Raw genomic sequence first — 57,671 nt, forward strand, 5'->3', positions numbered from 1 at the left:
CAACATTGCCCGTGGCCCAGCTGCGATTGCCGCGACGTATCAAGCTGCTTATCAGCGCAATGGTTGGGACGACTTTGGCCCCTTGCCAGCGGCCGTGCAAGCCGCCTTAAACCCCGACTCACTGCAAGCATCGGACGGCAGGCAGTATCAGCGCGATACGCAAGGCCAATGGCGGCATGATGGCGTTGCTGCCGAAGGCAATGTCCCGTTGGAACTCAATGCAACGCGTGAACGCTTGCAACCGGCCTTGGAGCAGCATGCGCAGGCAATGGCACAGATGCCCGCGCGGCAAACGCCAACGGCGCAGCAACAAGACCAGGCCAATACTGAAGCGACGTATGCCGCCTATGGCGTTGCGCCTAATGCTCAGAACGCAGGCGCGATCCAGCTCGCGGTGCAACGGACACGTGAGGCAAACGGGATCGATGCAGCGACCAGCTCTTTGGCATTGGAGCGTGATGCGACCGGTCAATACTCGGTGGACAGCCCCATCCAGCATTTGAGCCGTGACGCCGATGGTGTGGTGCGTGTTGCAGCAACGACCAGCACTGATGAGATCCATCAGGCACTTGGGCAGGTGCAATCAGTTCGGCAGGATCAACCACCTTCGACGGGTGCACCCGAGCTGCGCATTGAAGCGCAATCGCCCCAAGAACGTGACGCTTATGAGCAAGCCTTGCGGGAGGTCAATCGGCAGGGTGTTTCCACGCAAGAAGCGCAACAGGTCGCAAGCTTCGCAGCAATGACGGTCACAGCTCCGCGTGTAGACGAAAGCCAAGCGCCTCAGGCAGCCATTGAGGCGCAGCGGGATCGAGACGCTGCACGCGCACCCGAGGGGCCTGTTGTTGCGGAGACGGCAACGCCGGCCCCAGTTATGGTGCCTGCACCCCTTAATGCGCAAGTGCAGGAAGAGACTCGTCCGGTTGCCAAGCCTGCCGAACCGAAGCCCGAACCTATCCCGCAACGCGAACCCCAAGAAACCCGAACACCTGAGGTTGCCGCACCCTCGGCAGCCGGCGCAGTCCAGCCGAAGGCAGAGGCAGTGGCGCCAGCTTCTGCAAGCGCATCTGCGCCGAGTGTCGGATCGCCTTCATCAGCTCTCACGTCTCGTGAGGAAACCCCAACCCAGGCAACTGTTCCAACGCCGCCGTCATTTCAGGAAGTGGAAGGGCTGCGCCTGGGCGACCGAGGGCAAGAGGTTGAGTTCTTGCAATATCGCTTGCAGCAAGTGGATGCGCGTGGTCCAAACGGCCAGGTCGTGCCGCAAGACGGGCACTACGGTCCAGAGACCGAACATGCCGTGAGGCAGTTCCAGCAGGAACAAGGTTTGCCGGCAACGGGCGTTGCCGGCCAAGACTTGGATGCTGCATTGTCCCAGGCACAACACGCGCGCCGAGAAGCTCTGAAACCCACGGAGCCTGCATCGGCAAATGCAGCAGTGGAGCAGGGCAGCGAGCAGCAAGCCCGAGTAGGAATGCCGCAGAACGACGCGCCATCGGCTGTTCTATTGCAGGCAACGCAGCAAGAGGCGGTGCGAGCGCCGTCGCCGGCAATCCCAACACAGAGCGAAGCGCCGGCAGAGATCGTCTTGCCTGAGCGCACGTCGTCCTCCTATACGTTATCGCCGAGCTTCGGTGGGGCTGGTGGGCGTTCAAACCCAGGTATGAACGATGAGGACCGGGTCGAGCAAGCGAGGCCCTTCCAAGATGTCGCTCAGCAGGCGTTTCCCTCTAATCATCGGGATTACGCGTTGTTCTCTGCCATCCAGGCACAACTTCCGAAAGGCACCTCCGATGAGAAAACCGCCGAAGTGCTCCATGCCGTCAAAGAGTCAGGGATCGAGCGCGCGGATCAACTCCGCAAAGTGACCATCCAAGATGATGTCGCCTTTGTCTTTGGAAAAACGCCCGGCTTTCACTCGGAAACCGCGCTCAACCCGCCATCGCCTGGCATCAAGGAGACCTTGCAGAAGACGGAGGCATTGGATCAACAACGGGCGCAGGAGATGGTGCAGTTCCAGCGCGAGCGCGAAGAAATCGACAAGAACCCAACAGGCCCCGTAATGACGCTCGCTGCCCACTCTCAGCAGCAAATGATGTCAGACGCGTCCAGTGGTGATGGGGGCGGTGGCTGATGTGGTGGAAGCCTAGATCGCCGTGATAACGACTAGGAGCAGCACGTGCTCTAAGTCGATGTTGACGCGTTCTCTGCGCTATCCGCCGTGGTCCGACTCCGCAATGTGTGGCTGCGCTTTGCGCAACGAACCTTCGCTTGACGCAACCCTTGGTTGCTGAAAAAGCAATAACGTGGGGCTTGCAACCTTAGGTTTGGCGCCAATGCCAACGCCAGATCAACAAAACGCAAATGTAATTTTAATGTCTGCGCGGGTAGCCTCAACTCACGCAAGTTGTGCAGTAGATCTCGAAGTGTAGGTGCTATGGATAGCGAGTCAGGTCAGACGGATGACGCAGAACAACCGCTCTTTCGCAAGCGAAAGGGGCCGGAGACAACTTCCACACTCGGCGACCTAAAAGATGCGTTTCCCTCGTCCATCCGGATCTGGATCGGCTGTGGCTGTGTGCTTTTCCTCTTGCTGGCCACGTTTGTTCTGACCGCGTCCTACTCCAAGCGGGAGCACGTGTCGGGCCAGATCATTTCCACGCATGGGCGAGTGGACATCCGCAGTGGAACGCCTGGCCTCATCCTGTCAACGACATTGAAGCCTAATGCCTTGGTCAAGAAAGGCCAAGTGCTCGCGGAGCTGTCAGCCGACACCACCGATGAAGCGGGTCGCTCTTTGTCCGATGAGACGATTAAGCGTGCGCTCACCCGATCAGAAGAACTGACCAAGGAGCAATTGCAAACGCATGACTTTTCCGGCCAGCGCGAGCGGGAACTGACGCGTCAAGTCGAAGAAACGAGCGGTGCGATGCAGGAAGTCGCTCGCAAGATCTCAATCTTGGAAAAGAAATACGCCAAGAACAAAGAACTGTTGAAGACCATTGAGCCGCTGCTTGCTGAGAAGTATGTGTCCAAATACACCTACCTCACCTACGAAAATGCCCTCTTGGATGCAGAGGCTCAGATCCAGGATGCCCGCGCGCAACAGTCCACACTTCGCAATCAACGTGCAGCTTTGCTAGGTGAAATCACCGAGATAAGGACGACGGCCAGCAGGCAAGCAAGTGAAATCGAGCGCGAGAAATCCACGATCGAAGATCAAGTGGCCAGAGCCAAGTCCGACCGGCTGCAGACCATCACCTCACCATTGAGCGGCACGGTCGCAGCGATCTATGCATCCCAAGGTCAGCGTATCGGCACCGACTCGATCATTGCATCCATCACCCCAAGCGAGTCGGTGTTCGAGGCTGAAATCCTCATTCCTTCAAGAGCCATCGGACATGTGACGGTCGGCACCGAGGTGCTGCTCAATATCGCCGCATTCCCGAAAGCAAAGTATGGCGCCATCCAGGGACGCATCGCATCGCTGTCAACCCAGACCAGCCCCCTTGGCGAGTTGGAGCGCCGCTATGGTCGCCAGTCGCCTACTGAGCCGGTCTATACCGCCAAGGTGGCATTGCCCTCGCAAACCATCGGAGTCGCCCAAGAAGCGAAGTCCTTCCTTCCGGGGATGGAAGTGGACGCGGAACTGATCTTGGAGGGGCGCAAGATTTGGGAGTGGATGTTTGACCCCTTCCAAACCATGGGCTCACGCTTGACGGGTGAAAAGCGATGAAGGATGTCTTGACACCAACAGCCAATAGCGATGCGGAGCCGGGTCGCTTTGCCGAACCAAGCCTGGTGTTCTCCTCGAAGCGTCGTGTTCCGCATATCCGTCAGACGGAGTCGAGTGAGTGCGGCCTGGCCTGCATTGCGATGCTGCTTTCCTACTACGGTCATGAAACAAGCCTCGGGGAGCTTCGCAACCGCTTTACGGTGTCGACCAGTGGGGCAACGCTCGCTTCGCTGATTGAAATCGCTGATGCCAATGGGCTCACAACGCGTCCGCTTCGCTTGGAGCTTTACGAACTGCCCAAGCTGTCGTTGCCTTGCATGGTCCACCTGCACCACGGGCACTTTGTCGTGCTGACGGCTGTGCGGGGCGGGCACGTGCACATCAGCGATCCCGCAACCGGCGTCAAGAAGATCAAGCTCGATGAGTTCGATGAGGCCTTTAGCGGCATTGCGTTAGAAGCGCATCCAGGCCCGGCCTTCAAGAAGATCAAGAGTGTGCCGTCGGTGTCGCTTCGCGATCTTGCAGGCTCGCTTCGGTCCCTGGTGCCCGCGTTCTGGGTTGTGGGCATCCTGGCGCTGTTCCTGGAAGGCTGTGCGCTGATTGCGCCGCAATATCTGAGGCTGACCATGGATCAGGTGCTCAGCGTCAAGGACGATGGCCTGGTCACCACATTGGCGATCGGCTTTTCGATCGTGCTCTTGGTCCAACTCGTCTTGACCGTTGCCAGGAAGTGGACTTTGTTGTGGATTTCTTCCACAACCGGCTTGCGGTGGAGCAGCAACTTGTTCCGTCACCTGGTGTCGCTACCCCAGTCGTATTTCGTGAAGCGGCATACCGGGGATATTTCAAGTCGCTTCCAGTCGATCTACTCCATCCAGCAGTCACTCACGACGAAGATGCTGGAAGCGGTCATCGATGGGGTGATGTCTTTCCTCATGTTGTTGCTCTTGATGAGCTACGACGCGCCGCTTTCCTTCGCCTTGTTGGGTTTCACCATTGCCTATGTGGGTTCGCGCTACGCCTACTACGCCAAACTCAAAGAGGCCAACCTCGACCAGATCAACATCGATGCACGCCGGCAAAGCTTGCTCTACGAGACGGTCCGAAGCATCCAGCCCATCAAACTGTTCAACAAGTCAGCGCTTTGGGCGTCGCGCTTTACGAACTACAGCGCGAAAGCGACCAACGCGACCATCGGGGCTGAGCGGATCCGCATCGGTTTTGATTCTGTCCAGCTTCTCATCCAGGGCCTGTGCCGCATCTTTGTAATTTGGGAAGGCACCCGGTTGGTGCTCAGTGGGGATATGACGATTGGGGTGCTGACGGTTTTTCTGATCTATGCGACCCAGTTCAGCCAGCGCAGCATCAACCTGGCTGACTACTTGATGCAGCTGCGGCTGCTTCGCTTGCACACCGAGCGGATTTCAGACATCACCCACAGCGAGCCTGAGTCGTTTTTGCATGGCAACGGCGCGCTGGAAGATGCCGCGCCTACCATTGCCATTGTCAATGGCTACTTCCGCTACTCGTCCACGGACAAGTGGATCATGAGCGCTTTGCAGCTCAGGGCTCCGGCAGGCCAAGTGATTGCGATCGTCGGGAACTCAGGCGTGGGCAAGACCACACTCATCCGCGTTCTGGCGGGGCTTGAAGATCTTCAAGTCGGAGACTTCTTGGTCAATGGAGAGGATCTACGGAAGGTCGGTAAGTCGAGCTACCGGAGCAAGGTCAGCATCGTCATGCAGGGAGACAATCTGTTGTCGGGAACGCTGTCGGAAAACATCTCTATGTTCGATGAGCACATTGACCAGGAACGCCTCGTGCAGGCCGCGAAATTGGCATGCATTCACGATGATATTCAGCGTATGCCAATGGGCTTCAACACCAGAGTTGGCGACTTGGGAAATACGCTGTCAGGCGGTCAAAAACAACGGATCTTCTTGGCCAGAGCCTTTTACAGGCGCACCAAGTTGTTGTTGATGGATGAGCCAACAACTGGGGTTGATGAGCAGATGGGCATACAGCTGATGAAGAACATCAGGAGCATTGGCGCGACCACAGTCATCGTGACGCACGACAAGAACATCTCTCGGATGTGCGATATGCACTATCTCTTTGTGGGCGGGATCCTAAGGCCTTTGATCAAAGAGCAGCCCAGCAAATTTGAACAGGACGAGGCCGGGGAAACGGCTGAGAAGTCCAGTCAACAATGAGGAGTTACAACGCTTATCAAAATAAGTTCAAAGGAAAAAGAGATATGGAACATTCAATAGAAAAAACGATCAGGAAAAAAATCTACTCACAGGATGGAGCGCTGTAATGAGAGAATTGACAAACGAAGAGCTGTTACTAGTGGCAGGTGCAGCCGCCGCTGCGGACGTCGATCCAAGCGAACCTCCCACTGAGATTCCACCAATTGTGGTTAACCCGCCTACGAGTCCACCTCCGAGTCCGCCTCCGACTATTCCTCCTTCACCGCCAGTTGAGCAGCCGGGGCCGATCACGCCTCCCGGCACTGGCGGCGGCGGCCTCCCGGATCCAACAGACAAAAATACGACGACGGATCTAGGCGCAGAGGTCGATGTAATAGTTAATAAGTCAGCAACCCTGGAAGGGCTGGTTCAGGTGGCGCAGGCGAAGGGTTTTAAAATAGTGGCTACTGATACGTATTCTCATACGGATCCTGCTGCCACGGGCGGCGGGACTGTATATGTTAAAACCTACGCTAGTCCGAGCGATACCGCAGCACAATTGACGCATGAGCTGGGACATACGCTTTTTGATGGGGAGTGGAATACGGTCGCAGATCGAGCGTCAGCAATCAATATGGGCTTGGCTACTGAAGGCGAAGCAACAATCTATTCCATCGCTGTCCAAAGAGAACTTTCTGCGCAGGGAGTAAGTTTGAATATTCCTGCAAATCCCGCCAATGTGGCATCTTATAATGCGACATATGACGCATATCAGGCTGGTCAGATAAATTGGGATACCGCTTCAGCGCAAATCGGCGAATCTTTCAGAAATGGCGAGCGAATTGATATAAATGGGACGCCCAATGATACTGCAGATGATATGACGTATGAGCAATATTATGGGAGTTACTGGGATAGGACGCGCGCTCCTGCCGGTGGGTAACATTCTGGTAAATTTGTAGTTTGTGAGAGGAGTGCTTATGTATATAAAGTCTAAATTGGCCTTGTTGGTAGTTCTGTTTTTCTCAATGAGTGCTGGCGCACATGCTGAAAGTAAAGAATCGGAATTAAATTTGGATGAGGTGATTAGTAAAATATATGATCCTGGCAAGTCGGTAAACTATGAGCTTTTTCGCGAAATTGGACTCAGTGATTTCCATCAGGTGAGTTCAAGTCGATCATTGAACATTGCTTTTCGCTCAAATACGTTCAAGACGCGGGATCAGTATGCGATCTCCTTCGTTGAGTTCAGGGTCCCGCCTGAACTCGATAAAGGAGTGAGTTTTATGTATATGGAGCTCGCTCCTGGGCGCTGTTATGAAGTGTCTAAGATCAAGCAGAAATTTGCGCTCACCCCATACGTCCTGCCACCCAATCCCCATGCGCCACTCGCCGACGTTAGTAAGGATGTCTTCTATAAAACCAATCTTGGTGAAACGTCGGTATATGTAAAGGCGAGCTCGAAGGGCGAGTGCTTGCTTGGTCTCACAAGAAGTCGAAACTAATAGGTTTTTCTGGCGCTAGCCAATTAGGCATCTATCTAATTGGCTAGCGCTGAGATGAGCAACCAACATGTTTGGCGTGAAACGATGAGTTTAAGCACTACATAGTCATAAGCAGCCGCTGTGGCATTGGAGGCGACAGCGTGATGGCACTACGCATCCGGCCGCTCTCTCAGGGTGTTGCGAACGATGAGGGAGTAGACGAGGAGGGCAGGCGCGCAAGTCAAGCAGATGCCGATGAAAAACGTGCCATAGCCTAGGCTTTGTCCATGGAGCATGGTGAGATAAGCCACTGCAAGGCCTGAGAAGCCGGCAAGCACCCTGCCGAAGATCGAGTAGAAGCTTGTTAGCCAAGCGTAGTGCTCTCCTGCCCGTCCGAGTGTGACTAGCTTTGACATGTAAGCAACCAATGCGATGCCGGTATAGCTACTGGCAAGGTTTTGAAGAATAACGCTAGCCCAAAGCAGCTCAACGGACTGCTCGTTGGACGAAAGCAATGCAAGAACGAGGAGGGCAAGGACTTGGAGAGCTGCGCCAACAAGGATGGTCGTGCTCAATGACATGCGCTTCAAGCTTGTGCCTGCAGCCAAAATTCCCAGGAAGGCCGCAGGGATCCCAAGCCAAATATGCAGGGATCCGACCACGCTCTTTCCAATGCCAAGGGCATAGAAGAAAGGATTGATCATGGGACCCAGAAGAATGTCCGGTAGGCGATAGCAGCCGATGAAGATGACCACCGCGATCCACCCTTGGGGGGTGGAGGGTCGAAGCGACACCAACGGAGCCCCCTGCTTCTTCGCACTCGTGGCATCTGGGGTGCGGTCGCTATCGGGATGGGATTGCAGAAAGAGCGTTCCGCAGATGGGCACCAACATCAGGGGCAGCAGAAGGGCATAAGCAACTTGCCAAGACAGCCGCGCTGCGAGCAAGAACACCAGACCGTCGCTCAGCAGAAGAGCAATGCGGTAGCCAAACTGATAGGCAGTGAGGAGCTTGGCTGGCTGCTGGTGCACTGCCTCCTGTTCGATGCGAAACGCATCGACTGAGGCATCCAGGGTCGCACCGCCAAAGGCGGCTGCGATGGAGCTCAATGCAATCAGCGGCAGACTACCGGTGACGACGCTCAGGACAAGGCCCAGGAGGGAGAGGGCAACCATGACCGAAGACAAGACAATCCAGCCCTGACGGTGCGACATGGTGCTTCCAACGGCCGGCGCACGACGTTGGTCGAGATGGCGGGCCCATAAGAATTTGAGGGAGTAGGGAAGTGCGGTCCAAGCCAAGGCACCGATGACTGCAATCGAAAGCGACTTTTCGCTGAGCCAATAGCCTAAGGTGCTGCCGATCAGCGGATAGGGCAAACCAGAACCGAAGCCCAGGAACAAAAATCCAGTCCAGGCCTTGGTCGACCTTGATGTCACTTCTTGCATGGGCTGCAACTGCCTTGTCGCTTCGGTTCGTCCATTCGTATCAAGAAAGCAACCTGTCTTCCTCAGCCATCTTTGCGAAGTGTGTAAGCCTTGGTTCCAAGCATAGCGCCCGTCTTATCTCGCACCAAGCGATGCGCTTGCTTGAAGTGAGGGCGCAAGCGGTGCCGTAGTGCTTTGGCCAGGCGTCGGTGATGCCCTGGCATAGCCACAAAATCCAGGATCCAGAGTTGATCACCTTCGTTCCAGTCACTAATCGGCAAGAACGGGGGATCTTGCAGAACCAAATGATTAGCGGTTTCAGGCGTCAGATAAGCCCATAAGGCGTAGCCGGTCCAGACTCCATCTTCGTCTTCGATCGTGACGAGCTGGCCTAGGCGAATCGCAGGCCATAGCCACACATAAGCTGCTGCGATACTGAACCTCTTGCGGTCAGTCTTGAACAGGAGTTGCATGGCCAAGCCAAGCGCTTGCGCATCAACGGTATTCGGTTGCATGGGCGGTGGTTGAGCTCAATGTCTGCGCTGCAACTGCAGCGTCCGGGAAGGTGAGCAGTGCGGCAGGGATTGATGCACGCCCGTTCAAGCTTAGACCTACCAGGTAGCTGTTAGGTTCGCAGTCGACAAGCGCGACGGTTCGATGGCCAGAATTGGTGATGCCGAGTGTCTCATCTGCGACTTCGGCACCGAAAAGCAGTGTTCCGCCATGCACGCGTGGCCCCTCCAGCTGGACTGTATAGGCAATACGATGCGTATCAAAGAAATACAAAGCGGTGGACACGTGATCGCTTGCGTAGCCCAGGACAAGCCAGTGTGACGGTATGCCTTTCCAAGCGCGGCGCGATGCCGCGACCTCGGTTGCGATAAAGGCCGAGACCCGCTCGGGTCCCGACGACCGATCGGCAAGGATCGACCGCACGAGCTTGATCGCCCGGCGCTTGGAGACGCGATAAGAAAGGCGTGGTCGTGGTCTCAACCAGCGGTTGGCTGCACAAAGATGGAGATTTGCATTCGGAAGTGCGCGCAGGAGCGAGTTGATTTCCTCGCCAATCTGAGACCCCTGGGTTGCTTTGCCTTTGATGCGGTCAGAGAGCCAATCGTGGCGCTCGCCGTGCTTTGTGGGCTGATCGAACGCATAGTCAATGCGCTGTTGCTCGCGGTAGTAGCGCGCAATGAGCGCTTTGAAATGCAACGCCTCTGGGCTTGACTCAGGCAAGGCACACGCTTCTGCACAGTGATGGAGAAACGCAGCTTCCATGTGATGCTCGATCTGGATAAGCAGCTGATCGATGTTGGCGATTGCTTTGTCGAAGCGAGAATACTTCTTGAAGAAATAGGCAAGCGATGGAAGCGAGTGGCGAACATCACGCATCTCATCGCCGAAAAAGTGACGATGCCCATCGGTGCCACGCTTCCAGCTGGGAACTGCGCGGAAGCCGCCGAAATCCAGGAACTGCGCGTTCGATGTGATGTTGTCGCTTGTCGGGCGTCCGGTCCAGAGGCGATGCGCGCGACTTGCGGCAATCTGCTCGGCAAGGCGGAGGTAGAGCTCAGACAAGTCAACGCCCAGGCCATTGGGATTGCCGGCATCGCGCTGCGCGTGTTCGTCGGCAAAGTGGATGGCATCTTTGACCCGCAGGCTATCTTGAAATTGATCGCTGTTTGCGCTGCCTGATGTTCCGAAATACAGGCTGCGCTCGAAGTGCGCCAAGCGCAGGAAAGCGGGCCTGATCAGGATGGCGCACCGCTCCGGTTCGTCTGCATCGGTGCGTGCCAGGGAGAAGCCGGCGTCGATGATGGCAACGATGGGGACTGCCCCGTGGGGGAGTTCTGCGTTGAGGATCTCGCTGGCAACTGCCTCGCGAATGGCATCGTAAAGATAGAGACAGCCATGGGAGTGTGACCAATCATGGGCCTCGGAGACCAATGGCGTGGGGCCGGTTCCTTTGGCGATGAGCATGCCATCGGAGCCACAGCGGCCACTCCCTCCGTGGATTGCCCCACCGCTCCCACCATAGCGATCAGCGCCCAGTGTCTGGTGTCCGAAGCTGCCGGCAACACAGTGAGCTTCGAGAGAGGTCACGGCAAAGCGCTTAAGCAAGGACGCTGAGATGCGGGCCCGAGTTGGCTTGTTGTGGATGGCAATGCCTAGGTCATGAAACCAGCGCTCATTGAGCCAGAGCACGGAAGCGTCTGGCAGCTTTCCTACTGGAAAGGGCACAAGCATCGAAGTGCTCACGCTGGCGAGGTTCAACAGGTTGGGGTCGTTCTTGTCATCCATGTCCCAGTAGTCATTGGGCATTTCGCGTCCTTCTTTCTGCAGTTGTTGCGACTTCGCGTTCGATCGGCTTTAGCGATGCTACCAACCTGACGGCAGTTCGTCCTTCTGCTGCCTGGATTTCCGAAAACCACGGGACATCACGGCTGCATAGACCATTGCCTTGAAATCGGCACAGGGCATGGCAAAAGTTAGGTCTGTACAGGTCTTATTCATTTTCTAATATAACTATTAATCATACGTAGGGGCGCAATTGCTAACCAAGCCGTAGCGCGAAAATTCTAATAAAGAATCAAACAGCAAGAGCGCACTTATGGTTTCTGCTTTGCAGAAACCGTGCGTCAACGCTGTGCGTTGGTGCGGTGGCTTTCGCCACCTCGTTGCTATGCTTCGCTAGGCAACACGGCCTCTTCAAAACCCTGAGATTCAAATCTCGTTGTTGTCGAGTTCGCTTATCTCTCGACAGGGGATGTTCTGCCGCTTCTTTGTGTGCTCCACAAACAGGAGTTTCACAAATGGCGATTTATCACGCAACAATGAAGTCTTTTAGCCGAGGCAACGGCGACTCGTCGGTCGCAGCAGCAGCCTACCGCGCAGGGTTTGATCTGCTCGATACAAGCACGGGGCTCGGTCACAATTATTCCCACCGAGGCGGTGTCGATTTCCATCAGATGCTTGCGCCGAAAGGAGCGCCCGAGTGGTGCTTTGATGCGCAGTATTTTTGGAACGCGAACGAAGCGGCCGAGACGCGCAAGAACGCACGCGTTTGCCGAGAGGTCGAAGTATCGCTTCCGCATCAACTCGATCCACACCAACGCAGAGTGCTTGCCTTGGCGCTGGGTCAATTGCTCGTCGAGCGCTTCCAAGTCGCCGTGCTGGTTGCGGTGCACACGCCAAGCAAGCTTGGCGATCAACGCAACCACCATGTTCACTTGCTGATGTCAGCCAGACAGGTCGGTCCGGGAGGACTGGGTGACCGCGCTTGCGCTGAGTTTGACGCCCGACAAGGCGGAGGAACGCGAGCGTTGCGACAAATCCGCAAAGACATCGCAACGGTTATCAATGCGCATCTGAAAAATGCCGGCAACGCGGCTCGTGTGGATCATCGCAGTCTCCGAGCACAGGCGCAGGAGGCCGCGCGCAATGGAGAGTTTGAACGCGCTCGTGAACTCACGCGCCGGCCCGGCAAGCACTTGGGCAAAGCCAAAGTGGCGGTGATGCGCAAAACGAAGTTCACCGCAGAAGTCAAAGGTGCAGGTGGGAAAGCTGCGGCATTAGCGCTTTCAAAGCTTGTTGCTGAACACATGAAGAAAAGCGGTAGTCTCGTGCACGAGGTGCCGCCATCTCACAGTCATGCGGCCGCACTTCGGGACCGGGCCAACGCAAAAGAGTCTGGATTGGAAGGGCGCACAGCGGTTGGGCAGGGGCGATCGTCAGGCGCAGAGCGGGTGCGGCAGATCAAAGAGCGCTTGGCGCGTGCACCAGCGCCAAGCGCAGGACTCTACACGCCTTACAGCGGTCAGACCCGACATCTGGGCCGTGTAACGCGTCTGGCTCGTTCCTCGGGCCGAAAAGATGCGGAGGTGCTCAATGCGGAGGCTCAGCTCATCGAAGACTGGCTCGAAGCGCAACGGGAGGTCGCGCAGCAGTCTCTCGAAGTCTTGCGGCAGATCCCGGGTATCCAGATTGAACACGAGTTCCAGCAAGCGTATGGGACGCTGATCTGCCGGCGTGTGGACAGCTATGCCACCAAGCCGTTTCTGTTCGAGGACACAGAGATGCTGGCTCGCTCAATCAGTAAATATGCCCATATGCTGGTGCGACCCTACAAAGCGCGTTTGGCCGTGCTGGATGCGCAAGCCAAGCTTGTTGAGAAAGAAGGCAGCGGAGACGCGCAAGCGGTGGCGAGGGCACGCCAGCGTTTGGGGAGGGCAAAGGTGCATGTCTCTCCTCGCATCCAGGCCATCCAGCAATGGCGCATCAAGCGGGCTCGAATGGCGATGGTGGAAGCGGCTGAGGCTTTGGAGAAGAATTTTGCCCCACAGCCGATCGAGGTGCTGACGCCTGAGGCGCCTTGTGGGGAGGCATCTCCACCGCAGGCTGACGGTGAGGCTGGGCATTGGGAGTTGAAGTTCCGTCCGCCCAAGCCAGGTCTATGACGGCTCAGATAATTCTGACCATTGACCGTGCAGCAGACTGATGGTGCGCCTAGGCATTTGGCTGGAAGCTAGGGTCGTCTCAGAAGGTTCCCGCCAAATGATCGGAACAACGCCGCCCGCCATTGGCACCCGGCGCCGAGGCCAAGGCTCCAACCCCAGCGACACAGGAGCCCCGCATGCGGGGCTCTTGTCCGTGGCTAAGACTTTCGCCTTACGCATCGGATGAGAGTGGCAACACTGACAGGCAGATCTCGGTTTCGTCGTTGCTGAGGAAGCCCGTCATTGGCGGCGAGATGGCTCCTTAGCGAACTTCTTATCCAAATACTGGAAAATCGCTCTGGCAGCGTTGATGACTAGGACCGCCTCATCGTTTTCTAACAACGCATCGTTTGGATGCGCCAAGCTTCCGTGATTGCGAGCTGGATTTAGACTGTCGATGACATTGCTCAGTGAAGTCAGCAGCTTGCCCATCGTTTCGGGCTGACTACCCATGTCACGCAGGCCCGGATGCTCTGTCCGAAGCTGCTTGAACAAGTTGGTGATGGTGGCGCCGGGTTGGGCCTGGATTTCTTGCGCGTAACAAACTGCTTTGAGGTATGCATGAAGTGCGGTGTGAATTCGGTCCACCGCATGGGTCGGTCCTGCACTTTGGATCAGCGTGTTGGCATCAGCCAATGCGCGCTTCAAGACATCGCTGGTGATAGATGGACTGCTGTCTTGGACCGAAAGTCCATCAGCACAGCGCGTGGCCAATTCCAACAACCGGCGGTAAGCTTGTTGAGTTCGAAGGTGCTCACTGCCTTGGGGATACTTACGAGCGATGCCCCGAAGGATTGCTGCTTGTTGATGTCCTTCGACCCCCGTCAGGATTGCAATAAATCGTTCCCTGGTCGTGTCGCCGGTGAAGGTATCCGGATCCAGGTTCAGGTCGCAAAAGCCTGGGTAGAACTCTCGATGTGTCTTGTAGGAGAAATCACCCAGGTAGCCGCCTTCAACCCCGATGTAGCTGTGAACCACCCAGTGAATCTCACTGCTTCGCAACTCGCCCACAGGGCCCCCCTAAATGGCTGGAATACGCGCTATATTGAAAGCATTATAGTCAGTGCTCGGTGTGGCGGCGGAGGGGCACTTGACACCCGCCAAACACCGTTACAGGGGGAGAGTCGATGGACCAGACGGCAGTGGGGCAGGTAGGTGAAGAGGCTTCTTCGCTCCGGGGAGCAGGTAGCCTCAAAGACAAGGTTGAAAAAGCGCGTTTGGAGCTTTTGGATCTGTCGACACGCAATCGCCTGCTCCACACACCCAGAGGCGGGCGTGCAAAGACCATTGAAGTTGTTCATGAGCTTGCCAAGGCGATGTATCAGACATTGGTCATCGATGGCAAGCGCTTCACCTTCGTAGCAGGCAAGCAAGACCCCAAGCAGGGCATCGCGATGCCTGACTTGGATGAGGATGATGCGGAAGTTTTTCTGGATGAAGTGCCGGAAGATTCCGAGCTGATCGCGCAACCAGACTTTGAGCTGGATGAGGACGGGCGTGTCAAGGCGCATTGGGATGCGAATCTCACAACACGTCTAACGCCGACAGGTCTGCAGAAGCGCTTATTGGATCTCTACATGGACGCGCGGACGCTCCAAGAAGAGCAAGGCGTCAATGTTCTTTACCTAGCCGTCGGCTACTTGCGTTGGCGTGCTACTTCCACTCCACAGACTGACCGCTTCGCGCCGTTGGTGCTCATCCCGGTTCAGTTGGAGCGAAGCACGGCTGGCGAGAAATTCCACCTCAAATGGACCGGCGACGATATCCAAGCGAACTTGTCGTTGCAGCTGTTCTTGCAGCGCGAGTTTGGGCTTCGCTTGCCGAGCATTGAGGAGTTCGAAACGCTCGATATCGATGCCTACCTGGCATCTGTGGAAGCCACGCTGGAAGGGAAGAAGACCTGGGGCGTGCTCCGCGATGACGCCATCCTGGGCTTGTTCTCGTTCGCCAAGTTCATGATGTATCGGGATCTTGACCCCCAAAGCTGGGATGCACTGGGCGGATTGGACGCCATCCCTATGCTGCGCGGGGTGGTTCAAGACGGTTTCCCAGGTGCAAGCCTAACCGACGAAAATAGCGAACTCGACCATATCATCCCACCAGAGAGGATGCGCCATGTCGTCGATTGCGACTCATCGCAAGCTCTGGTCGTGCACGATGTTCTTCAAGGCAACAACATCTTGGTCCAAGGCCCGCCTGGAACGGGCAAGTCCCAAACCATTGCCAATATCATTTCAGGCGCAGTGGCCGAAGGAAAGCGGGTGTTGTTTGTGGCCGAGAAGATGGCCGCGCTCGAAGTCGTGAAGCGCCGACTGGATCATGTCGGTGTGGGCGTGGCCTGTTTGGAACTCCACAGCAACAAGGCCAACAAGCGTTCTCTACTGGAAGAGCTTCGGCAAACGCTGCACTTAGGCGAGCCCAAGCGAAACAGCACTTCGCCAATCATCGAGCAACTAACGGAAAAGCGCGACACACTCAACGCCCATGTTGCGCGGCTCCACGAAACTCACGAGCCCTCTGGACTGACGCCATACCAAGTCTTCGGACACATGGTGCGCCTGCGTCGCTTGGGCTACACGACCCAAAGCTTGCCTCTCGAAACACCGACCTCATGGGCCTCCCATCAAAAAGAGGAGCGGGAATCGCTCCTGCGCGAACTGATTGAGCGAATTGAAGAAATTGGCGTTCCAGATGAGCACGCTTGGAGCGGCGTTCAGAACGATGGCCTCTTGCCGAGTGAACGCGACCGGTTGCTCCTCTTGGTCGCTGGATTGACCGAACGATTGAACGATTGGGAGGACTCGACCACCGAGCTTCACAGCGCGCTGGATCTTGCTCCTCCGGTCCGATTTGATGATGCCGGCCTTGCCGTTCAACGCGTTAAGGCGCTGCTTGAAGCGCCAAAACTTGGCTCCGATGCGCTTCAAAGCAAGGTCTGGGATGAGCCTGGTCGCGCTTCGACAGTCATCGATGGGCTTGAAAGCGCTCAGAAGGCTAGAGCTGCGGTCGAGGCCAAGATCCAGGTGGAGGCGTTCGCACAAGACTGGGGCGCTACCAAGGCCACTTTGAGCGCTTTGCCAAACAGCTTCGTTTTGGGGAAAGAGCTGGCAACGTTGGGTGGGGCACACAGTGCTCTGGTTCGGCTCGGGCCTGATCTGAAACGATTGACGCAGCTCCTAGCCGAGAAGGCACCACTTACGCTTGATTTGGCGCTTCCGCTGGTTGCCATCGCGGAGCGCGCCACGACCATCCCGGAACTTGACCGTGATGCATTGGTCGCGCATATCTGGGATCGAGGCGTCGATGCGATCGAAGAGGTCGTTGTGGCCGTTGAAACGGTCCAGCAGGGAAAGAGCAACCTGGCATCTGTGTTCCGCGACGCTGCATGGAGCAAAGACAGCACGGAGCTTGAAGCGGCGCGTGGGCAGTTGGCGATGCGCGGCACGAGCTTGTTCCGCTTCCTAAGTGGAGATTGGCGTCGCGCGAATCAGACCATCCGCACGCTCCTTTCTAACCCTAAGCTTCCGGCGTTGGACATGCTTGGGTCGCTGGATGTGCTCCTGGATGCCAAGAGCGCTCAGAAGAAGATCGTTGAGCACGACGCCCAAGGACAAGAAGCGTTTGGCTCAAACTGGCAGCGCGAGCGCTCCAACCCATCCTTCCTCAGAGGCGTCGTGGCCTGGATGCGCACGCTCCGACCCTTGGGGAGCGGAGTTCGTGAACGTTTGGCCGACATCAGCGATCGCATATTGGCAACCGAAATCGCCAAACGCGTAAAGCCAGTTCTAGAAGAACTCGTTCGCGATTTGGCGCCTGTCCATGAAGCGTTGTTGTCTATTGAGCGCAATCCATGGGTCGAGGAGACCGTCCTCAAGCGCGTTGCTCTATCGGAACTGGAAGAGAAGTCCAACCTTTGGCAGGCCGCGTCCCATCAATCAGCCCTATTGGTTAATGCGCAGGAACTCACGGTCGAGCAGGCGCTTGCGGTCATTGACGAAATCCAGCTGGCGCAAACTGCTACTACCGCTTACGACGCTCTGGTCGCTGATGGGACCTCAGCCTTTGGTCCATTCTGGGGAGCACTAGATAGCAAGGTGCATGAGCTTCGCCAAGTCGCGTCCTGGATTGAACACAATCCAGAGCTTCGCTTGTTGGCCGCGCGCATTGTTGATCCCCAGTCATTGCTTGATCGTGCTGAGGGAGGTTCTTCTGCGGCAGGAGTGTTGGCCGGCGAAGTGATGGATCTTCTGGTCGGCTTGCAGTTCGACGGTAACGCAGAGATCACGCGTGATCCGAGCCATGCAGCTTTGACAACCCTCAAAACCCAGTTGGCCAGCTGGCAAGCAGACCCGGAAGGGCTTCGGAGTTGGGTGTCTTACCTTGCCATTGCCAAGGAGGCCGAGCGTAAAGGCTTAGGTGCGATAGTCGGTGGTCTTGCCAGTGGCAAGCTGGCGAGAGCCGATGCCTTGGGCGTGTTCGATCTGTCTTACTACGAAGCGTTGCTTCAAGCGCTGGTGCAGCGCGATCGTGCGTTGGCGAGTTTTGACGGGCAACGGCAGTCTCAGGTGGTAGCAAGCTTTGCAAGCCTTGACCAAGAGCGTATGCAGCTGGCTCGGTATGAAGTGGTCAAGGCGCATCACAGCAAGATCCCGCGCCAAGGCGGTGCAACCGGCCCGACAGCTATTCTTATCGGCGAGATGGCCAGGAAAAAGGGTCATCTGCCGATTCGTCAATTGATGCAACGGTGTGCCCCTGCGATCCAGGCGCTCAAACCCGTCTTCATGATGAGCCCATTGTCTGTTGCGCAATTTCTACCGGCAGGCGCGCTGGACTTCGACATGCTGGTCATCGACGAAGCAAGTCAGGTGCAGCCGATCGATGCGCTCGGTGCGATCGCACGCGTCAAGCAGTTGGTGATCGTGGGTGATGAGCGACAGCTCCCGCCCACACGCTTTTTCTCCAAAGCACTCGGCGATGGCGGTGATCGGGATGACGACGAGGGTGGGGCACAGGCGTCAGACGTCGAAAGCATTCTGGGGCTTTGCCGCGCTAGAGGATTACCTGAACGCATGCTCCGCTGGCACTACCGGAGCCGCCATCAGTCGCTCATTGCCGTTTCCAATCAACAATTCTACGAAGGCAAGCTCTTTATTGTCCCCAGTCCCTACACCAGTGAAGCAGGTGTGGGCTTGCGACTGCATCATTTGCCCGAAGCCATCTACGACCGGGGCAACACGCGCACCAACCCCAAAGAAGCCAAGGCTGTGGCACTCGCAGTGCTCGCGCATGCGCAGAACACGCCCAAGCTTACGCTGGGTGTGGCGACCTTTTCGACTGTCCAGCGCCGCGCGATTCTCGACGAGTTGGAACTCTTGCGCCGGCAGCACCCGGAAACAGAAGGGTTCTTTGCCGATCACCCGGCTGAGCCCTTCTTCGTTAAGAGTTTGGAGAACATCCAAGGTGATGAGCGCGATGTCATCTATATCTCAGTGGGCTATGGACGTGATGCTCAGCGCCACATGACAATGAATTTCGGTCCAGTCAGCAATGACGGCGGCGAGCGACGCTTGAATGTGCTCATCAGTCGCGCCAAGTCGCGTTGCGAGGTCTTTACCTCGATCACCGATGAAGACATCGACACCGACCGTGCCAAGGGTAAGGGCACCTTTGCCTTGAAGCTCTTCTTGAACTACGCAAGGACGGGTCGCCTTACCCTTGCCACCCAGGCGCGAGACGCTAAGCACAGCGTATTCGAACAAGAGGTCGCCCAAGCACTACGCGCACGAGGTTACGATCTGCACACCGATGTTGGTTTGGCTGGCTTCTTCGTCGACATTGCAGTGTCTAATCCAGAGGAGCCTGGGCGCTACATTTTAGGCATTGAGTGCGACGGGCAGTCTTATCGAGACGCGAGAAGTGCGCGTGATCGAGACCGATTGCGTGAGAGTGTGCTGCGTGACAAGGGGTGGCAGGTCTACCGCATTTGGAGTTCAGACTGGTTCCATCGGCCTGAGGCAGAGCTTGAAAAGCTTGTGGTAGCCATTGAACGAGCAAAGTCGGAGTCAGGCACGTCAGAGCCCAGCCCCAAGTCTTCGCACCGTGCAGTGCCGGTGGAGATCCTCACCGTCGATCGCGGTGAAGTGACTGAGATAGGGCTCATCGAGGCGCAAAGTCCACCAGACACTGAACCTTATATTGAGGCGTCCTTCGCTGTGCCAAGCAACCAGTTCGAGCTGCACTTAGTGCCGACAGGGCAATTGGCGACCGTCGTGCGGCAGATCGTTGAGGTGGAAAGCCCCATTCATCGCAGCGAGGTCGTGACGCGTGCCCGGACGCTTTGGGGCTTGCAGCGTGCAGGCTCGCGCATCCAGCAGGCTATTGAGGATGCGATTGGGTCGGTGGTCTCGACGGGTGCGGTCCAGATCGTTGACCAGAACTTCTTGGCCATTCCGGGGAAAGAGGTCCGTGTGCGGGATCGCTCCATGGTCGAGTCGTTGACACTGCGACGCCCCGAGTTTTTGCCGCCCGCAGAGATTAAAGTTGCGATCTCAAGGGTTATTTCTGACAACCTTGGCGCAAGGCCAGATGAGTTGGTGTTGATCGTGTCTCGTCAGCTTGGCTATCGAAGCACCAGCACACAGCTTAGACAGTTGATTTTGGATCAGATCGAGGCGCTGCGGCTTGCGGGCAGGTTGGCTGACGAAGGCGAGTTGGTGGTCTTGGCCTAGCGCTCATGGTCTATATAGGGTCCAGTGAGGTGCTTGAAAACAAGGGAGTTGGCTTGCATGAGGCAGACTGGGCTGCGCCACGGAAGTCGGCTGAGCGGTAAGCGAAATAAGTAAAGAATGGCAGCCAAGAAAAATGCTCCGGTCTCCCGGAGCATTTTTTTGAACCGCCTAAACGGCGTTGAATGATGCAACTCTTTTTGATGAGTGGCTTTTTACTTTCTAAACCGACTGAACGTCGTCGAAATATTACATTTCAAGCCCCACGAATGGGGCAAGTGGCATCCCTGCTCACAGCGGCAATCGATGCTTTGTTGCCGATGCATTCAAGCTAGTGCGTCAAAGAGATTTGTCAAGTGCTTGCGTAGAAATAAATTCGACGACTCTTTGTCACTGCGCTTGTGCCCGCGCTTGGAAGGCAAGCGCAACCGCTGAGGCCATATCCTTGGGGCTCAGTCCCAAAAGCTGCGTGACCACTGCGTCTACGTTGGCGCCAGCGCCGCCTTGGCGTTCAAGCTGTTCGAGCTTTTTGCCCAATGCGACCGGGTCTGGGTTGAAATAGCGCATGAAGGTTTTCAGATCCTTGTGGCCTGAGATCCTGGCCGCTTCCGCTGGATTGAGGTGGTGTCCCATTTCGGTGATGCGGGTATGGCGAAGGTCATGCATGCGCGCGGTCAGGATCTCTGGGTCACCGAGCTTCTCGGCTACCTGCCCACGCACCCGATCCCAGGCCTGAGTGACGGTATCGGCCCGAATGCGCTTCCCGCGCGAGGTCACAAAGACCGCTCCCTTCTTCGTTTCGCTGGCTTCGAAGCGCGCCGCGATCAAGGCCATTGGCTCTGAGGTCAACGGGATCACGCGCTCGTTGTATTTGCCATTCTTGGCCTTGGTCTCGCGAAGTCGGGCGGTCTTTTTCTTGAAGTTGATGTCCGCCCAATCGAGCTTCACGCATTCGGAGCGACGGGCTGCGGTCATGCGCGCAAAGCGAATGACATCGGCCGTTGCCTGATCGGTCCGCCCAGCATCCAGCTGCGCAACGATGGCGTTCCATTCCTCCTCGGAGAGCGTCCGGTCGCGCGAGTCGTCCGAGTTGAGGGATTTCAAGCTCTTGATCGGCGAGCGCAGATCGATCTGCCAGGTCTCGTGCGCAATCCGAAAAAGGTTCCGGATCGTGGTTAGGGCCCGCTTTTTGCTCCCCTGGGCCATCGGGAGCGTGGTGCCGTCTCGCTTGACTTTGATGTATGAGTTCACGAACGAGCTGGCATGGCGCCCCAGGAAGTCATCCTGAGTCAAGTCTTTGGCCAGCTTGCGGGTGAGGTGGGGCATGCCGGTCTGGCTCAATCCGAGACCTTTGCCGCCCCCAAGGAAGAGATGGGCATTGGAGTGGTCGGTCCTGACCGACGCGTGCTTGATCAGCCCATCATCGATTTCTTGGATAAACCGTCGCAGCAGATCCCCGAAGGTCCAAGCCTCGGCAGTGTGGGCATACGGAGTTTGCCGAAGCTCCAAGGAGGTGTGTTCTCGGCGGACATACGCCTCGGCCATGAGCCGTGCAGCGTCGATGTGATGCTCAGTGTTCGGGGGCGCTTTGGGGTCGACGGGGTAGCGCACCAGCGGGAACTTCAACGCCTGCCCGTCGAGGGACCTCCGGATACGCGCCTCCCACCTCAGCTGCCCGTCCGTCCTGAGCGTCACGCCCGCTACAGAGCTAACGGCCTGGGAGGCTTTGATGCCGCGCGGAAGCGTGCCATTGAAGGTCTTGGTGCGCCCCGTCTTGACAGCTGCTTTGGCTTTGCTCACTTAGCGTCTCCCTGTATCCTTAGACGGATGGCCCCGTGGCACAATTGGATAGCGCGCGTCCCTCCTAAGGACGAGGTTGCTGGTTCGAACCCAGCCGGGGTCACCACTTTTTTGGCAATCGGCGTGAGTAGGCCGGTCGTTACCACAGACTTGCCACAGTCAGGCTGGACTTCAGCGCAAAGCCTTGTCCTGCTTGGGTCTTAGTGTAGCGACGTTGTCCCTCCTAAGGGGAAGGTCGCCCGTTCGAATCGGGCCGGGGTCACCAGGAATCAATCACTTAGCATCTCGAGCGGTTTGGTTTCGGCAGGCATATGTGTGCCGGCTCATCCTCGAAGATGTTTCCACCTGATCGGAATGATCTGGCAAATGGGCAGCGGCGGTCATGGGCTGGTCCAACCGGCACGCAAGCGGTCATGATGCTAAGCCGATCTCAAAGACGTACCGCCACGGCTGCGACGCAGCGGGAGGAGTGAGATGACGGAGCTGCTGCCATGCGAACGAGGCTGCCGTTGATTACGCCAGATATCTAAAAACCATCTGGATCATATGGATTGAATATAAAGCAGTGCATCATGGAGAAAACCAGCAGACTCGCTGGCCCGGCCGATATCGATGCAATTTTTGATATTCGCACCAGGGTTCACGAAAATCATTTATCCCGCGATCAACTGGTGGAAATGGGCATTACCCCCGCAACCATACAAAAGGCTATTCTAGAAGCCCCATGCGCTTGGGTCGCCGAGGTCAATGGTGCCCCCGTCGGTTTTTCTATGGTGGATGTCGAGGAAGGCTGTGTGTTCGCCGCTTTCGTTCTACCCGGCTTCGAGCGGAACGGATTGGGGCGCAGATTGATGGATAAAGCGGAGGCTTGCTTATTTCAGCACCATCGGACGATTTGGCTGGAAACAGCTGAGGCTAGCCGTGCGAGTGGCTTTTATCGACGCCTGGGCTGGCAGCCTGTGAAGAACTTGCCGGGAGGTGATGTCCGCTTTGAAAAGTGCCAGAAATAACAACCGGAAATATACTGGCGAGAGACTCGGGCTTAGGCGGGTGTCGCTTAATCACGCGAGGTGTATTGAGCATGTGCTTACCGTGGTATCGCCGTGGGAGCGCCTCAGCAGTACGCTAGGGACGTTGCTTGGATAAGGATCGCAATGCATGACGTTGGAGAACCTGCGAGTGGACTGGAGCCAGATCGAACTGGTGTCGCCGCGCCTACGACTTCGGCCGTTTACGCCAGCTGATGCAGACGAGGTGTTTGCATGCATCACTCCTTCCTTGACGCGCTACATGTCGTTTGATCCTCCGCAATCACGGATGGATTTCAAGGGTGTCTGGCAAGGTTGGTTGAAGGAAAATGAAAAGGGGGAGGATTTCAACTTTGTGATACGGATCGACGCTACGCGAGCATTTGCTGGACTGTGCGGTTTTCATCGCACAGGTACGCCTGAGCCGGAAGTCGGCATCTGGATCCGGGAAAGCGAACATGGCCATGGGTACGGGCGTGAAGCGGTTAGAACAATCGTCGGCTGGGGGGCGGAAGCGTTTGGCTCTGCCGGATTCATCTATCCCGTAGCGGATGTGAATAGGCCAAGCCGTCGCATCGCCGAGTCCCTTGGTGGCGTCGAGGTTGGGCGAAATTCGGGAGTCAAATACGATTCCGTGGTGTACAGGATCCCGGCCCGAAGCTGATCTGCGCCCGCTGTTTTGATGGCGTGGATGTGGAGAGTTGCCATGGTTGTTCTCACCGTATAAATCGTCACGGTGCCCAGGCTCCTGTCCGCAATGTGCATCCGCCGGTGCGCACGTTGCACGGTTTCTTTGATACGGGCCGAGCCTGGAGCGAACATCATGGTTTTGCGCCAGGATGTTGCACGAACTGCAAGAACCACTCACCCGCGCCGTACCACCCGCACCCCCACCGGCCGCGCAAACTTATCCATCGCCACCGATGAGATGCGGCTGTGGCGCAGCAGGCTGCCGAGCTGTTCGGGGACGCCCAGGCGTTGATCGACTTCCGGTTCGAGCACGGTGGGGCGGCGCTTGCGCCGGTCGGCCTTGGCGAAGCGGATGCGGTTGTACTCGGCCCAGCCGACGGTGGTGATGGCGCTCATCAGTGCGATCACCGGCAGGGCGCCCAGCGCGAACGGGTCCAGGGCGTTGTGCTTGAGATACAGCTCCGTGTAGGCGCTGCGCAGGCCGAAGAACCAGGCGATCAGCGTCGCCAGTGGTGCCCACAGATAGAAATAGACCATCCAGGCGCCGGCGGTGGCGGCGCCGTAGGCGAGGCGGCGCGAGCGGCCGAGGCGTTGTGGCAGGTTGATGATGGGCGGTGTCATTGGATTCCTCGGTCGGGGCTTTTCCAGCGGGCGCGTTTGCTGCGACGTGCGAGCAGGGCGCGGGGGAAGGCGATGACGGCAGTGAGCATGCCGATCATCCAGAAGGCGACCGGATACCAGATCACCCAGAAGAACTGACGCGCCAGGCCTTTTTCGTAGCGGCGTTCGATCACCAGGCTGGTGGCGAACTGCATCAGGCACACCACCGCCAGCACCAGCCCATGCCAGCGCGGCAGGATGGTGTCGACGTACAGCGCAGGCGGCAGCGGGATGACCTTGCCGAGCAGCCACAGCACGATGATGAAGAGCATCGTGTAGGCCCAGGCCAGGCTGAGCGCGTATTCCAGCAACACGCCCCACATGCGTCGGCTGCGCCAGGACAGCACGCGGCGGCCGTGGCTCAACAGCACTTCCACGCCGCCGCGTGCCCAGCGCAGGCGCTGCATCCACAGGCCACGGAAGGTCTCCGGCATCAGGATCCAGCACAGCGCGTTGGGCTCGTAGCGGATATCCCAGTCGTCCAGCTGCAGACGCCAGGAGATGTCGATGTCTTCGGTGACCATGTTGTCGGACCAGAAGCCGACGTGGTGCAGCGCCGAGCGGCGAAACGCGCAGATCACGCCCGACACCGTGAACAGGCGCCCGTAGACGCGCTGCGCACGTTTGATCAGGCCCACGATGGCGGAAAATTCGCCCACCTGCATGCGGCCCATCAGCGTGGTGCGGTTGCGCACGCGCGGATTGCCGGTGACGCCGCCGACGCGCGGGCCGGAGATCAGGTGGCCCACCATCCAGCGCGTGGCATTCGGGTCCAGGATGGCGTCGGCATCCACGCACACCAGGTAGTCCGAGCGCGATGCAAGCGTGCCGACCCGCAGCGCGTTGGCCTTGCCGTGGTTCTGTTCCAGGTGCACCACGCGCAGGCGCGGATGCTGGTGGGTGAGATCGTCGAGCGCCTCGGCCGTGTTGTCGCTGCTGCCATCGTTGATGGCGATGATCTCGAAATCCGGATAGTTCTGCGCGCTCATCGCGGCGATGGTTTCGCCGACATGCTTGGCCTCGTTGTAGCAGGGCACCAGCAGCGATACGAACGGCTCGCTGGCCAACGGTGGCGGCGACGAGGGGCCGGGCGTGCCGCGTTCGCGTCGCAGGTAGTAGTACGTGCCTCCGATCATCCAGAAGAACGCCATGATGATGGGATAGAAAAACGCGAAGTTGAACAGGGCGCCCAACAGGAGGCTGGTCGTCATCGGTTACCGCTCGATATATGGGAATTGCCGAGCCGACATGGCCTCGCGCGCTTCGGGAAGAGACGGGTGGCCGCCGATGAAGTCGTCGGGGTAGTACGCCAGATGGCGCACGCCCGCAGCCAGGAGCAATTTGCTGTGTGCGAGCAGCACACCGTCAGGCAATGGCTTGCCGGTGCGCCAGTCCACGGTCTGCAGTTCGAAAATGGTGTTCTCCAAACCATGCGGCTGCTGGCCGACACGCTGTGCCAGCTGCTGCAGCCACTGCTGCGGATCGTTGGCCTGTTCCATGTACGGCATCGCCATCAGCGCGGTGTAGTCGTAGGCCGAAGCAAAGGCGTCCAGGCGCTGCGCAAACCAGGCTTCGCTGTGCGGCTCCAGCACTGGCTGCGCGAACAGGTTGCGCACCGTCACCAGCTTGGGCCGCCAGCGTTCGGCGGCTGCCTTCAGCTCCTGGGTGAAACCGATCAGCTGCTGCGTGCGCCTGGTCGGGTCGCCACCGCCGTAGGCAGGCACTTCGTCGTCGCGCAGATAGGCATCGTCATGGAACAGCAGGCCTTCGAAGTAGGTGTTGGCGGCCAGGTCTTCGTAGATGTCGGCGACCAGCTGATGCGTGCGCGGATTGCCCGGATCCAGGCGCGGCACATCCTTGGCATCCTTGCCGCGAATCTGCAGCGCGGCCTGCTGCTGTGCATCGGGCAGATGGAAGCCCAGCACCGGCAGCCAGGCGAACACACGCACGCCGGCACGGGTACGCAGTTGCCAGGCCACACGCCCGAACAGGTCCGCACGCATCGGCAGATGACGGTTGGGGAAATACAACGCATCGGCGGCGCCATCGCCGTCCGGGTCGGCGAAGGCCTGCAGGAACACATGGCTGGGGCCGATGTCCTTGACCCGCTGGACCAGGATGTCGAGGTTGCGTGCCAGCTGCGCCGGGTCCGGGTCGTAGACGTAATCCAGATCGATCTGGATCGCGCGCAGGCCATCGCGCGACAGATCGCGTCGCAGTTCGCCGGCCAGGTCGCGCACATCGGGATTGTTGAACAGCAACAGGCGGCCGAGGCTGGCCAGCGATTGCCCGTCCACGCGGTCGCGGCCCTGCTGGCCGATATCGGCTTCGTGCGAGCGGCCTTCCAGGTCGAAGCTCAGCGTCATGCCCAGTTGCGCGGCAATGGCGTTGCTGGCGCGGTTGTAGGCGGCATACGGCCACACCATGGCGCGCGGCGGTGTGCCCAGATGCGCCACGATCGCGTCGCGGCTATGGCGCAGGTCGGTCTGGATGCGCTGGCGATACTCCGCTTCGCTCTCGTAGCCCTTGCCTGCATCCCAGCGCCGGGTGACCGCGGCCGGGGTCTGATTGCCGAACGGGTTGCCCGCGATGCCCTTGTGCAGATCGTCGCTATGCGAGCCGATTTCGACCAGGCCGCTGTCCTGCATCTCGCGCAGCTGCGCCCAGGTGACAAAATCCTCGTGGGTGAAATCGCGATGGCCGTAGGGCACCACCTGGCCGGCCGGCAATTCGACCCAACTAGTCACCGGCGCAACCAGCGCGGGATAGCCGTAGGCCTGCAATAACGGGAACACACGCGTGTAGACGCTGCGCAAGCCGTCGTCGAAGGTCAGCAACACCGGCCTGGAGGGCAGGGCACGCTTGCCGGCACGTGCATCCAGTACCTGCTGCACGCTCACCGGGTGATAGGCGTGCGAGCGCAGCCAGTCCAGATGCGCGGCGAAGTTGTTGGTGGACACCGCATAACGATCGGGATCGCCCTTGGCGGCGACATCGTCGCGAACATCGTGGTAGCTGAGCACCAGCAGGCCCGCCTGCGCCGACGACGCGAACGTCATCAGCAGCAAGGCGACCAGCAGCAGCGGCAGGCGGATCAAGGCGTACCTCCCCATCGGAAATCCAGGTCGAATCCAAGTTGTTGTTCGCGCTGGCCGTCGTAGACCGGGCGCGACCAGCTCACGCCGTAGCTCAGCGCACTGCCGTCGCCCAGCGACCACAGGTGCCGGTAGGCCGCGCCGGGCACCCACTGGCTACCGAAGCCGGACTGATAGGTCGGCCCGACCGTGACCTCCAGCCGCTGCCGGAACGCGTAGTCGTAGCGACGCCAGCCGATCTGATCGATGCGCACGCCGGCGGCCACCGCAGAGTTGCGGCGCGGATTGAAGTAAGTGACGGCGCGCTCGTCTTCGGCGCGTCCGGCCGAAGCGGCGAGCAGGCCATCCAGCAGCACATGCGGGCTGGCCCACAGGCGTTGGCTGCCCGAAAGATCGAGTTGATCGCGCCGATTGCCGTCGCTGTAACGCAATTGGCGTGCCTGCAGTTCCCAACGGCTTTCGTCGTTGGGTGTCCAGCGCAGGGCCGCGCCGATGCTGTCGCCGGTGATGCCGAAGCGGCGGGCCTGCAATGAGGCTTCCGGATCGCGCGTGCGCCACGCAACGCTGCCGTACCAGGCATCGGAAAAACGCCAGCCGGCATCCAGTGCCCAGGCGGTGCCATCGCGATCGAAGTCGTCGAGCGCCCGTCCGCCGTACGCACTGACATCCAGGCGGTCGTAGTGATAGTGCGTTCCCAGCCAGAAGCTGCGATAGCGCACACGCGTGTCCTGGAAGTCGGCCCAGTCGTCGCGTGCACGCAAACCCACACGCCAGCCTTCGCCGAGAAATGGCGATTCGGCTTCCAGCAACGTACTACCGAAGTCGTTGCCCAGCGGCGAGGTGCTGTTGGTCAGGGTGTCGTTGTCGCTGCGTCCGCGTGCATGGCTCAGATGCACCTGCCAGCCGCGTTGACGTTCCAGCGAAGCGCCAAGCCGTTGCAGGCCGGCGTCATCCGGATATTCCTTGCGCAACGGGGCAAACGTCGCATCGGCCAGGTCCAGGCGATCCAGATCGCGCTGCGCCTCGACCACGCCACTGCGCGCCTGTTTTTGATGCGGATCCAGCGTCAATGCCACCGCGTTACGCTGCAGCGCTTTGCCGGGGTGCCCGCGACGGAATTCGATCGAGGCCAGTGCCGCCTGCAGTTCCGCGTTGTCGGGGCCGATGGCCACGCGCTCGCGCAGCAGGCCTTCTGCGCCGCGATTGTCATTGGCGGCAGAGCGCGCGGTGGCCAGGGCGATGTCTGCGCTGAAGCGATCCCAGTTTTCGTAGCCGCTGTTCGCACCGTTGCGGCGCGGCCAGGGCGCCTGCGTGGCCGCGAGCGTTTCGAACAGTGGCATCGCCAGATCGAAGCGTTCCTGCTCCAGCAGGGCGTAGCCCAGCAACAGTTGTGTATTGAAGTCGTCCGGGGTGTGCTGCAAGGCTTGCCGCAGCACGGCCTCGGCCTCGGCCGGGCGGCGCAAGCCCATCAGCGAATCGCCGACCGTCGGCAGCACATACGCGGGAACGTCGATGCCTTCTGCTTTCAAGGCCTGGTAGCTGGCCACCACGTCGCGATGGCGCTGACGCTGGTTGAGTGCGGCCAGGCTATCGACACGCAGCCGCGTGGCTTCCCACCTCGACGTCGGCGGTGATTCGCGTTCGATGCGGGCGATGTTGACCAGGGCCTGATCGGTCTCCGCGTAGCGGTGCACGGCATCGATGGGCTCGGCGCTGGCCCACCCGATCATGCGGGCGACGCGGTCGTTTTCGATGCGCTCGCGCTCCTGCTGCGAGAACCAGTCCGGATGCCGCCATACGGCCTCTGCCGCAAGCTGTGCGCTCCCGAGGTCGCTCAGCGTGATCGCGCGCATGGTGTAGGCGCCACGATCCCGTGGGTTCGCACGCAACACGCGCTCGTAAATGGCCAAAGCATCCGCATACCGCTGCTGGCCGCGTAACTGCTCGGCCTGCCGCATGGGAGTGAGGGCGGTGGAGGCGTCAGTCACCCCGTTCGGCCGCACTTCACCACTGTGCGCCTGGGGCACACATGCGGCAATCAAAGCAAGGCTGAGCAGAGGGGTGAATGCGCCTGAGCGGTCAGGACAACCGCGACGCACGTGGTTGCAAAAGCTGGGGGAGGAGGCAGTGCATTAGCGATCCGGGCGTATGACGACCGGCGATACTGCGTATGCCTATGTAAAGTCTACGTCGTCAAGAAATTGACGCGACCTTCATCGGATCAGTTCGCTTGAATTGTGACGTACAGCACACTTAACCGGTGGGTCGACGACTGTCGCCACTGTCCACCGTCGACTGATGGAGCCGTAGACAAGCGGGAGACGCTCATCAAAACAGACCGGACAATGATCGACACCATGATGTGCAGCCCGGCTCATCCAGCAGGAATAATCAGTCATGGCGTCTAGGCGAATATGATATTCCCTGGTTGCAGCGCCCGCGCAGGTTTCGTGATAGATAATAACCTTGCTTTTATTGAATACTGCTCCGTCGATTGACTTTATCCTGAGTTAATCGGTTTCGCGAGTTGGCGGGCTTGAATCGAGGTCAATGGAACTGCTTGGAAATTCAGGCGGCCGCTAGATCAGGTGGATCACTGGGAATGCGGCGGGCTGAATCTCCCGTCGATGTATCATTTACGTGTTCTGATTTATTGGGCATTGGCTAGCGCTGCGGAAGTGAAGGGGTTGGCACGACGGCAAGCGTTTTTTTGCGAAAGCAGGCGTAGTGAGATTGGACAGGAAAATGACGGGTAAATCGCGATTGCTGGGGCTGCTGGGCTGGTTGGTGCTGTGCTATTTGGCGGCGGCACTAGGGGCGGCGGCGTCAATCAAGGCGGCGAGCTTCTACGCCGGCTTGCTGCGGCCGGATTGGGCACCGCCGGGATGGGTGTTCGGGCCGGTGTGGACTGTGTTGTACGGGATGATGGCGGTGTCGGTGTGGCTGGTCTGGCGGCGCGGTGGGTGGAGCAGTGCTCGTGGGGCGCTGAGCCTGTTCGTGTTGCAGTTGGGGTTGAACGGGTTGTGGAGCTGGCTGTTCTTTGCCTGGCACATGGGGGCGTGGGCATTTGTCGACATCGTGGCGCTTTGGTTGACGTTGGTGCTGACGATTGCGGCTTTCGCCAGGCGACAACGCGCTGCCGCGTGGCTGTTGGTGCCATACCTGCTGTGGGTGAGTTTTGCGGCGGCGTTGAACCATGCGGTGTGGCAACTCAATCCGCAGGTGCTTGGCTAGGGCCTGCATGGGTCAAAAGCGTCTGATGCACCTCTGCGTCAGGCGCGAGAGGTGGCGTGGCCGCCACGCTGAACTAGCCGGATCCGTGTTGTCCGGCACCAGGTCTCCGCGACAGGATGCTGCGCAAGCGCCGCTCGGCGCGGCGCACAAAAAGTTTCCATAGCAATCAATCGCTTGTGGCTGCATCGCTTAAATCTTTGTCCTGCAAGGCTTTCTGCGTGGGTCTTGCGTTGCGCAAGGCTGGCTTGATGCGCAGTGCTTGACAGCCTTCACCCCGGTGATGTCTTTTGCGTACATGCCTGATGCCTTCGCCATCACCTCGCTTACCTGTCAGCCGCAGCTGCGGCCGGGTGCGGGCGTGGCCGGCATTAGCACCACCATTACCACCGTCACCATTCGCCCGGTGCGGCCCGTCGTCTTCGCGTAACTTCCGAAAACCACGGCCCCGCACCCGGATCAGGATGCGGGGGCTTTCCTCCCTCATCTGATGCGGACGGGGCCTCCCCAACGAGGTCTGTCGATGTCATCGCTTGCTGTTTCACTCGAACCCGCTGCTGTTCTCGCGTCCTCCGCGCGCACCGTCGTGCACAAATTCGGCGGCACCTCGGTGGCCGATGCCGAGCGCTACCGGCATGTGGCGCAGTTGTTGCTGGCGCGCGAGGAGACCGTGCAGGTCACCGTGGTGTCGGCGATGAAGGGGGTGACCGATGCGCTGATCGAACTGGCCGAACTGGCGGCGCAAGATCGCCCCGAGTGGCGCGAACGCTGGCATGAAACGCGGGCACGCCATCGCGGTGCGGCGGTGGCCCTGCTGGGCGAGCATTCCGGGCCGACGGTGGAATGGCTGGACGAGCGCTTCGAGCATCTGGCGCAAATCCTCGGCGCGCTGGCGGTGATAGGCGAGCTGCCGCGCGAGGTGCTCGATCGTGTGCAAGGCCTGGGCGAGGTGTATTCGGCGCAGTTGCTGGGCGACCATTTCCGTGCGCTTGGCGAGGATTGCGCGGTGCTGGATGCGCGCGATGTGCTGGTGGTCAACCGCGGCGAACTCGGCGTGGATGTGGATTGGGAGGTCAGCGCTCAGCGGCTTGCGACATGGCGCCAGGCGCATCCGCAGACGCGCGTGGTGGTCACCGGCTTCGTGGCGCGCGACCGCGCCGACCGCATCACCACGTTGGGGCGCAACGGCAGCGATTATTCCGGCGCGATCTTCGCGGCCTTGTTCGATGCCGATGAGCTGCATATCTGGACCGATGTGGATGGCGTGCTGTCGGCGGACCCCCGCGTGGTGCCCGAGGCGGTACAGCTGGAAACGCTGAGCTACGACGAGGCCTGCGAGCTGGCGTACTTCGGTGCGAAGGTGGTGCATCCGCAGACCATGTCGCCGGCGATCGAGCGCGGCCTGCCGATCATCATCCGCAATACCTTCCAGCCCGAACATCCGGGTACACGCATCACCGCCAGCAGTGCGGTGAGCGGGCCGATCAAGGGGCTGACGCTGAGCCCGGATCTGGCCGTTCTCAACCTGGAAGGCACCGGCCTGATCGGCGTGCCGGGCACCGCCGAGCGCGTGTTTGCGGCGCTGCGCACGGCGCAGGTGTCGGTGGTGATGATCTCGCAGGGTTCTTCAGAGCACTCGATCTGCTGCGTGGTCAAGCAGCATGAATCCGAGCGCGCGCGCAATGCCTTGCTGCAGGCCTTTGCGCATGAACTCACGGTCGGCCAGGTGCAGCGCGTGCAACTGACCACCGGCATCAGCGTGCTGGCGGCGGTGGGCGATGGCATGGCCGGGCAGCCGGGTGTGGCGGCGCGGCTGTTCGAGTCGCTGGGGCGTGCGCAGGTCAATATCCTGGCGATTGCGCAGGGCTCCTCGGAGCGCAACATCTCGGTGGCCATCGACGCGGCGCATGCGACCAAGGCCTTGCGCGCGGCGCATGCCGGCTTCTGGCTGTCGCCGCAGACGTTCTCGGTGGGCGTGATTGGCCCGGGTAACGTGGGAGCGGCGTTGCTGGACCAGTTGCGCATCGCGCAACCGCAGTTGCTGGGCAAGGCCAACCTGGATCTGCGCCTGCGCGCGGTGGTGTCGCGCGGCCGCATGTTGCTCGATGAGCGCGGCCTGGTCGGCAACTGGCGCGATGCCTTCGCCTCCGCAGCCACCGCGACCGATCTGGAGCGTTTCACCACGCATCTGTTGTCCGCGCACCTGCCGCATACGGTGATCATCGATTGCAGCGGTAGCGCGGACGTGGCCGATCGCTATGCGGACTGGCTGGCTGCCGGCATCCACGTGGTGACGCCGAACAAGCAGGCCGGCTCCGGTCCGTTGCAGCGGTATCAGGCGATCCGTGCGGCGGCCGATGCCAGCGGCGCGCGCTTCCGTTACGAAGCGACCGTGGGCGCCGGCCTGCCGGTGATCACCACGCTGCGCGACCTGGTCGATACCGGCGATACGGTGACCTCGATCGAAGGCATCTTCTCCGGCACGCTGGCCTGGCTGTTCAACAAATACGATGGCAGCGTGCCGTTCGCCGAACTGGTGACGCAGGCACGCGGCATGGGCTATACCGAACCGGACCCACGCGACGATCTGTCCGGTGTGGACGTGGCGCGCAAGCTGGTGATCCTGGCGCGCGAAGCCGGGCGCGAGATCAGCCTGGAGGACGTGCAGGTCGAGAGCCTGGTGCCTGAAGCACTGCGTCAGGCCAGCGTGGACGATTTCATGGCGCGCCTGCATGAGGTGGATGCGACCTTCGCACAGCGCCTGGCCGATGCACGTGCACGCGGCAATGTGCTGCGCTATGTCGCGCAGCTGCCGCCGGATCGCGCGCCCAGCGTGGGCCTGGTCGAGCTGCCGGCCGATCACGCCTTCGCCAATCTGCGCCTGACCGACAACGTGGTGCAGTTCACCACGCGTCGCTACTGCGAGAATCCGTTGGTGGTGCAGGGGCCCGGTGCGGGCCCGGAAGTCACCGCGGCCGGCGTGTTTGCCGATCTGCTGCGGGTGGCGGCGGGCGAGGGGGCACGCTTGTGAACCAGGCGGTTGCAGACCAGGCCGCGCAGATGCAACAGGTGGCGATTGCTGCGCGCGAGCTGGGCCAGGCACGCGCCTTCGCACCGGCCTCGGTGGCGAATGTGGCGGTGGGATTCGATCTGCTCGGCTATCCCATCGACGGCGTCGGCGACACCGTCACCGTGCGGCGTATCGAGGCGCCGCTGGTGCGCATCGCCGCCATCCGCGGCACTACCGTGGCCTTGCCGCTGGATGCCGCGCGCAACACCGCGGGTGCGGCCTTGATGTCGTTGCGCGCGGCGCTGGCGCTGCCGTTCGGCTTCGAGATCGAGATCGACAAAGGCATTGCGCTGAGTTCGGGCATGGGCGGTTCGGCAGCGTCCTGCGTGGCGGCGTTGGTTGCCGCCAACGCGCTGCTGGATGCGCCGCTGCGCAACGAGCAGCTGTATCAGCACGCCCTCGATGGCGAGGCGGTGGCCAGCGGCAGCCGCCATGGCGACAACCTGGGGCCGCTGTTTCTAGGCGGCCTGGTGTTGTGCACGCTGGAGCGTCTGGTGCCGATCAACGTGCCGGCGGCGTGGCACAGCCTGCTGGTGCATCCGGACGCGGTGCTGGAAACGCGGCGCGCGCGCGAAGCCCTGGCCGGCGACTATCAACTGCGCGAGTTCGTCGCCCAGAGCACCAACCTGGCCCTGGTGCTGGCCGGTTGCCATGCCGGTGATGCCGATTTGGTGCGTGCGGGCCTGCGCGATGTGCTGATCGAACCACGCCGCGCGCCGTTGATCGCCGGCTTCGCCGCTGCCAAGCAGGCCGCGCTGGATCACGATGCCTTGGGCGCCAGCATCTCCGGCGCCGGCCCCAGCGTGTTCGCCTGGTTTGCATCGCGCGCGGCCGCCGACGCTGCCGCCGCAGCGGTGAAGGCCGCCTTCGCAGGCGTTGGCCTGGATAGCCAGCACTGGGTATCCCCGATCGCCAGCCCAGCCGCGCGGTTGCTCGCATGAGCCGTCGCACGCCTGTCGTTGTCGATCGATCGCCCGCGCACGGCAGGCAGGCCGTGCAGCGCGCAAGGCACGCGTCAACCGACCACGACCTCGCTGATCTGCATCACCGGCGCAAGATCGGTGTAGTTAGGAATGTCGCCCAGGATTTCCTGTGCATGTGGCCCGAAGCCGGCGTTGAAGGCCTCCACCGAGTCGCAGAAAATGTGGCACATGCCGATGTAGGCCGGCGGGCTGCCCGGCTCGCCGCCGCTGATGCCCTTGTCCACCGTGTAGCGCAGGCAGGCCGCGCCCATCCGCGCGCTCACCAGCGGCATATGCGCGTCGCGGTAGTAGGCATGGTCGAAGCGGGCGCCTTCGCGGTACGGGTACATCACGCTGACCTTGATCATCTGCCGGCTCCACTGGAAGGTGCGCGCAGCATAGCGCCGCGCCGCTCCTGCCGGGCGCCCCTGCGGCGCAGCGCGGCCATGCCGCAGTGTCCGGTCTTCTCATTCACGGGCCACGCCCCGTCTTCGCCTTGTCTGGAGTCGTCACCATGAACTTTCTCTCCACCCGTGGCGGCGCACCCGCCGCAAGCCTGAGCCAGGCGATTGCCGCCGGCCTGGCACCCGATGGCGGCCTGTACGTGCCGCAGGCCCTGCCACCGGCACGCACGCTGACGGCAGGCGCCACGCTGGCCGACACCGCCGCCACGTTGCTGCAGCCATTCTTCGACGGCGATGCATTGGCGCCAGAGTTGCCGGCCATCTGTGCCGAAGCGTTCGACTTCCCGGCGCCGTTGGTGGCCCTGGGCACGCCCGGCGATTACGCGCTTGAGCTGTTCCATGGCCCGACCGCCGCGTTCAAGGATTTCGGTGCGCGCTTTCTTGCGGCCTGCCTGACCCGCCTGCGGCGTGCCGAAGGCCGGCCGCTCACCATCCTGGTCGCCACTTCCGGCGACACCGGCGCTGCGGTGGCGGCGGCCTTCCATCGCCAGCCGGGCCTGCGCGTGGTGGTGCTGTATCCGGATGGCCGCGTGTCGCCGCGTCAGGCGCATCAGCTGGGCTGCTTCGGCGACAACATCCAGGCCTTGCGCGTGGCCGGCACGTTTGACGATTGCCAGGCGATGGTCAAGCAGGCCCTGAACGATGCCGCGCTGCAGGCGCAGCTGCCGCTGAGTTCGGCCAACAGCATCAGCCTGGGCCGTTTGCTGCCGCAGATGAGCTATTACGCGCATGCCGCCCTGCAGCACCATGCCGGCACAGGTGCCGCGCTGAACCTGGTGGTGCCCACCGGCAACCTGGGCAACGGGTTGGCGGCGATCCTGGCGCGTGCGCTCGGCGTGCCGCTGGGCCGTATCGCGCTGGCCTCCAATGCCAATCACGTAGTGCCGGATTATTTTGCCGGCGACGATTACGCGCCGCAGCCCAGCGTGGCGACGCTGGCCAATGCGATGGACGTGGGCGCGCCAAGCAACTTCGAACGGCTGCGCTGGCTCTATGACGGCGACGATGCCGCGTTGCGCGAGGCATTCCGTGCGCTTTCGGTGGACGATGCGGCAATCCGCCAGACCGTGCAGCAGCGCTTTGCCCGCTATGGCGAAGTGCATTGCCCGCATACCGCCACCGCCGTGCATGTGCTGGAGCAGCTGCGCGCGGAAGGGGCCGAAGGCGGCACCGGCGACTGGGCGGTAGCGGCAACCGCGCACCCGGCCAAGTTCGAAGGCGTGGTCGAGCCCCTGATCGGGCGCGAGGTGGCCGTGCCGCCGGCGCTGGCCGCGCTGCTGCAGCGTCCCGCGCATGCCGAAACGCTGGCGCCGGACTATGCCGCGTTCCGGCAGCGCCTGCTTGCGGATGCGGCCTGACCGAACGTGTTCAGGCTATTGGGGTTGGAAAGTGCCGCCCATGGGGCTATTTCTAGCGGGTGCGGCCCCAGCGTGGCGCCGCGTCCGATGTGGGTTGGTGCATGTCTTATCGAGTGATCGCCGTTGCCGCCGCGTTGTGCGGGTGGGCAGCGGCTGGAGCGGCCAGCGCGGCCGCTGTCATGTCTGCCTCGCCGTTGCCGGCGCTGGGCGCACCGCGTATCGGTCTGGTCGATGCATTGGCGCGGCAGGCGCCATCGCTGGATCGCCAGGTGCTGGCGCTGGCGGCCGAAGCCTTGCAATGCGCGCGGCAGCGCCAGCAGGTGGGCACCGAGCGCGTGCTCAGCGTCATCGACTACAGCCGGCCGTCGACCGAGCGCCGGCTATGGGTGTTCGATCTGGAGCGGCAGCGGCTGCTGTTCCAGGAATGGGTGGCGCACGGGCGCAATACCGGCAACAACCTGGCGGCGAAGTTCTCCAATGACGACGGCAGTTTCCAGTCCAGCCTGGGCGCGTTCACCGCGCAGGAGTCGTATACCGGCCACAACGGCTATTCGTTACGGCTCAAGGGCCTGGAGCCCGGGTTCAACGACCATGCGCGCGACCGCGCGATCGTGATCCATGGTGCGCCCTATGTCAGCGAGGCGGTGATCCGCACGCAGGGCCGGCTCGGCCGCAGCCTGGGCTGCCCGGCGGTGCGTCCGGCGGTGGCCAAGCAATTGATCGATACCTTGCGTGAAGGCGCCTTCGTGTTCGCCTACTACCCGGACCGGGCCTGGCTGCGGCAATCGCGGCTGCTGGGCGGCGGATGTGGTGCGTCGGTGGCAAGTGCGAATGCGGGCGGGCGCTGAGGCGTTCCGGCTTGCCAGCTGTTAAGTCTCAGACGGTATCGCCGGCGAGGCTGCGCAGCGCCGCGTAATCCAGGATCTGCACCAGATGCAGCTGCGGCAGCGCGATCAACTGCTGTTGCCTGAGTTTGGTGAAGGTGCGGCTGACCGTTTCCACGGTCAGCCCGAGATGGTCGGCGATATCGCTACGGCTCATCGGCAGCGCGACGGTGTCGCCGCTGGCGCCGGGCTGGGTGGAGCGGGCCGCCAGGCGCAGCAGGAAGTGCGCCAGCCGTTCGCTGGGTTGCAGGCGCGCCAGCAGCAGGCCGGTGTCCTGTGCGGCGGCCAGTTCCATGCTGGCGCGCTGCAGCAGCTTGCGTTCCAGCTGCGGATAGCGCTCGCGCAACTGGCGCATCTGTGCCATCGGGGTGCGGCAGACCCGGCTGTCGATGATGGCTTCGATGTCGTGGCGGTGCTGCGGCGTTTCGGTCAGGCCGACATAGTCGCCCGGCAGCACGAAGCCGGTGACCTGACGGCGGCCGTCGGCCAGCGTGCGCACCATGCGCAGCGCGCCGGAAGTCAGCGTATAGACGTGCTGGCGGATGTCGCCGGCGCGCACCAGGGTGCTGCCGGGCGCATAGGACTGGGCGCTGGTGGCCTGGTCGAGCGCGTCCATTTCCTGCGGCGACAGCGCCGCGCAGATGGCCCGGCCGCGGACTGCACACAGCGCGCAGTCGGAACCGCGCGCATCGCTGCGCCCGGACGCGCTGGGCGCCGGGCAGGTCGTGCTGGGGTCTGAAAGCTGCCGGTACATGAGTCACGCACTGCTGGAACGCAGGTGAATGATACGCCATGCGGTCAGCGCGGCCGCCCAGCCGGTAGAATTGCGCGTTCGCCACATTGCCCTGCAGGAGTTTCGCTCGTGATCAAGCCCCGTACGCCGCCCGGCATCATGGAATTGCTGCCGCGCGAGCAGATCGCGTTCCAGCGCATGCTGGACGTCATCCGCCGCAACTACGAGCGGTTCGGGTTCCTGCCGGTCGAAACGCCGGTATTCGAGCTGTCCGATGTGTTGCTGACCAAGTCCGGTGGCGAGACCGAGCGCCAGGTGTACTTCGTGCAGTCCACTGGTGCGCTGGCCAATGCCGCCGCCGCGGCGGACGAAGGTGGCGAGGGTGGCTTGCCCGAGCTGGCGCTGCGCTTCGACCTCACTGTGCCGCTGGCACGCTACGTGGCCGAGCACGAGCACGACCTGAGCTTCCCGTTCCGCCGCTACCAGATGCAGCGCGTCTATCGCGGCGAGCGTGCCCAGCGCGGGCGTTTCCGCGAGTTCTACCAGTGCGACATCGACGTGATCGGCAAGGATGCGTTGAGCATCCGCTACGACGCCGAGGTGCTGGCGGTGATCCACGCGGTGTTCGCCGAGCTGGGCATCGGCGCGTTCAAGGTGCAGTTGAACAACCGCAAGCTGCTGCGCGGCTTCTTCGAAAGCCTGGGCGTGGCCGAGGGCGAGCTGCAGCTGGCGGTATTGCGCGAGGTCGACAAGATCGACAAGCGCGGCGCCGACTACGTGCGCGACACGCTGGTGGGCGAAGGCTTCGGCATCGCCGCCGAGCAGGTCGACAGGATCCTGGCCTTCGTGGCGGTGCGCTCGAACGGGCATGCCGATGCGCTGGCGCAGCTGCAGGCGCTGGAGGCCTCGGTCGCTGCGAGCGCGACCCTGGGCGAGGGCATCGCCGAGCTGCGCGAAGTGCTGGAGCTGGTCAAGGCACTGGGCGTGCCCGAGAGCGCGTACTGCCTGAACTTCTCGATCGCGCGCGGGCTGGACTACTACACCGGCACCGTCTACGAGACCACGCTGACCGACCACCCGCAGATCGGCTCGATCTGCTCGGGCGGCCGCTATGAAAGCCTGGCCAGCCACTACACCAAGTCCAAATTGCCCGGCGTGGGCATCTCGATCGGCCTGACCCGCCTGTTCTGGCAGCTGCGCGAGGCCGGCCTGATCCAGGGCATCGCCGAGAGCAGCGTGCACGCGATGGTGGCGTTGATGGACGAGTCACGCCTGGAGGACGCGCTGGATATCGCGCGCCGGCTACGCATCGGCGGCATCAATACCGAAGTGCAGATGGAGCCGAAGAAGATCGGCAAGCAGTTCCAGTACGCCGCGCGCGCAGGCATCCGCTTCGTGGTGCTGGCCGGCGACGACGAGCTGGTGCGCGGGGTGGTGGCGGTCAAGGACCTGGTGCGCGAGCAGCAGTTCGAGGTGGCCCGCGACGAGCTGGCCAGCACCTTGCTGGTGGAACTGGAGCAGGCCAGGGCGATGCTGGTGGCCGGGGGCGTCAACGGCGATTGACGTCGCCGGAAGCGGTGAGGGGGCGCCGCCTGGTCGGTAACGGCAGCAGCGGCGCCGGGTGCATCCCGATGCACGGACAGACCCATCGACGCCTCGGTGTCGGTGGGTTTGTCGTTTCTGACGCGCCGCACCGACCGGGACGTCCCTGAACGCTTTGCCCGCGGCGCTTGTCCTATAGCCTGCGTTTGCGTTAATGTGCTAACACGCTATTACATTAACGCAATGAAACAACGACCCGCCCCCCGCGAAAGTGCCGATGCCGCCGCCTCCCTCAAGATGCTGGCCGATGCACTGGCCTGCCTGAAGGAGCCTGGGGCGGTCGAGGCCTTCCTGCGCGATCTGTGCACGCCCGCCGAGCTGGAGGCCATGTCGGATCGCTGGCGGGTGGTGCCGTTGCTGATCAAGGGCGTGCCGTATCGCGAAATCCACGAACTGACCCAGGTCAGCGTGACCACCATCGGGCGCGTTGCGCGCACCCTGGAACATGGTGCCGGCGGCTATGCCGAGGCCCTGCGCGAGCAATCCTCGCGCCCTGTCGAATCCCACTGAGAGAACATGATGAGTGCTTCCACGGCAGCACCGGCACGTGACCGGTTGCGTATCGCCATCCAGAAGAGCGGCCGCCTGGCCGAACCGGCGCGCAGCCTGCTGGCGGCCTGCGGGCTGAGCTGGCGGCAGAGCCGCGACAAGCTGTTCTGCTACGGCGAATCGCTGCCGGTGGACCTGCTGCTGGTGCGCGACGACGACATCCCCGGCCTGATCGCCGATGGCGTCTGCGACCTGGGCATCGTCGGCCAGAACGAACTCGAGGAGCAGGCATCCGAGCGCCGCCGCAACGGCCTGCCGGCCGCGTATCACGCGGTGCGCGGGGTCGGTTTCGGCCAGTGCCGGCTGATGCTGGCGGTGCCGGAAGAGTGGGACTGGCAGGGCGTGGCGCAACTGGCCGGCAAGCGGATCGCCACCAGCTACCCGGCGATCTTGGCCGACTGGCTGGAGCGCCAGGGCATCGACGCGGCAGTGGTGGAATTGTCCGGCTCGGTGGAGATCGCCCCGCGCCTGGGCACCGCCGATCTGATCTGCGACCTGGTCTCCAGCGGCGCCACCCTGGCCGCCAACCAGCTCAAGCCGGTGGAATTGGTGATGGAAAGCGAAGCGGTGCTGGCCGGTGCGGTGCGCGAGCCGGCCGACGCGCGCGCAGCATTGCTGGCGATGCTGCTGCGGCGCATGGACGGCGTGCTCAAGCTGCGCGACAGCAAGCTGCTGATGTTCCGCGCCGAGCATGACGCCGTGGATGCGCTGCGCCGCCTGCTGCCCGATGCCGAGCCGCTGGTGCAGCTGCCCGACGACGGCAACGGCGCACTGCGGCTGCAGACCATGTGCCATGGCGCGGTGACTTGGCAGCGGCTGGAAGAACTCGAACGCGCAGGTGCGCAAGGTCTGATGGTGTTGACGGTGGAGCGCTCGCTGGCATGAATATTCTCGATTGGTCGCAACTGGACACCGCTGCGCGGACCCAGGCATTGACCCGCCCGGTGCAGACCGTGGCCACGCAGACGCGCGATGCGGTGGCTGCATTGATTACCGATGTGCGCGCACGCGGCGATGCCGCCTTGCGCGAGATCACCGCGCGTTTCGATGGCGTGGCACTGGACAGCTTCGCCGTGAGCGATGCCGAATTTGCCGCCGCCGAAGCGGCGGTGGCGCCGGAACTGCGCCAGGCCATGCAGGACGCGGTGGCGCGCATCGACACCTTCCACCGCGCGGGCATGAGCGAAGGCTATGCAGTGGAGACCGCGCCAGGCGTGGTCTGCGAAAAGATCGTGCGGCCGATCGGCCGGGTCGGCCTGTACGTGCCGGCCGGCAGTGCGCCGTTGCCGTCGACTGCGTTGATGCTCGGGGTTCCCGCGCGTCTGGCCGGCTGCCGCGAGGTGGTGCTGTGCACGCCACCGCGCAAAGACGGCAGCGTCGATCCGGCGGTGTTGGTCGCCGCGCAGCTGACCGGCGTGCGGCGTGTGTTCAAGCTCGGCGGTGCGCAGGCGATTGCGGCAATGGCGTACGGCACCGATTCGGTTCCGGGTTGCGACAAGTTGTTCGGCCCGGGCAACAGCTTCGTCACCGAGGCCAAGCAACAGGTGGCGCAGTCCGGCGCGGCGGCGATCGACATGCCGGCCGGCCCGTCCGAAGTGCTGGTGATCGCCGATGCCGGCGCGCAGCCGGCCTTCGTTGCCGCCGATCTGCTCTCGCAGGCAGAACACGGCCCGGATTCGCAGGTACTGCTGTTGTCCGACAGCGATGCGCTGATCGCGGCGGTGCAGGTGGAACTCGATGCCCAGCTGGCGCAACTCTCCCGCTCCGGGATCGCGCGTCAGGCGCTGGCGCAATCGCGCCTGATCAAGGTGCAGGCGCTGCAGGAGGCGTTTGCGATCAGCAATCGCTATGCACCGGAACACCTGATCCTTGCGCTGCGCGAGCCGCGTGCGTGGCTGGGCCAGGTCGAAGCGGCCGGCTCGGTATTTCTCGGCGATTACACGCCCGAAGCGCTGGGCGATTACTGCAGCGGCACCAACCACGTGCTGCCGACCAGCGGTGCGGCGCGCGCCTATAGCGGCGTAAGCGTGGCCAGCTTCCAGAACATGGTCAGCGTGCAGGCCGCCAGCAAGGCCGGCATCGACGGCATCGGCGCTTGCGCGCTGATCCTGGCGCGCGCCGAGGGTCTGGATGCGCACGCCAATGCAGTGGCATTGCGCATGGGAGTGGCAGCATGAGTACGCCATCGATTCTGGAACTGGTGCGTGAGGATCTGCGTGCCTTCGCCGGCTACTCCTCAGCACGCACCAGCGCGTTGCAGGGCGATGTGTGGCTCAACGCCAACGAGTCAGCCTGGGGCAATCCTGCCGATCCCGACGGCAGCACGCGGCGCTACCCGGACCCGCAGCCCAAGGGTCTGCGCGCTGCATTGGCGGGGCTGTATGGCTGTACGCCCGAGCAGCTGCTGATCGGCCGTGGCAGCGACGAGGCAATCGATCTGCTGGTGCGCGGCCTGTGCGTGCCCGGGCGCGATGCGGTGGTGGTGACCCCGCCGGTGTTCGGCATGTACGCGGTGTGCGCACGCCTGCAGAACGCACCCCTGGTCGAAGTGCCGCTGGTGGATGGACCTGACGGTTTCCACGCGGATATTCCGGCGATCGTCGAAGCAGCGCTGAGCTCGCAGGCCAAGCTGGTGTTCCTGTGCTCGCCGTCCAACCCGGCCGGCTCGGCAATTGCCCTGGACGACATCGAAACCGCCTTGCAGGCCCTGCGGGGCAGGGCGCTGGTGGTGGTTGACGAAGCCTACGGCGAGTTCTCCGACATACCCTCGGCAGTGAGCCTGCTTGCGCGCTACGACAATCTGGCGGTGTTGCGCACGTTGTCCAAGGCGCATGCGCTGGCAGCGGCACGCATCGGCAGCCTGATCGCCAACGCCGAGTTGATCGCCTTGTTGCGGCGCTGCCAGGCGCCATACCCGGTGCCGACGCCGTGCGCGGCAATGGCCGAACAGGCCTTGTCAGCACCGGCGCTGGAGGTCACGCGCCGGCGCATCGCCGAGGTGCGCAACGAGCGCACACGCGTGCACACCGCACTCGAGCAGCTGGCCGGCGTGCGTCAGGTGTACCCCTCGCAGGGCAACTTTCTGCTGGTGCGTTTCGACGATGCCGAAGCGGCATTCCAGGCGCTGCTGGAGGCCGGCGTGGTGGTGCGCGATCAACGCGCGGTACCGCAGCTGTCCGATGCCCTGCGCATCACCCTGGGCACGCCCGAACAGAACGCGCGAGTGCTGAGCGCGCTGCAACGCACGCAGGAGGCCGCCGCATGACCCCGATTCTCTTCGTCGACCGCGACGGCACGCTGATCACCGAGCCGGCCGATTACCAGATCGACGCCTACGAAAAACTGCGCCTGGTCGACAACGTGATCCCGGCGATGCTGAAGTTGCGCGACGCCGGCTATCAATTCGTCATCGTCAGCAACCAGGACGGGCTGGGCAGCGAGAGCTATCCGCGCGCGTCCTTCGATGGCCCGAACAACCTGATGCTGCAGATCTTCGCCAGCCAGGGCATCGTGTTCCGCGAAGTGTTGATCGACTGCAGCTGGCCGGCCGACAACGCGCCCACGCGCAAACCCGGTGTCGGCCTGATGGTGCCTTACCTGCAGGACCGCACGATCGACTGGGCACGCTCGGCGATGGTGGGCGACCGCATCACCGACATCCAGTTCGCGCAGAACCTCAATATCCGCGGTTTCCAGCTGCGCACCGACGAATTCGGCGGCGAGTGGGACTGGCCAGGCATTGCACACGAGCTGGCCGATGCGCCACGGCGTGCGGTGGTCCAGCGCAATACCAAGGAAACCCGGATCCGCGTCGAACTGGATCTGGATCGCGTGGCCGAACCGAAGACCGCCACCGGCCTGCCGTTCTTCGACCATATGCTGGAGCAGATCGGCAAGCACGGCGGCTTTGCGCTAGATATCCGCGCCGAGGGCGATCTGCATATCGACGAGCACCACACCATCGAAGACACCGGTCTGGCATTGGGCCAGGCCTTGCGCGAAGCGCTGGGCGACAAGCGCGGCATCGGCCGTTACGGCTTCGACCCCGACGACAGCCCGTGGCGTGTTGCCGGCGATACCACCCAGCATGGCTTCACGCTGCCGATGGACGAAACCATCGCCAGCGCCGCGCTGGACTTCAGCGGCCGGCCGTACTTCGTGTTTGAAGGCCAGTTCAAGCGTGAGCGCGTGGGCGACATGCCGACCGAACTGGTCCCGCATTTTTTCCGCTCGATCTGCGATGCCTCCGGCCTGAACCTGCACCTGAGCGTGCGTGGCGAGAACGACCACCACAAGGTCGAGGCCTGCTTCAAGGCCCTGGCGCGTGCGCTGCGTCAGGCGATCCGTCGCGAAGGCACTGCGTTGCCCACCACCAAGGGTGCGCTATGACCGATGTCGCGTTGATCGATGCCGGCGGCGCCAACCTGGGCTCGGTGCGCTACGCATTGGAACGGCTGGGCGTGGAAGCGCGCCTGGTACGCGATGCAGCAGGGTTGCAGGGCGCGCAGCGGGTGATCCTGCCTGGCGTCGGCGCCGCGCCCGAGGCGATGTCGCGCCTGCGCGCACAGGGCCTGGTCGAGCCGTTGCGGCAGTTGCAGGTGCCGTTGATCGGCATCTGCCTGGGGATGCAGTTGCTGTTCGAACATTCCGAAGAAGGCGATGTCGATTGCCTGGGCGTGCTGCCGGGCATCGTGCGGCACATGACGCCCGCACTCGGCATACGCGTGCCGCATATGGGTTGGAATCAGCTGGTGCCGATGCGCGACTCCGCGTTGCTGGCCGGTTTGCCGGAGCGCGCCAGTGCCTATTTCGTGCATGGGTATGCCGCGCCGATGACGGCCGACACCGTGGCCGCCTGCGACCATGGCGGTCTGTTCACCGCAGTGGTGCAGCACGGCCTGCGCTGCGGCGCGCAGTTCCACCCCGAGCGTTCGGCCGAGACCGGTGCACGCATCCTGCGCAATTTTCTTGAGATGAGCTTCCCATGAGTTTCACCGTTTACCCGGCGCTGGATATCCGCAACGGCCGCGTGGTGCGCTTGCTGCAAGGCGACTACGCACGCGAGACGCAGTACGGCGACGATGTGCTGCCACGCGCGCAGGCATTTGCCGATGCCGGCGCGCAGTGGATGCATCTGGTCGATCTGGATGCGGCAAAGGCCGGCGGTTATACGCTGGCGAGCACGCTCGGCGAGATCGCCCGTGCCACCGGCTTGCAGGTGCAGACCGGCGGTGGCGTGCGCTCACGCGAGGATGTGGCGCGCATCCTCGATGCCGGCGCCGCGCGCGTGGTGATCGGCTCGTTGGCGGTGCGCCAGGCCGATACCGTCATCGCCTGGCTGCAGGAATTCGGCGCCGATCGGCTGACCATCGCGCTGGACACGCGCCAGGACGCTGACGGCGTATGGCAGTTGCCGGTGCATGGCTGGACCGAAGCGGCCGAGGCCACGCTGGATCAGCTGGCCGTGCGCTATGCGCAGGCCGGCCTGCAGCATCTGCTGTGCACCGACATCGCGCGCGACGGCATGTTGTCTGGCCCGAACATGGACCTGTACGCGCACTTGCGCGCGCTGGCGCCGCAGTTGCAGGTGCAGGTGTCCGGCGGCGCGCGCAACCTGGCCGATGTCGCTGCCGCCAAGGCTGCCGGCTGCGCCGGCATCGTGCTCGGTAAGGCCTTGCTGGAAGGGCATCTGGCGTTGAAGGAGGCACTGGCATGCTGAGCCGCCGCATCATTCCCTGCCTGGACGTGCGCGACGGACGCGTGGTCAAGGGCGTCAAGTTCCGCGACCACATCGACATGGGCGACATCGTCGAACTGGCGCTGCGTTACCGCGCGCAAGGTGCCGACGAGCTGGTGTTCTACGACATCGGTGCCAGCCCGGAAGGGCGCTCGGTCGATTACACCTGGGTCGAGCGGGTGGCGCGGCTGATCGATATCCCGTTCTGCGTGGCCGGCGGCATCGGCAATGTGGACACCGCGCGCGCGGTGCTGCATGCCGGTGCCGACAAGATTTCGATCAACTCGCCGGCGCTCGGCAGGCCGCAGCTGATCTCCGAACTGGCAGATGCCTTCGGCGTGCAATGCGTGGTGGTCGGCATTGACTCGATCCGCGAGGACGATGGGCAGTGGCGCGTGCGCCGCTACACCGGCGATCCGAGCAAGACCCAGGCCCTGCCGATGCGCACGCTGGAGTGGGTCGCCGAAGCGCAGCGTCTGGGCGCCGGCGAGATCGTGCTCAACTGCATGGACAACGATGGGGTGCGGCGCGGCTACGACATCGCGCAGCTGCGCCAGGTGCGTGCGCTGTGCCACGTGCCGTTGATTGCCTCCGGCGGTGCCGGCGACATGCAGCATTTTGCCGACGTGTTCGACCAGGCCGATGTCGATGGCGCACTGGCAGCAAGCGTGTTCCACAGTGGCGCGATTCCGATCCCGGAACTCAAGCAATTCCTGCGCGCGCAACAGATCGAGGTACGTGATGGGCAGTAACGAGACGGCAGCGGGCGACGCGCTCGCCGCGCTGGACTGGCGCAAGGGCGATGGCTTGTTGCCGGTGGTCGTACAGGACGCCGACAACCTGCGCGTGCTGATGCTGGGCTACATGAACGCCGAAGCGCTGGCGGTCACGCAGCAGCGCGGCGAAGTCACCTTCTTCAGCCGCAGCAAGCAGCGCCTGTGGACCAAGGGCGAGAGCTCGGGCAACGTGTTGAAGGTGGTGTCGATCCAGACCGATTGCGATGCCGACACGCTGCTGGTGCAGGCGCGCCCGCATGGGCCGACCTGCCATCTTGGCCGCACCAGCTGTTTCCCCACCGCGCCCGGCCAGTTCCTCGGCAGCCTGGATGCCTTGATCGCCACGCGCGAGCAGGAGCGCCCGCACGGCAGCTACACCACCAAGCTGTTCGAGCAGGGCATCCGCCGCATCGCGCAGAAGGTGGGCGAGGAGGGCGTGGAAACCGCGCTGGCCGGCGTGGTGCAGGGCGATGCCGAGTTGCTCGGCGAGTCGGCCGACCTGCTGTATCACCTGATCGTGCTGTTGCGCGCGCGCGGCCTGGGCCTGGCCGATGCGGTGGCGCTGCTGGAGTCGCGCCACCAATAGCATCACCCGTAGGAGCGCACCCGGGCGCGACGGAGCGTTACCGATAACGCCCGTCGCGCCCGGGTGCGCTCCTACGATGAGGGGGGGCGTGATGTGCGCTCGGCCGTGGCAGGTACAATTTCCGCTGGTCTTTCCGCGGGAAAACGCATGCAGCTTCGCTTCGCTCTGTTGGCCCTGGGTTTGCTCGCGGGGGGCGCGTACGCACGCGATGCCGTGGTCGATGGCATCGTCTACGAAGAGCGCGACGGGCGTGCCGGACGCAGCGCCGACGAGCCGGGCATCAGCGACGTGACCGTCTCCAACGGCGAGCAGCTGGTGCGCACCGACGCGCAAGGCCGCTACCGCCTGCCGGTACGCGACGGGCAGACGGTGTTCGTGATCAAGCCAGGCGACCGCAGCTTTGTGCCAAGCGCGGACGGACTGCCGGGTTTCTGGCGGCACTACGCACCCACGGGATCGGCCAAGCGCAAGTACCCTGGCATCGCCGCCACCGGGCGCAACACCCGGCACTGGGATTTCGCGCTGACCCCGCGCGCCAGCGCCGGCAAGGGTGGGTTCCAGATGCTGGTATTCGCCGACAGCCAGACCGCGAGCCTGACCGACGTGGGGTATTACCAGCGCGATATCGTCGCGCCGATCGTCGGCAAGACCCCGGCCCGGCTGGGCACCACGCTGGGCGATATCGTCAGCGACGATCTGAGCCTGTACCCGGCCCTGAACAAGGTCACCACCCAGCTGGGCGTGCCGTGGTTCCATGTGCCGGGCAATCACGATCTCAACTTCGATGCGGGCGACGATGCGCAGTCGCTGGACAGCTGGCGTGCCGTCTACGGCCCGGACACCTACGCGGTGGAAGAGGCCAACGCCAGCTTCGTGTTCCTGGACGATGTGATCTATACGCCAGGCGGCAAACCGGCCTATGTCGGCGGCCTGCGCGAGGACCAGTTCGCGTTCCTGCAGGCCTATCTGGCGCAGCTGCCGCGCGAGCGGCTGCTGGTGCTGGGCATGCATATTCCGTTGTTCGACGCAGCGCCGGGGCAGGAGACCTTCCGGCATGCCGATCGCCGCCGCCTGTTCGCCCTGTTGAAGGATTTCCCGCATGTGCTGGTGCTGAGCGCACACAGCCATACCCAGCGACAGGTCGATCACGGCGCCGACGAAGGTTGGCAGGGCGCCCGCCCGCTGCACGAATACAACGTCGGCGCGGCCTGCGGTGCGTTCTGGTCCGGTGCCAAGGACGCCGCGGGCATTCCCGACGCGACGATGAGCGATGGCACGCCGAACGGTTACGCGGTGCTGCAGGTGGCGCCCGGCGGCGACTACACGCTGGCTTATCACGTCGCGCGTTCGGTCGATGATGCGCAACTGCTGCTGCACGCGCCCAAGGTGCTGCGCCAGGGCGCGTATGCGGCCTGGGGGATCTACGCCAATGTGTTCATGGGCCGGGACGACACCCTCGTCGAGATGCGCATCGACAATGGCGCATGGCAGCCGATGAAGCGGGTGGAGCGTGCCGATCCGCGGCTGCTGGCAGAGAACGTGCGCGACGATGCGGCCGAGCAGTTGCGCGGCTACGACCGCTCGCCCGAGGCCACGCCGTCCACGCACCTGTGGCGTGGCGCATTGCCGACCACGCTGGAGGTGGGCGAACACACCGTGGACGTACGCGCGTCGCTGCCGACCGGGCAGTACAGCGCACGCACGGTGTATCGCCTGCAGCGCGCCGATCCTTGAGGGCTGTGCGGGGTGCGAGTGTGTGTGGAGAGCCCTTCGCGCATGAATGCGCTCCTACGGGAGCGTTGTGGATGGATGCGCGGCTGAATCCTGGGGGGCAGAAACACAAACGCCTCCACGAGGGAGGCGTTCTGGGATCCGGGCTGGCAGGCGATGGCGCGCTGGCGGGGATCGATGCTGGCTGGCGTGCGCTGGCTGGCCGGACGAGTGTAGCGAGGCCGCGCGAGCGCTGACGAAATGAGAATTAGTCTCAGCGCGTGACAGTGATCAGGGTGTCGGTGTCGGTGTCGGTGGCAAGGGCACGGGCAGCGGGTTGCGCGGGCGGGTGGGAGCGGCCGGCGCTTTGGCGTTCGTCGGGCTGTGCAGTGGCTGCGTATCGGAATCGCTTTCTGGAACGCGGTCTTGCCCGTCATCCGGCACAGCATCCAGCGGTGGATACGGATAGGCCACCGCCGGGCCTGCATGCAGGCCTGCACGCCAGCGTGCCAGCACCGGCGCGATGCGCCTGCCGAGCGACTGCTGCGGCAACGACGGCAATTCGCCGTCCTGTTTCTCGCGCGCAGTGATCGCCGTTTTGGCGATGGCGAACGCCGCCAACGGGTCGTCGCTGCGGTTCATCGCATCGATCAACCAGGCCTGGCCGAAGTAGGTCGCATTGGAGGTGTTGCCGCAGCCGAACGAAGGCCGGTCTGCGCGCGCAGCAGTGAGGACCAGCGTGTCCGGTGAACGCAGCGCCGGAATGAAGCCGCCCGAGTAGCAGGCCGACAGCACGATGATGCGGTTGCCGATCCCGGCATCGTCCAGCGCCTGACGCAGATCCTGCGGGCTGATGAAATCCTCTTCGTTCTGGTCCACCTGCACGTACAGCGTGTGGTCTTCGGTGCCATGGGTGGTGACGAACAGCAGCAGCGCGTCTTCCTTGCGATCCATGCGCTTGCCGACCGCCGCAAGCGTGTCGTACAGGTTGTCGTAGGTCGCCAGCGGCGCGTAAGGCTGCTCGCCCAGATTGTCCGGGTTGTTGACCAACGTGACCACGCGGCCGCGCGCATCGAAGCGCCGTTCGAACAGCTGCTTGAGGTAGAGCGTTTCGTTGCGGAACACATCGTCGCTGGCATCGCCGGCGAAGCCGACCACATACAGATCGGTCACGCCGGGGCGCTGCGGCTGCAGCGCGTTCAAGGCCTGCGCGAGCGCAGCGTGGTCGACCGGATCGACCTCGTCCTTGCTTGCTGCCGCCTGGTTCGGCAATGCGGCACCGGCATCGGGATGGCAGCCGGCCATCAAGGCCACGATGACGATCAACAATGAGAGTCGCCGCAGCAAGGCGCTCGGTCCGAAGGTGGAATGCAGCGACATGGAAAAACGCCGAAGTCTGGGAGAGACGGGTGGAGCGCCTGGGCGCCGTGATTGCGACGCAGGCGGTGACGCTGCACAACGTCCATCGCTGTGCTTCGGGCACATCTTGCAGAATACGTCCCGTGCAGCAGGCCTTCCATGCCGGGCCTCGCCAATCCGCATTGGCGGGGCCGGCTGACCCGAGCCGGCAAAAGGCGGCGCGAGCGTGCCGTCAGGCAGGCGCAGATGGTGCACTTGAACCGTCACCTATCCGCAGCGCGCGAAGCACCAGACAGCGGCTGCGCTGACCCATTGGTGAGCGCAGCCGGCTTGTCGAGCGTGCTTACAGCGCCAGCTCGGTAAAACTCTCCACGCGCTGGTGGCTGCCGATCTCGTCGGCCGCGCGTGGCGTGGGGTAATCCTCCAGACGGTCCAGCAGCGCAGTGCGCATGCCGGCACGCTTGGCGGCGTCCAGCTCTTCGATCACATCCGACAGGAACAGGATCTCGCCCGGCGGCACGCCGATGCGTTCGGCGATGCGGCGGTAGCTGGCGCTCTCGCGCTTTGGGCCGACCTCGGTATCGAACCAGTCGCTGATCAGGCCGCTCAGGTCGCCGGCATCGCTGTGCGCGAAGAACAGCTTCTGCGCCGGCACCGAGCCGGACGAATACACGTACAGCGGAATGCCGGCCGCATGCCAGGCCTGCAGCTGGATTGCCGCATCGGCATAGATATGCGCGGTGAAGTCGGCGGTCTTGTAGCCATCGCCCCAGATCATGCCCTGCAACGCCTTGAGTGCGGTGTGCTTGCGATCCTCGTCGATCCAGGTCTGCAGGGTGCTGACCAGGACCTCGTCCGGCACGTCCTCGCCGATCTCGTCGGCCACCTGGTTGAGCCAGTGCCGCACCTGTGGGTGGCCGCCGTGCTCGCGCACGTAGGCCGGCATGGCGCGACGCGCATACGGAAACAACACGTCCTTGACGAACGAGATGCTGCTGGTCGTACCTTCGATATCGGTGAGGATCGCTTGCGGTCGTGTCATCGTCAGCTGGCCTTGTGAGGTTTCTCGGGGGCGTAGCGGGGGAATTGTTGGGCGATTTCGGTGCCGGTGAAGTGGCCGACCCAGCCATCGGGCTCGGTGAAGAAGCGGATCGCCACGAAGTGGGGCTCCGGCCCCATGTCGAACCAGTGCAGGGTGCTATCGGGCACGGCGATCAGGTCGTCCTTCACGCATTCGATCTCGTAGACCTTGTCGTCCACGTGCAGCGTGAACAGGCCCGAGCCGGCCACGAAGAAACGCACCTCGTCTTCCTTGTGGAAGTGCTCGTCGAGGAATTTGGCGCGCATCTCCTCGCGCTTGGGGTTGTCCGGCGCGATGCTGACCACGTCCACGGTCTTGAAGCCGCGCTCGGCACTGATGCGGTCGATGTCGACGCGGTAGGCATCCATGACCTGCTCGGGCGTGGCGCCGGGCTCGACCGGCTGGCTGGCATGCCAGCGCTCGAAGGTCACGCCGATCTTGGTCAGCTCGGCGGCGATGGCATCGCCGTCGCGGCTGTCGAATTCCGGAATGCTGGGATTGGTGTCGGCGAAGATACGCAGTCGGCTCATGGCGATCTGGCTCACAAGGGAAGGGGGAGGTGGCGAGGACTCAGCGCGGGCCGCGCAGCTTCAGCAGCTCGAGTTCGCAATGCAGCAGGAATTCGAAGGCCTCCAGGTGACGGCGTGCCTCGGCCATGTTGCGGCCCCAGGCATACAGACCGTGTCCTTCGATGAGATACCCCCACAGGCTCTGTTTGTCCAGCAAGGCTTCCACCTGCGCGGCCAGCACCTGCATGTCCTGCGTATTGGCGAACACCGGCACGTCCACTGCCGTTTCATGGGTGGTGTTGCCCTCGAAGGCTTTCAATAGCTCATAGCCTTCCAGCCGGATCACGCCGGCGCCGGCATACAGCCGCGAGGCGATGGTCTGCACCGGCGAATGGGTATGCAGCACGCAGCCGATCTCCGGGAAGCGGCGATACAGCTGGGTATGCAGCAGCGTCTCCGCGGACGGGCGCAACGGCCGGCCGACGGCCAGGCCATCGAAGTCCACCACCATGATGTCTTCCTCGACCAGGCGGCCCTTGTCGCGGCCGGACACGGTGATCGCGGCGTGCTGTTCGTCCAGGCGATGGGAGAAATTGCTGCTGGTGGCCGGCGTCCAGCCGGCCTGGGCCAGCTCGCGGATGTTGCCGATCAGCAGTTGCGCCAGCTCGTGCAGACGCGCGGCGCTATAGGGCAGGGGGGCAGTGGTCGCATTCATGGACCTATTCTACTGCCCCGCCGGATTACGGTCAGGTGCAGCGCAGCAGGGTTTATTGCTGCCACGCCCGGGTCGCGAATGGCTGACAGGAGACAAAGAGCGCGCGTCAGGCGGTGAACGCAATGGTTTTTGTTGGCCGCCTCTTGTCGGAGGCAGTCAGGGGCCAGGTGAAATGCTTAGTCGGTCGAGGGCGCGGTGCCCTCACCGCTTGCGGGACACGCCGTGAACCCGTCCCTGGGGGCTCGGTGGCGGCATCCATGCCGCCACACGGTCCCGCAACCGGTAAGGACACCGCACCAGACAGTTGGTCGGCTGCTTTCTTGAAAGCGTGGTGCTCGGCTTGCGGTGGGCAGACGCGACGTTTGCGGATTGCGCGTCAAAAACCCTTGTCTGCTGCTCGGTCTGCGGTGAGACGAGCGGTGGGAAGCCGGTCGAGACACAGTGGCTCGACCATCGCACCTCATCTTCTGCTTTCAACGATGCACACCGACCATCTCGACAGGTCCTTGCCCGCTCACCGTCGCGGGACCTTATGCGGCATGGATGCCGCGTAAGAGCCTACAGGGATGTACTTGCGGCGTGTCCCGCGATGGTGGGCGGGCAAGGGCCCTGCAGCCAAGCCACAGATCAGCAGACCAGGGCCCTGCAGCCAAGCCACAGATCAGCAGACCAGGGCCCTGCAGCCAAGCCACAGATCAGCAGACCAGGGTCCTGCAGCCAAGTTGCAGATCAGCAGACCAGGGCCCTGCAGCCAAGTTGCAGATCAGCAGATCAGGACCCTGCAGCCAAGTTGCAGATCAGCAGATCAGGACCCTGCAGCCAAGCCGCAGACCAGCCGCCCAGCAGCCGAAGACTGTCACCCGCTCTGCCATACACCGGCGGGTGGTCGTTCGTCAGTGGCTGCTGGCGCGCGCGCGTGCTCAGCGACCGTCGCGCAGACGGCTGTGGCGGTAGCCGTAGCCGAAATAGACCACCAGCCCGACCAGCGTCCACACCCCCATCAACATCCAGTTGTGCAGGGTCATCGCCGACAGCAGCGCCAGGCAGCTCAATACGCCGGCGCTGCAGATCAGCCAGGCCACCGGCATGCGGAATGGGCGCGGCAGTTCCGGGTGGGTACGGCGCAGGATCAGCACGCCGGCGCATACCGCCGCGAAGGCGATCAGCGTCCCCATCGAGGTCAGCTCGCCCAGCACGTCCAATGGGAACACCGCCGCCAGCAGGGCGATGCCTACGCCGGTGATCACGGTGTTGACGTGCGGGGTGCGGTACTTGGGATGGATGCGGGTGAAGATCGACGGCAGCAGGCCGTCGCGCGCGATGATCATGAAGATGCGCGGCTGGCCGATGATCATCACCAGCACCACCGACGACAGCCCGATCAGTGCACCCACTTCCACCACCACGCGCAGCCAGGCCAGTTGCGGATGCGCCGCTACCGCGGTCACCACCGGCTCGTCGGTGCCGAGCAGGGTGTAGGGCACCAGGCCGGTCATCACCGCCGCCATGGCGATGTAGAGCACGGTGCAGATGACCAGCGACAGGATCATGCCGATCGGCAGATCGCGTTGCGGGCGGTGCGATTCCTGCGCCGCCACCGACACTGCCTCGAAGCCGATGTAGGCGAAGAACACCATTGCCGCGCCGCGCAGCACGCCTTCCATGCCGTACTTGCCCGGGCCTTCGTTGGCCGGGATGAACGGGTGCCAGTTGGCGGTATCGACGTATTTCCAGCCCACTGCGATCACCAGCAGGATCAAGCCGGTCTTGAGGATCACCATCGCCATGTTCATTGCCGACGACTTGCGGATGCCCACGTAGCACAGCCAGGTCAGCAGCAGCACGATACCGGCCGCAGGCAGGTTGGCGATCGCGCCGGTGCGCTGCAGCTTGCCGTCCAGCGGCGCGCTGACCAGGGCGGCCGGCAGGTGGATGTTGAAATGTTCCAGCAGGCTGAGGAAGTAGCCGGTCCAGCTGACCGCCACCGCCGAGGCGGAGACGCCGTATTCCAGCACCAGCATCCAGCCGATGAACCAGGCCGCCAGTTCGCCGAAGGTGGCGTAGGTATAGGTGTAGGCACTACCGGACACCGGCACCATCGCGGCAAATTCGGCGTAGGCCATCGCGCAGAACGCGCAGCACACCGCGGCCAGCACGAATGACAGCATGATCGCCGGGCCGGCATGGTCGGCCGCGGCCTGGCCGGTGATGACGAAGATGCCGCCGCCGATCACCGCGCCAATGCCCAGGGCAGTCAGCCCCCAGGGCCCGAGTGCACGTTGCAGGCCCAGCCCGTCGGCCGCCTCATGGCTGGCGTGCGGGTGTTTGGTGGCCCAGAGTTGCTTGAACATGCAGCGGTTCCTGTTGAATCCCTGCACATGGAGGTGCGGGCGTGTGCGAGATGTGCGGGCTCTTGCGAGGGACTTGCAGTCAAACCCTGCGGGCCAGCCGGCTATGGCGAATGCCATACCCGAAATAGATGACCAGGCCGATCACGGTCCAGCCCACGAACACCTTCCAGTGTTCCTGGAAGGCCTGGAAGAACAGGAACAGGCAGGCCAGCGCGCCGAGCGGGCAGATCAGCATCGCCAGCGGCACCCGGAACGGCCGTGGCAGATCCGGCTTGGTGAAACGCAGCACCATGACCCCGGCGCACACGGTGGCGAAGGCGAGCAGGGTGCCCATCGACACCAGTTCGCCCAGCACGCTGAGCGGAATCAGCCCGGCCAGCAGCGCCGCGACCACGCCGACGAAGATCGTCCCGACGTAGGGCGTGTGGAACTTCGGGTGCACCTTGCCGAACAGTCTGGGCATCAACCCGTCCTTGGCCATGGTGTAGAAGATGCGCGGCTGCGCCATCAGCATCACCAGCACCACCGAGGACAGGCCGGCGATTGCACCGATCTCCACTGCGGTCTTGAGCCAGGTCAGCTGCGGGTGCGCTTCCAGCGCCGTGGCCACCGGCTTGGCGGTGCCAAGCTGGGTGTAGGGCAACAGGCCGGTCAGCACCGCGCAGACGATGATGTAGATGACAGTGCAGACAGCCAGCGACACCAGAATGCCGATCGGCATGTTCTTCTGCGGATCCTTGGTCTCGCCGGCGGAGGTGGAGACCGCGTCGAAGCCGATGTAGGAGAAGAACACGATGGACGCCGCACGGAACACGCCGTCCCAGCCGAACTGGCCCGGCCCGGTGTTTTCCGGAATGAAAGGGTGCCAGTTGGCCGGATCGATGTAGGCGATGCCGAAGCCGACGAACAGGCAGATCACCACCACCTTGATCGCCACCACGATGGCGTTGGCAAACGCCGACTGGGTGACGCCCACGTAGCACAGCATGCTCACCGCAGCCACGATCAGCACGGCCGGCAGGTTGATGAGGTTGCCGGAGCTGACAAAGTTGTGGCCGTCCCAGGCCAGTGGTGCACCGGCCAGCTCCGCCGGGAACGGCAATCCGAGCGTGCCGGTCAGGAAACTGATCAGGTAGGCCGACCAGCCGACCGCCACGCTGGAGCCGGCGAACAGGTATTCCAGCACCAGGCACCAGCCGATGAACCAGGCGATGCCTTCGCCAAGGGTGGCATATGAATACGAGTAGGCGCTGCCGGAGACCGGCATCATCGCCGCGAACTCTGCGTAGCACAGGCCGGCGAACGCACAGGCGATGCCCGCAAACACGAAGGACAGCATCACCGCCGGGCCGGCATGGTTGGCAGCGGCCTGGCCGGTCAGCACGAAGATGCCGGCGCCGATCACCGCGCCGATGCCGAGCATGATCAGGTGCTTGGCGGTGAGGGTGCGTTGCAGGGTGGCTTCGCCTTGCAGGCTGCCTTCGACCGGTTCGCCCCCATCCACATGTCCAGCGGGCTCGATCGGTTTGACCCTCAACAGAGACTTCAGCATTCGGTACATCCCTAAGTGGCAAGGCTAAGGCGCTGGCGCCCGGGCGAAGGTGTGCGCCGCGTCCCCAACGGACAGGCAAGCGGCCTACCTTGCCAAAGCTACACGCTCACGACAAGCACGTACGCAGCATGAATGGCGATAATGGCCACCTGGCCCGCGACGGGCGACCGAGAGCGACAGATGGTGGATGCAACCCTGCAACAGCGATTGGCCGACTACCGCGCACGCTGGCCCGACGAAGCCGGGCTGGCCGAGCAGTTCGCACAGCTGCTGGACGATGCCACCAACCCGTTCCTGCGCGAGCGTGTCGAAGGTCATTTCACCGGTTCGGCCTGGGTGGTCAGCGCCGATGGCACGCGCACGTTGCTGACCCACCACCGCAAGCTGCAGCGCTGGCTGCAGCTGGGCGGGCACGCCGACGGCGACCGCGACCTGGCGCAGGTGGCCCTGCGCGAGGCGCAGGAGGAATCCGGATTGAGCGGCTTGCGCCTGGTGGATGCAGACATCTTCGACCTGGACCGCCACTGGATTCCCGCACGCGGCGAGGTGGCCGGGCACTGGCATTACGACGCGCGCTATGTGGTGGTGGCTGGAGCGGACGAGGCGTTCGAGGTCAGCGAGGAGTCACTGGCCCTGGCGTGGCGGCCGATCGCCGAGCTGCTTGCCGATCCGCAGCTGGATCCGTCGATGCGGCGCATGGCCGAGAAGTGGGTGGCGCGAGGCGTGTGAGGAGGATTGAGGGCGTGTGCCCTCATCCGCCCTGCGGGCACCTTCTCCCGCAAGCGGGAGAAGGGAGCGCGCGGGAGAAAGAAGTACGCGAGGGAAGGGCGCCAGCGGGAAGACAAGGGCGTGCGGAAGAGAGGAGCGCGCGCGAGAGGGGCGCGAGCGGGAGAAGGGAGCTGGCGGGAGAAGAGGGCGCGCGGAAGAGGGGAGCGCGCGAGAGGGACGCGAGCGGGACAAGGGAGCTCCCGGGAGAAGGGTGACCTGCACTTGCTTCTCCCGCTTGCGGGAGAAGGTGGCGCAAAGCGCCGGATGAGGGCCGCGGATGAGGGCCGCGCGTGCATCAACAGCTCAATACAAGATCCGCGTCCGCAAGGTCCCCTCGATCAACG

At 62.6% G+C, this 57,671-nt stretch carries 45 protein-coding genes and 1 tRNA gene (2 of these 46 cut by a window edge); 28 read left to right on the top strand and 18 right to left on the bottom strand.

Annotation, left to right across the window (positions count from 1 at the left end):
* The 5 genes from CPBF1521_RS09710 to CPBF1521_RS09730 all read left to right on the top strand — a co-directional run.
* Positions 1 to 2,134 carry the 3' portion of a peptidoglycan-binding protein gene (locus tag CPBF1521_RS09710; protein ID WP_115677102.1) on the top strand. 806 nt of this gene lie to the left of the window's left edge, so only the last 2,134 of its 2,940 coding nucleotides appear in the window; its start codon lies off the left edge, out of view; the stop codon is at positions 2,132 to 2,134.
* A 303-nt stretch (positions 2,135 to 2,437) separates the two neighbouring features.
* Positions 2,438 to 3,736 carry an HlyD family secretion protein gene (locus CPBF1521_RS09715; RefSeq protein WP_115676831.1) on the top strand — a complete coding sequence of 433 codons (1,299 nt, stop codon included), beginning with the start codon at positions 2,438 to 2,440 and terminating at the stop codon, positions 3,734 to 3,736.
* The gene (locus tag CPBF1521_RS09720) at positions 3,733 to 5,949 is read left to right on the top strand and encodes a peptidase domain-containing ABC transporter (RefSeq protein WP_115676832.1); all 2,217 of its coding nucleotides are present in this window, start codon (positions 3,733 to 3,735) and stop codon (positions 5,947 to 5,949) included. Before CPBF1521_RS09715 ends, CPBF1521_RS09720 begins: the two co-directional genes overlap by 4 nt.
* 106 nt (positions 5,950 to 6,055) lie before the next feature.
* A complete protein-coding gene (locus tag CPBF1521_RS21665) occupies positions 6,056 to 6,871 on the top strand; it encodes a hypothetical protein (RefSeq protein ID WP_228328925.1) in 816 nt (271 codons plus the stop codon).
* A gap of 37 nt (positions 6,872 to 6,908) precedes the next feature.
* A complete protein-coding gene (locus CPBF1521_RS09730) occupies positions 6,909 to 7,433 on the top strand; it encodes a hypothetical protein (RefSeq protein WP_115676833.1) in 525 nt (174 codons plus the stop codon).
* Positions 7,434 to 7,582: 149 nt separating this feature from the next.
* Here CPBF1521_RS09730 and CPBF1521_RS09735 read toward each other — a convergent pair whose 3' ends face one another.
* The 3 genes from CPBF1521_RS09735 to CPBF1521_RS09745 all read right to left on the bottom strand — a co-directional run bounded on the left by CPBF1521_RS09735 (position 7,583) and on the right by CPBF1521_RS09745 (position 11,158).
* Positions 7,583 to 8,860, bottom strand: a complete 1,278-nt coding sequence (locus tag CPBF1521_RS09735; RefSeq protein WP_115676834.1) for an MFS transporter — start codon at positions 8,858 to 8,860, stop codon at positions 7,583 to 7,585.
* A 62-nt stretch (positions 8,861 to 8,922) separates the two neighbouring features.
* Positions 8,923 to 9,354 (bottom strand): toxin-activating lysine-acyltransferase, encoded by a 432-nt coding sequence (locus CPBF1521_RS09740; RefSeq protein WP_115676835.1) that lies wholly within the window; start codon positions 9,352 to 9,354, stop codon positions 8,923 to 8,925.
* Complete coding sequence (locus CPBF1521_RS09745) at positions 9,335 to 11,158, bottom strand: protein adenylyltransferase SelO family protein (RefSeq protein ID WP_115676836.1); 1,824 nt, start codon at positions 11,156 to 11,158, stop codon at positions 9,335 to 9,337. The genes CPBF1521_RS09740 and CPBF1521_RS09745 overlap by 20 nt, the downstream gene beginning before the upstream one ends.
* Positions 11,159 to 11,649: 491 nt before the next feature.
* Here CPBF1521_RS09745 and CPBF1521_RS09750 point away from each other — a divergent pair, with 491 nt between their 5' ends.
* Positions 11,650 to 13,293: a MobA/MobL family protein gene (locus tag CPBF1521_RS09750; protein WP_115676837.1), complete on the top strand. Its 1,644-nt coding sequence runs from the start codon at positions 11,650 to 11,652 to the stop codon at positions 13,291 to 13,293.
* A 279-nt stretch (positions 13,294 to 13,572) separates the two neighbouring features.
* On the opposite strand, the gene CPBF1521_RS09755 is transcribed toward CPBF1521_RS09750, so the two are convergent.
* A complete protein-coding gene (locus CPBF1521_RS09755) occupies positions 13,573 to 14,343 on the bottom strand; it encodes an abortive infection family protein (protein WP_039446116.1) in 771 nt (256 codons plus the stop codon).
* Between the two features lie 116 nt (positions 14,344 to 14,459).
* Here CPBF1521_RS09755 and CPBF1521_RS09760 point away from each other — a divergent pair, with 116 nt between their 5' ends.
* The gene (locus CPBF1521_RS09760; RefSeq protein WP_115676838.1) at positions 14,460 to 20,060 is read left to right on the top strand and encodes a DUF3320 domain-containing protein; all 5,601 of its coding nucleotides are present in this window, start codon (positions 14,460 to 14,462) and stop codon (positions 20,058 to 20,060) included.
* A 387-nt stretch (positions 20,061 to 20,447) separates the two neighbouring features.
* Here the strand turns inward: CPBF1521_RS09760 and CPBF1521_RS09765 are convergent, their stop codons facing one another.
* Positions 20,448 to 21,857 carry a site-specific integrase gene (locus CPBF1521_RS09765; protein ID WP_115676839.1) on the bottom strand — a complete coding sequence of 470 codons (1,410 nt, stop codon included), beginning with the start codon at positions 21,855 to 21,857 and terminating at the stop codon, positions 20,448 to 20,450.
* A gap of 29 nt (positions 21,858 to 21,886) precedes the next feature.
* On the opposite strand from CPBF1521_RS09765, the gene CPBF1521_RS09770 reads away from it, so the two are divergent.
* The 3 genes from CPBF1521_RS09770 to CPBF1521_RS09780 all read left to right on the top strand — a co-directional run bounded on the left by CPBF1521_RS09770 (position 21,887) and on the right by CPBF1521_RS09780 (position 23,549).
* A tRNA-Arg gene (locus CPBF1521_RS09770) sits at positions 21,887 to 21,963 on the top strand.
* A 466-nt stretch (positions 21,964 to 22,429) separates the two neighbouring features.
* Positions 22,430 to 22,867: a GNAT family N-acetyltransferase gene (locus CPBF1521_RS09775; protein WP_115676840.1), complete on the top strand. Its 438-nt coding sequence runs from the start codon at positions 22,430 to 22,432 to the stop codon at positions 22,865 to 22,867.
* A gap of 148 nt (positions 22,868 to 23,015) precedes the next feature.
* Complete coding sequence (locus CPBF1521_RS09780; RefSeq protein ID WP_181901184.1) at positions 23,016 to 23,549, top strand: GNAT family N-acetyltransferase; 534 nt, start codon at positions 23,016 to 23,018, stop codon at positions 23,547 to 23,549.
* Between the two features lie 200 nt (positions 23,550 to 23,749).
* Here CPBF1521_RS09780 and pgaD read toward each other — a convergent pair whose 3' ends face one another.
* Genes pgaD through CPBF1521_RS09800 form a run of 4 tightly spaced genes read right to left on the bottom strand, consistent with a single transcriptional unit; the run spans position 23,750 to position 29,288 of the window.
* Positions 23,750 to 24,196, bottom strand: coding sequence for a poly-beta-1,6-N-acetyl-D-glucosamine biosynthesis protein PgaD (pgaD, locus tag CPBF1521_RS09785; protein ID WP_104585335.1), 447 nt, complete (start codon positions 24,194 to 24,196; stop codon positions 23,750 to 23,752).
* Entirely contained in the window at positions 24,193 to 25,446 is a 1,254-nt protein-coding gene (pgaC, locus tag CPBF1521_RS09790; RefSeq protein WP_104585337.1) for a poly-beta-1,6-N-acetyl-D-glucosamine synthase, read from the bottom strand. The genes pgaD and pgaC overlap by 4 nt, the downstream gene beginning before the upstream one ends.
* 3 nt (positions 25,447 to 25,449) lie before the next feature.
* Positions 25,450 to 27,348 carry a poly-beta-1,6-N-acetyl-D-glucosamine N-deacetylase PgaB gene (pgaB, locus tag CPBF1521_RS09795; RefSeq protein ID WP_115676841.1) on the bottom strand — a complete coding sequence of 633 codons (1,899 nt, stop codon included), beginning with the start codon at positions 27,346 to 27,348 and terminating at the stop codon, positions 25,450 to 25,452.
* Positions 27,330 to 29,288: a tetratricopeptide repeat protein gene (locus CPBF1521_RS09800; protein WP_115676842.1), complete on the bottom strand. Its 1,959-nt coding sequence runs from the start codon at positions 29,286 to 29,288 to the stop codon at positions 27,330 to 27,332. Before CPBF1521_RS09800 ends, pgaB begins: the two co-directional genes overlap by 19 nt.
* Before the next feature lie 787 nt (positions 29,289 to 30,075).
* Between CPBF1521_RS09800 and CPBF1521_RS09805 the strand changes: the two genes are divergently transcribed.
* From CPBF1521_RS09805 to CPBF1521_RS09815, 4 genes are all read left to right on the top strand, one after another.
* A complete protein-coding gene (locus tag CPBF1521_RS09805) occupies positions 30,076 to 30,564 on the top strand; it encodes a TspO/MBR family protein (RefSeq protein ID WP_115676843.1) in 489 nt (162 codons plus the stop codon).
* A gap of 259 nt (positions 30,565 to 30,823) precedes the next feature.
* Positions 30,824 to 30,991 carry a hypothetical protein gene (locus tag CPBF1521_RS21490; RefSeq protein ID WP_181901211.1) on the top strand — a complete coding sequence of 56 codons (168 nt, stop codon included), beginning with the start codon at positions 30,824 to 30,826 and terminating at the stop codon, positions 30,989 to 30,991.
* Positions 30,992 to 31,084: 93 nt separating this feature from the next.
* Positions 31,085 to 33,592 carry a bifunctional aspartate kinase/homoserine dehydrogenase I gene (gene thrA, locus CPBF1521_RS09810; protein WP_115676844.1) on the top strand — a complete coding sequence of 836 codons (2,508 nt, stop codon included), beginning with the start codon at positions 31,085 to 31,087 and terminating at the stop codon, positions 33,590 to 33,592.
* A gap of 29 nt (positions 33,593 to 33,621) precedes the next feature.
* Positions 33,622 to 34,572: a homoserine kinase gene (locus CPBF1521_RS09815; protein WP_115677104.1), complete on the top strand. Its 951-nt coding sequence runs from the start codon at positions 33,622 to 33,624 to the stop codon at positions 34,570 to 34,572.
* A 74-nt stretch (positions 34,573 to 34,646) separates the two neighbouring features.
* Here CPBF1521_RS09815 and CPBF1521_RS09820 read toward each other — a convergent pair whose 3' ends face one another.
* Positions 34,647 to 34,961 carry an EthD family reductase gene (locus CPBF1521_RS09820; RefSeq protein WP_104585347.1) on the bottom strand — a complete coding sequence of 105 codons (315 nt, stop codon included), beginning with the start codon at positions 34,959 to 34,961 and terminating at the stop codon, positions 34,647 to 34,649.
* A 146-nt stretch (positions 34,962 to 35,107) separates the two neighbouring features.
* On the opposite strand from CPBF1521_RS09820, the gene thrC reads away from it, so the two are divergent.
* Positions 35,108 to 36,415, top strand: a complete 1,308-nt coding sequence (thrC, locus tag CPBF1521_RS09825) for a threonine synthase (protein WP_115676845.1) — start codon at positions 35,108 to 35,110, stop codon at positions 36,413 to 36,415.
* 101 nt (positions 36,416 to 36,516) lie between these two features.
* Positions 36,517 to 37,263, top strand: a complete 747-nt coding sequence (locus tag CPBF1521_RS09830; RefSeq protein ID WP_115676846.1) for a murein L,D-transpeptidase catalytic domain family protein — start codon at positions 36,517 to 36,519, stop codon at positions 37,261 to 37,263.
* Between the two features lie 28 nt (positions 37,264 to 37,291).
* On the opposite strand, the gene CPBF1521_RS09835 is transcribed toward CPBF1521_RS09830, so the two are convergent.
* Positions 37,292 to 37,915 carry a Crp/Fnr family transcriptional regulator gene (locus CPBF1521_RS09835; RefSeq protein ID WP_080591401.1) on the bottom strand — a complete coding sequence of 208 codons (624 nt, stop codon included), beginning with the start codon at positions 37,913 to 37,915 and terminating at the stop codon, positions 37,292 to 37,294.
* Between the two features lie 246 nt (positions 37,916 to 38,161).
* Here CPBF1521_RS09835 and hisS point away from each other — a divergent pair, with 246 nt between their 5' ends.
* The 11 genes from hisS (at position 38,162) to CPBF1521_RS09890 (ending at position 49,016) form a co-directional block, all read left to right on the top strand.
* Positions 38,162 to 39,595 (top strand): histidine--tRNA ligase, encoded by a 1,434-nt coding sequence (hisS, locus tag CPBF1521_RS09840; RefSeq protein ID WP_115676847.1) that lies wholly within the window; start codon positions 38,162 to 38,164, stop codon positions 39,593 to 39,595.
* A 222-nt stretch (positions 39,596 to 39,817) separates the two neighbouring features.
* Positions 39,818 to 40,144 (top strand): YerC/YecD family TrpR-related protein, encoded by a 327-nt coding sequence (locus CPBF1521_RS09845; protein ID WP_039521339.1) that lies wholly within the window; start codon positions 39,818 to 39,820, stop codon positions 40,142 to 40,144.
* Positions 40,145 to 40,153: 9 nt separating this feature from the next.
* A complete protein-coding gene (hisG, locus tag CPBF1521_RS09850; RefSeq protein WP_115677105.1) occupies positions 40,154 to 41,068 on the top strand; it encodes an ATP phosphoribosyltransferase in 915 nt (304 codons plus the stop codon).
* Entirely contained in the window at positions 41,065 to 42,360 is a 1,296-nt protein-coding gene (gene hisD / locus CPBF1521_RS09855; protein ID WP_115676848.1) for a histidinol dehydrogenase, read from the top strand. The genes hisG and hisD overlap by 4 nt, the downstream gene beginning before the upstream one ends.
* Positions 42,357 to 43,448, top strand: a complete 1,092-nt coding sequence (hisC, locus tag CPBF1521_RS09860; RefSeq protein ID WP_115676849.1) for a histidinol-phosphate transaminase — start codon at positions 42,357 to 42,359, stop codon at positions 43,446 to 43,448. The genes hisD and hisC overlap by 4 nt, the downstream gene beginning before the upstream one ends.
* The gene (gene hisB / locus CPBF1521_RS09865) at positions 43,445 to 44,572 is read left to right on the top strand and encodes a bifunctional histidinol-phosphatase/imidazoleglycerol-phosphate dehydratase HisB (protein ID WP_115676850.1); all 1,128 of its coding nucleotides are present in this window, start codon (positions 43,445 to 43,447) and stop codon (positions 44,570 to 44,572) included. The genes hisC and hisB overlap by 4 nt, the downstream gene beginning before the upstream one ends.
* Positions 44,569 to 45,171 carry an imidazole glycerol phosphate synthase subunit HisH gene (hisH, locus tag CPBF1521_RS09870; RefSeq protein WP_016904936.1) on the top strand — a complete coding sequence of 201 codons (603 nt, stop codon included), beginning with the start codon at positions 44,569 to 44,571 and terminating at the stop codon, positions 45,169 to 45,171. The genes hisB and hisH overlap by 4 nt, the downstream gene beginning before the upstream one ends.
* Complete coding sequence (gene hisA / locus CPBF1521_RS09875; protein ID WP_016904937.1) at positions 45,168 to 45,902, top strand: 1-(5-phosphoribosyl)-5-[(5-phosphoribosylamino)methylideneamino]imidazole-4-carboxamide isomerase; 735 nt, start codon at positions 45,168 to 45,170, stop codon at positions 45,900 to 45,902. Before hisH ends, hisA begins: the two co-directional genes overlap by 4 nt.
* On the top strand, positions 45,896 to 46,672 hold the full coding sequence (hisF, locus tag CPBF1521_RS09880; protein WP_115676851.1) for an imidazole glycerol phosphate synthase subunit HisF: 777 nt from the start codon (positions 45,896 to 45,898) through the stop codon (positions 46,670 to 46,672). The genes hisA and hisF overlap by 7 nt, the downstream gene beginning before the upstream one ends.
* Positions 46,662 to 47,282, top strand: coding sequence for a bifunctional phosphoribosyl-AMP cyclohydrolase/phosphoribosyl-ATP diphosphatase HisIE (gene hisIE / locus CPBF1521_RS09885; RefSeq protein ID WP_115676852.1), 621 nt, complete (start codon positions 46,662 to 46,664; stop codon positions 47,280 to 47,282). Before hisF ends, hisIE begins: the two co-directional genes overlap by 11 nt.
* A 147-nt stretch (positions 47,283 to 47,429) precedes the next feature.
* On the top strand, positions 47,430 to 49,016 hold the full coding sequence (locus tag CPBF1521_RS09890) for a calcineurin-like phosphoesterase C-terminal domain-containing protein (protein WP_115676853.1): 1,587 nt from the start codon (positions 47,430 to 47,432) through the stop codon (positions 49,014 to 49,016).
* Positions 49,017 to 49,283: 267 nt separating this feature from the next.
* Here CPBF1521_RS09890 and CPBF1521_RS09895 read toward each other — a convergent pair whose 3' ends face one another.
* The 6 genes from CPBF1521_RS09895 to CPBF1521_RS09925 form a co-directional block, all read right to left on the bottom strand.
* Positions 49,284 to 50,372: a C13 family peptidase gene (locus CPBF1521_RS09895; protein WP_115676854.1), complete on the bottom strand. Its 1,089-nt coding sequence runs from the start codon at positions 50,370 to 50,372 to the stop codon at positions 49,284 to 49,286.
* A 322-nt stretch (positions 50,373 to 50,694) separates the two neighbouring features.
* Positions 50,695 to 51,393: an acireductone synthase gene (gene mtnC, locus CPBF1521_RS09900; protein ID WP_115676855.1), complete on the bottom strand. Its 699-nt coding sequence runs from the start codon at positions 51,391 to 51,393 to the stop codon at positions 50,695 to 50,697.
* A 2-nt stretch (positions 51,394 to 51,395) separates the two neighbouring features.
* Positions 51,396 to 51,962 (bottom strand): 1,2-dihydroxy-3-keto-5-methylthiopentene dioxygenase, encoded by a 567-nt coding sequence (locus CPBF1521_RS09905; protein ID WP_104585392.1) that lies wholly within the window; start codon positions 51,960 to 51,962, stop codon positions 51,396 to 51,398.
* A gap of 40 nt (positions 51,963 to 52,002) precedes the next feature.
* Positions 52,003 to 52,656 carry a methylthioribulose 1-phosphate dehydratase gene (locus CPBF1521_RS09910; protein ID WP_104535541.1) on the bottom strand — a complete coding sequence of 218 codons (654 nt, stop codon included), beginning with the start codon at positions 52,654 to 52,656 and terminating at the stop codon, positions 52,003 to 52,005.
* Between the two features lie 920 nt (positions 52,657 to 53,576).
* Complete coding sequence (locus CPBF1521_RS09920; RefSeq protein WP_016904398.1) at positions 53,577 to 55,007, bottom strand: amino acid permease; 1,431 nt, start codon at positions 55,005 to 55,007, stop codon at positions 53,577 to 53,579.
* 79 nt (positions 55,008 to 55,086) lie between these two features.
* The gene (locus CPBF1521_RS09925) at positions 55,087 to 56,559 is read right to left on the bottom strand and encodes an amino acid permease (protein ID WP_164739368.1); all 1,473 of its coding nucleotides are present in this window, start codon (positions 56,557 to 56,559) and stop codon (positions 55,087 to 55,089) included.
* 141 nt (positions 56,560 to 56,700) lie between these two features.
* On the opposite strand from CPBF1521_RS09925, the gene CPBF1521_RS09930 reads away from it, so the two are divergent.
* On the top strand, positions 56,701 to 57,288 hold the full coding sequence (locus CPBF1521_RS09930) for an NUDIX hydrolase (protein ID WP_181901186.1): 588 nt from the start codon (positions 56,701 to 56,703) through the stop codon (positions 57,286 to 57,288).
* Between the two features lie 342 nt (positions 57,289 to 57,630).
* Here CPBF1521_RS09930 and serA read toward each other — a convergent pair whose 3' ends face one another.
* A protein-coding gene (gene serA, locus CPBF1521_RS09935; protein ID WP_104648634.1) for a phosphoglycerate dehydrogenase crosses the window boundary here: on the bottom strand, positions 57,631 to 57,671 show its 3' portion. Its footprint extends 1,201 nt past the window's final position; 41 of the gene's 1,242 nt are visible here — the last part of the coding sequence; its start codon lies beyond the right edge, outside the window; the stop codon is at positions 57,631 to 57,633.

The sequence above is a fragment of the Xanthomonas euroxanthea genome, assembly GCF_900476395.1.
Lineage (GTDB): Bacteria > Pseudomonadota > Gammaproteobacteria > Xanthomonadales > Xanthomonadaceae > Xanthomonas > Xanthomonas euroxanthea.

Excerpts from the sequence above, each read along its gene's own strand:
- CPBF1521_RS09715 (WP_115676831.1), top strand. The coding sequence starts at position 2,438 with ATGGATAGCGAGTCAGGTCAGACGGATGACGCAGAACAACCGCTCTTT.
- CPBF1521_RS09720 (WP_115676832.1), top strand. The coding sequence starts at position 3,733 with ATGAAGGATGTCTTGACACCAACAGCCAATAGCGATGCGGAGCCGGGT.
- CPBF1521_RS21665 (WP_228328925.1), top strand. The coding sequence starts at position 6,056 with ATGAGAGAATTGACAAACGAAGAGCTGTTACTAGTGGCAGGTGCAGCC.
- CPBF1521_RS09730 (WP_115676833.1), top strand. The coding sequence starts at position 6,909 with ATGTATATAAAGTCTAAATTGGCCTTGTTGGTAGTTCTGTTTTTCTCA.
- CPBF1521_RS09735 (WP_115676834.1), bottom strand. The coding sequence starts at position 8,860 with ATGCAAGAAGTGACATCAAGGTCGACCAAGGCCTGGACTGGATTTTTG.
- CPBF1521_RS09740 (WP_115676835.1), bottom strand. The coding sequence starts at position 9,354 with ATGCAACCGAATACCGTTGATGCGCAAGCGCTTGGCTTGGCCATGCAA.
- CPBF1521_RS09745 (WP_115676836.1), bottom strand. The coding sequence starts at position 11,158 with ATGCCCAATGACTACTGGGACATGGATGACAAGAACGACCCCAACCTG.
- CPBF1521_RS09750 (WP_115676837.1), top strand. The coding sequence starts at position 11,650 with ATGGCGATTTATCACGCAACAATGAAGTCTTTTAGCCGAGGCAACGGC.
- CPBF1521_RS09760 (WP_115676838.1), top strand. The coding sequence starts at position 14,460 with ATGGACCAGACGGCAGTGGGGCAGGTAGGTGAAGAGGCTTCTTCGCTC.
- CPBF1521_RS09775 (WP_115676840.1), top strand. The coding sequence starts at position 22,430 with ATGGAGAAAACCAGCAGACTCGCTGGCCCGGCCGATATCGATGCAATT.
- CPBF1521_RS09780 (WP_181901184.1), top strand. The coding sequence starts at position 23,016 with ATGACGTTGGAGAACCTGCGAGTGGACTGGAGCCAGATCGAACTGGTG.
- pgaD (WP_104585335.1), bottom strand. The coding sequence starts at position 24,196 with ATGACACCGCCCATCATCAACCTGCCACAACGCCTCGGCCGCTCGCGC.
- pgaC (WP_104585337.1), bottom strand. The coding sequence starts at position 25,446 with ATGACGACCAGCCTCCTGTTGGGCGCCCTGTTCAACTTCGCGTTTTTC.
- pgaB (WP_115676841.1), bottom strand. The coding sequence starts at position 27,348 with ATGGGGAGGTACGCCTTGATCCGCCTGCCGCTGCTGCTGGTCGCCTTG.
- CPBF1521_RS09800 (WP_115676842.1), bottom strand. The coding sequence starts at position 29,288 with ATGCGGCAGGCCGAGCAGTTACGCGGCCAGCAGCGGTATGCGGATGCT.
- CPBF1521_RS09805 (WP_115676843.1), top strand. The coding sequence starts at position 30,076 with ATGACGGGTAAATCGCGATTGCTGGGGCTGCTGGGCTGGTTGGTGCTG.
- thrA (WP_115676844.1), top strand. The coding sequence starts at position 31,085 with ATGTCATCGCTTGCTGTTTCACTCGAACCCGCTGCTGTTCTCGCGTCC.
- CPBF1521_RS09815 (WP_115677104.1), top strand. The coding sequence starts at position 33,622 with ATGCAACAGGTGGCGATTGCTGCGCGCGAGCTGGGCCAGGCACGCGCC.
- CPBF1521_RS09820 (WP_104585347.1), bottom strand. The coding sequence starts at position 34,961 with ATGATCAAGGTCAGCGTGATGTACCCGTACCGCGAAGGCGCCCGCTTC.
- thrC (WP_115676845.1), top strand. The coding sequence starts at position 35,108 with ATGAACTTTCTCTCCACCCGTGGCGGCGCACCCGCCGCAAGCCTGAGC.
- CPBF1521_RS09830 (WP_115676846.1), top strand. The coding sequence starts at position 36,517 with ATGTCTTATCGAGTGATCGCCGTTGCCGCCGCGTTGTGCGGGTGGGCA.
- CPBF1521_RS09835 (WP_080591401.1), bottom strand. The coding sequence starts at position 37,915 with ATGGACGCGCTCGACCAGGCCACCAGCGCCCAGTCCTATGCGCCCGGC.
- CPBF1521_RS09845 (WP_039521339.1), top strand. The coding sequence starts at position 39,818 with ATGAAACAACGACCCGCCCCCCGCGAAAGTGCCGATGCCGCCGCCTCC.
- hisG (WP_115677105.1), top strand. The coding sequence starts at position 40,154 with ATGAGTGCTTCCACGGCAGCACCGGCACGTGACCGGTTGCGTATCGCC.
- hisD (WP_115676848.1), top strand. The coding sequence starts at position 41,065 with ATGAATATTCTCGATTGGTCGCAACTGGACACCGCTGCGCGGACCCAG.
- hisC (WP_115676849.1), top strand. The coding sequence starts at position 42,357 with ATGAGTACGCCATCGATTCTGGAACTGGTGCGTGAGGATCTGCGTGCC.
- hisB (WP_115676850.1), top strand. The coding sequence starts at position 43,445 with ATGACCCCGATTCTCTTCGTCGACCGCGACGGCACGCTGATCACCGAG.
- hisH (WP_016904936.1), top strand. The coding sequence starts at position 44,569 with ATGACCGATGTCGCGTTGATCGATGCCGGCGGCGCCAACCTGGGCTCG.
- hisA (WP_016904937.1), top strand. The coding sequence starts at position 45,168 with ATGAGTTTCACCGTTTACCCGGCGCTGGATATCCGCAACGGCCGCGTG.
- hisF (WP_115676851.1), top strand. The coding sequence starts at position 45,896 with ATGCTGAGCCGCCGCATCATTCCCTGCCTGGACGTGCGCGACGGACGC.
- hisIE (WP_115676852.1), top strand. The coding sequence starts at position 46,662 with ATGGGCAGTAACGAGACGGCAGCGGGCGACGCGCTCGCCGCGCTGGAC.
- CPBF1521_RS09890 (WP_115676853.1), top strand. The coding sequence starts at position 47,430 with ATGCAGCTTCGCTTCGCTCTGTTGGCCCTGGGTTTGCTCGCGGGGGGC.
- CPBF1521_RS09895 (WP_115676854.1), bottom strand. The coding sequence starts at position 50,372 with ATGTCGCTGCATTCCACCTTCGGACCGAGCGCCTTGCTGCGGCGACTC.
- mtnC (WP_115676855.1), bottom strand. The coding sequence starts at position 51,393 with ATGACACGACCGCAAGCGATCCTCACCGATATCGAAGGTACGACCAGC.
- CPBF1521_RS09905 (WP_104585392.1), bottom strand. The coding sequence starts at position 51,962 with ATGAGCCGACTGCGTATCTTCGCCGACACCAATCCCAGCATTCCGGAA.
- CPBF1521_RS09910 (WP_104535541.1), bottom strand. The coding sequence starts at position 52,656 with ATGAATGCGACCACTGCCCCCCTGCCCTATAGCGCCGCGCGTCTGCAC.
- CPBF1521_RS09920 (WP_016904398.1), bottom strand. The coding sequence starts at position 55,007 with ATGTTCAAGCAACTCTGGGCCACCAAACACCCGCACGCCAGCCATGAG.
- CPBF1521_RS09925 (WP_164739368.1), bottom strand. The coding sequence starts at position 56,559 with ATGCTGAAGTCTCTGTTGAGGGTCAAACCGATCGAGCCCGCTGGACAT.
- CPBF1521_RS09930 (WP_181901186.1), top strand. The coding sequence starts at position 56,701 with ATGGCCACCTGGCCCGCGACGGGCGACCGAGAGCGACAGATGGTGGAT.